48 protein-coding genes and 1 pseudogene (2 of these 49 running past the window's edge) are annotated in these 57671 nt (G+C 37.1%); 32 read left to right on the top strand and 17 right to left on the bottom strand.

Annotated elements, in window-relative coordinates:
* Positions 1–666, bottom strand: partial view of a ribonuclease PH gene (gene rph, locus ACE1OF_RS03545; RefSeq protein ID WP_448892854.1) — the 5' portion only. It extends 48 nt beyond the left edge of the window; 666 of the gene's 714 nt are visible here — the first part of the coding sequence; it begins with the start codon at positions 664–666; its stop codon lies beyond the left edge, outside the window.
* A gap of 190 nt (positions 667–856) precedes the next feature.
* Here rph and ACE1OF_RS03540 point away from each other — a divergent pair, with 190 nt between their 5' ends.
* The 6 genes from ACE1OF_RS03540 (at position 857) to ACE1OF_RS03515 (ending at position 6420) form a co-directional block, all read left to right on the top strand.
* A complete protein-coding gene (locus ACE1OF_RS03540; RefSeq protein ID WP_448892853.1) occupies positions 857–1408 on the top strand; it encodes a thioredoxin family protein in 552 nt (183 codons plus the stop codon).
* Position 1409: 1 nt separating this feature from the next.
* Positions 1410–2069 (top strand): gluconate 2-dehydrogenase subunit 3 family protein, encoded by a 660-nt coding sequence (locus tag ACE1OF_RS03535; RefSeq protein ID WP_448892852.1) that lies wholly within the window; start codon positions 1410–1412, stop codon positions 2067–2069.
* Positions 2066–3817, top strand: a complete 1752-nt coding sequence (locus tag ACE1OF_RS03530) for a GMC family oxidoreductase (RefSeq protein WP_448892851.1) — start codon at positions 2066–2068, stop codon at positions 3815–3817. The genes ACE1OF_RS03535 and ACE1OF_RS03530 overlap by 4 nt, the downstream gene beginning before the upstream one ends.
* A 36-nt stretch (positions 3818–3853) precedes the next feature.
* A complete protein-coding gene (locus ACE1OF_RS03525) occupies positions 3854–4717 on the top strand; it encodes a YicC/YloC family endoribonuclease (RefSeq protein ID WP_448892850.1) in 864 nt (287 codons plus the stop codon).
* Positions 4718–5088: 371 nt separating this feature from the next.
* The gene (locus tag ACE1OF_RS03520; RefSeq protein ID WP_448892849.1) at positions 5089–5724 is read left to right on the top strand and encodes a LysE family translocator; all 636 of its coding nucleotides are present in this window, start codon (positions 5089–5091) and stop codon (positions 5722–5724) included.
* Between the two features lie 117 nt (positions 5725–5841).
* Positions 5842–6420, top strand: a complete 579-nt coding sequence (locus tag ACE1OF_RS03515) for a DNA-3-methyladenine glycosylase I (RefSeq protein WP_448892848.1) — start codon at positions 5842–5844, stop codon at positions 6418–6420.
* A 160-nt stretch (positions 6421–6580) separates the two neighbouring features.
* On the opposite strand, the gene ACE1OF_RS03510 is transcribed toward ACE1OF_RS03515, so the two are convergent.
* Complete coding sequence (locus ACE1OF_RS03510) at positions 6581–7372, bottom strand: crotonase/enoyl-CoA hydratase family protein (RefSeq protein ID WP_448892847.1); 792 nt, start codon at positions 7370–7372, stop codon at positions 6581–6583.
* A 100-nt stretch (positions 7373–7472) separates the two neighbouring features.
* Between ACE1OF_RS03510 and ACE1OF_RS03505 the strand changes: the two genes are divergently transcribed.
* Positions 7473–8096, top strand: coding sequence for a TetR/AcrR family transcriptional regulator (locus tag ACE1OF_RS03505; RefSeq protein ID WP_448892846.1), 624 nt, complete (start codon positions 7473–7475; stop codon positions 8094–8096).
* Positions 8097–8357: 261 nt separating this feature from the next.
* Here the strand turns inward: ACE1OF_RS03505 and ACE1OF_RS03500 are convergent, their stop codons facing one another.
* Positions 8358–9017, bottom strand: a complete 660-nt coding sequence (locus ACE1OF_RS03500; RefSeq protein ID WP_448892845.1) for an HD domain-containing protein — start codon at positions 9015–9017, stop codon at positions 8358–8360.
* A 136-nt stretch (positions 9018–9153) separates the two neighbouring features.
* Here ACE1OF_RS03500 and ACE1OF_RS03495 point away from each other — a divergent pair, with 136 nt between their 5' ends.
* The 3 genes and pseudogenes from ACE1OF_RS03495 to ACE1OF_RS03485 all read left to right on the top strand — a co-directional run bounded on the left by ACE1OF_RS03495 (position 9154) and on the right by ACE1OF_RS03485 (position 11268).
* Entirely contained in the window at positions 9154–10128 is a 975-nt protein-coding gene (locus tag ACE1OF_RS03495) for a GlxA family transcriptional regulator (RefSeq protein WP_448892844.1), read from the top strand.
* A gap of 35 nt (positions 10129–10163) precedes the next feature.
* Positions 10164–10532: pseudogene (locus ACE1OF_RS03490) on the top strand (transposase); the annotation flags it as partial.
* Between the two features lie 193 nt (positions 10533–10725).
* Complete coding sequence (locus tag ACE1OF_RS03485) at positions 10726–11268, top strand: hypothetical protein (protein ID WP_448892843.1); 543 nt, start codon at positions 10726–10728, stop codon at positions 11266–11268.
* 191 nt (positions 11269–11459) lie between these two features.
* Here the strand turns inward: ACE1OF_RS03485 and ACE1OF_RS03480 are convergent, their stop codons facing one another.
* The 4 genes from ACE1OF_RS03480 to ACE1OF_RS03465 form a co-directional block, all read right to left on the bottom strand.
* Positions 11460–14405 (bottom strand): ligand-binding sensor domain-containing diguanylate cyclase, encoded by a 2946-nt coding sequence (locus ACE1OF_RS03480; RefSeq protein WP_448892864.1) that lies wholly within the window; start codon positions 14403–14405, stop codon positions 11460–11462.
* A gap of 426 nt (positions 14406–14831) precedes the next feature.
* Entirely contained in the window at positions 14832–17297 is a 2466-nt protein-coding gene (locus ACE1OF_RS03475; RefSeq protein ID WP_448892842.1) for a DUF748 domain-containing protein, read from the bottom strand.
* 33 nt (positions 17298–17330) lie between these two features.
* The gene (locus ACE1OF_RS03470) at positions 17331–18761 is read right to left on the bottom strand and encodes an ATP-binding protein (protein WP_448892841.1); all 1431 of its coding nucleotides are present in this window, start codon (positions 18759–18761) and stop codon (positions 17331–17333) included.
* 1 nt (position 18762) lies between these two features.
* Positions 18763–19491: a response regulator transcription factor gene (locus tag ACE1OF_RS03465; protein WP_448892839.1), complete on the bottom strand. Its 729-nt coding sequence runs from the start codon at positions 19489–19491 to the stop codon at positions 18763–18765.
* 173 nt (positions 19492–19664) lie between these two features.
* Between ACE1OF_RS03465 and ACE1OF_RS03460 the strand changes: the two genes are divergently transcribed.
* Positions 19665–20147: a Spy/CpxP family protein refolding chaperone gene (locus ACE1OF_RS03460; RefSeq protein WP_448892838.1), complete on the top strand. Its 483-nt coding sequence runs from the start codon at positions 19665–19667 to the stop codon at positions 20145–20147.
* Here ACE1OF_RS03460 and ACE1OF_RS03455 read toward each other — a convergent pair.
* The 4 genes from ACE1OF_RS03455 to rsgA form a co-directional block, all read right to left on the bottom strand.
* Entirely contained in the window at positions 20144–22111 is a 1968-nt protein-coding gene (locus tag ACE1OF_RS03455; protein WP_448892837.1) for a M56 family metallopeptidase, read from the bottom strand. The two genes, ACE1OF_RS03460 and ACE1OF_RS03455, sit on opposite strands and share 4 nt — an antisense overlap.
* Before the next feature lie 22 nt (positions 22112–22133).
* On the bottom strand, positions 22134–22520 hold the full coding sequence (locus ACE1OF_RS03450) for a BlaI/MecI/CopY family transcriptional regulator (RefSeq protein ID WP_448892835.1): 387 nt from the start codon (positions 22518–22520) through the stop codon (positions 22134–22136).
* Between the two features lie 108 nt (positions 22521–22628).
* A complete protein-coding gene (gene asd, locus ACE1OF_RS03445) occupies positions 22629–23468 on the bottom strand; it encodes an archaetidylserine decarboxylase (RefSeq protein WP_448892863.1) in 840 nt (279 codons plus the stop codon).
* Positions 23469–23588: 120 nt separating this feature from the next.
* Entirely contained in the window at positions 23589–24641 is a 1053-nt protein-coding gene (gene rsgA / locus ACE1OF_RS03440; RefSeq protein ID WP_448892833.1) for a small ribosomal subunit biogenesis GTPase RsgA, read from the bottom strand.
* A gap of 91 nt (positions 24642–24732) precedes the next feature.
* On the opposite strand from rsgA, the gene orn reads away from it, so the two are divergent.
* Positions 24733–25278, top strand: coding sequence for an oligoribonuclease (gene orn, locus ACE1OF_RS03435; protein ID WP_448892831.1), 546 nt, complete (start codon positions 24733–24735; stop codon positions 25276–25278).
* A 247-nt stretch (positions 25279–25525) separates the two neighbouring features.
* On the top strand, positions 25526–28876 hold the full coding sequence (locus ACE1OF_RS03430) for a hypothetical protein (RefSeq protein WP_448892829.1): 3351 nt from the start codon (positions 25526–25528) through the stop codon (positions 28874–28876).
* Between the two features lie 20 nt (positions 28877–28896).
* On the opposite strand, the gene queG is transcribed toward ACE1OF_RS03430, so the two are convergent.
* Positions 28897–30135, bottom strand: coding sequence for a tRNA epoxyqueuosine(34) reductase QueG (gene queG / locus ACE1OF_RS03425; RefSeq protein ID WP_448892827.1), 1239 nt, complete (start codon positions 30133–30135; stop codon positions 28897–28899).
* 96 nt (positions 30136–30231) lie between these two features.
* On the opposite strand from queG, the gene ACE1OF_RS03420 reads away from it, so the two are divergent.
* From ACE1OF_RS03420 to ACE1OF_RS03370, 11 genes are all read left to right on the top strand, one after another.
* Positions 30232–31794, top strand: coding sequence for an NAD(P)H-hydrate dehydratase (locus ACE1OF_RS03420; RefSeq protein ID WP_448892825.1), 1563 nt, complete (start codon positions 30232–30234; stop codon positions 31792–31794).
* 43 nt (positions 31795–31837) lie between these two features.
* Complete coding sequence (gene tsaE, locus ACE1OF_RS03415) at positions 31838–32326, top strand: tRNA (adenosine(37)-N6)-threonylcarbamoyltransferase complex ATPase subunit type 1 TsaE (RefSeq protein WP_448892823.1); 489 nt, start codon at positions 31838–31840, stop codon at positions 32324–32326.
* A gap of 104 nt (positions 32327–32430) precedes the next feature.
* Positions 32431–33762 carry an N-acetylmuramoyl-L-alanine amidase gene (locus ACE1OF_RS03410; RefSeq protein WP_448892821.1) on the top strand — a complete coding sequence of 444 codons (1332 nt, stop codon included), beginning with the start codon at positions 32431–32433 and terminating at the stop codon, positions 33760–33762.
* Between the two features lie 42 nt (positions 33763–33804).
* A complete protein-coding gene (mutL, locus tag ACE1OF_RS03405; protein WP_448892819.1) occupies positions 33805–35733 on the top strand; it encodes a DNA mismatch repair endonuclease MutL in 1929 nt (642 codons plus the stop codon).
* Between the two features lie 85 nt (positions 35734–35818).
* On the top strand, positions 35819–36715 hold the full coding sequence (miaA, locus tag ACE1OF_RS03400; protein WP_448892862.1) for a tRNA (adenosine(37)-N6)-dimethylallyltransferase MiaA: 897 nt from the start codon (positions 35819–35821) through the stop codon (positions 36713–36715).
* A gap of 165 nt (positions 36716–36880) precedes the next feature.
* Entirely contained in the window at positions 36881–37126 is a 246-nt protein-coding gene (hfq, locus tag ACE1OF_RS03395) for an RNA chaperone Hfq (protein WP_448892817.1), read from the top strand.
* Positions 37127–37275: 149 nt separating this feature from the next.
* On the top strand, positions 37276–38562 hold the full coding sequence (gene hflX / locus ACE1OF_RS03390; RefSeq protein ID WP_448892861.1) for a ribosome rescue GTPase HflX: 1287 nt from the start codon (positions 37276–37278) through the stop codon (positions 38560–38562).
* 115 nt (positions 38563–38677) lie between these two features.
* Positions 38678–39838 (top strand): FtsH protease activity modulator HflK, encoded by a 1161-nt coding sequence (gene hflK, locus ACE1OF_RS03385; protein WP_448892815.1) that lies wholly within the window; start codon positions 38678–38680, stop codon positions 39836–39838.
* Between the two features lie 3 nt (positions 39839–39841).
* Positions 39842–40726 carry a protease modulator HflC gene (gene hflC, locus ACE1OF_RS03380; protein ID WP_448892813.1) on the top strand — a complete coding sequence of 295 codons (885 nt, stop codon included), beginning with the start codon at positions 39842–39844 and terminating at the stop codon, positions 40724–40726.
* Positions 40727–40818: 92 nt separating this feature from the next.
* Positions 40819–41004 carry a DUF2065 domain-containing protein gene (locus tag ACE1OF_RS03375; RefSeq protein ID WP_448892811.1) on the top strand — a complete coding sequence of 62 codons (186 nt, stop codon included), beginning with the start codon at positions 40819–40821 and terminating at the stop codon, positions 41002–41004.
* Between the two features lie 147 nt (positions 41005–41151).
* Positions 41152–42447 carry an adenylosuccinate synthase gene (locus ACE1OF_RS03370; protein WP_448892809.1) on the top strand — a complete coding sequence of 432 codons (1296 nt, stop codon included), beginning with the start codon at positions 41152–41154 and terminating at the stop codon, positions 42445–42447.
* Positions 42448–42938: 491 nt separating this feature from the next.
* Here the strand turns inward: ACE1OF_RS03370 and ACE1OF_RS03365 are convergent, their stop codons facing one another.
* Genes ACE1OF_RS03365 through ACE1OF_RS03350 form a run of 4 tightly spaced genes read right to left on the bottom strand, consistent with a single transcriptional unit; the run spans position 42939 to position 46283 of the window.
* The gene (locus ACE1OF_RS03365; RefSeq protein ID WP_448892807.1) at positions 42939–44273 is read right to left on the bottom strand and encodes an ATP-binding protein; all 1335 of its coding nucleotides are present in this window, start codon (positions 44271–44273) and stop codon (positions 42939–42941) included.
* Between the two features lie 54 nt (positions 44274–44327).
* Positions 44328–45020 (bottom strand): response regulator, encoded by a 693-nt coding sequence (locus ACE1OF_RS03360; protein ID WP_448892805.1) that lies wholly within the window; start codon positions 45018–45020, stop codon positions 44328–44330.
* Positions 45020–45409 (bottom strand): DUF3019 domain-containing protein, encoded by a 390-nt coding sequence (locus ACE1OF_RS03355; RefSeq protein WP_448892803.1) that lies wholly within the window; start codon positions 45407–45409, stop codon positions 45020–45022. The genes ACE1OF_RS03360 and ACE1OF_RS03355 overlap by 1 nt, the downstream gene beginning before the upstream one ends.
* A complete protein-coding gene (locus ACE1OF_RS03350) occupies positions 45399–46283 on the bottom strand; it encodes a MipA/OmpV family protein (RefSeq protein ID WP_448892801.1) in 885 nt (294 codons plus the stop codon). Before ACE1OF_RS03350 ends, ACE1OF_RS03355 begins: the two co-directional genes overlap by 11 nt.
* A gap of 213 nt (positions 46284–46496) precedes the next feature.
* Between ACE1OF_RS03350 and ACE1OF_RS03345 the strand changes: the two genes are divergently transcribed.
* Positions 46497–48602, top strand: coding sequence for a beta-propeller domain-containing protein (locus ACE1OF_RS03345; protein WP_448892799.1), 2106 nt, complete (start codon positions 46497–46499; stop codon positions 48600–48602).
* Between the two features lie 167 nt (positions 48603–48769).
* Here ACE1OF_RS03345 and ACE1OF_RS03340 read toward each other — a convergent pair whose 3' ends face one another.
* On the bottom strand, positions 48770–49669 hold the full coding sequence (locus ACE1OF_RS03340; RefSeq protein ID WP_448892797.1) for a LysR family transcriptional regulator: 900 nt from the start codon (positions 49667–49669) through the stop codon (positions 48770–48772).
* 372 nt (positions 49670–50041) lie between these two features.
* Here ACE1OF_RS03340 and ACE1OF_RS03335 point away from each other — a divergent pair, with 372 nt between their 5' ends.
* From ACE1OF_RS03335 to ACE1OF_RS03305, 7 genes are all read left to right on the top strand, one after another.
* Entirely contained in the window at positions 50042–50764 is a 723-nt protein-coding gene (locus ACE1OF_RS03335) for a histidine phosphatase family protein (protein ID WP_448892795.1), read from the top strand.
* A gap of 30 nt (positions 50765–50794) precedes the next feature.
* Complete coding sequence (locus tag ACE1OF_RS03330) at positions 50795–51562, top strand: SDR family oxidoreductase (RefSeq protein ID WP_448892793.1); 768 nt, start codon at positions 50795–50797, stop codon at positions 51560–51562.
* Between the two features lie 54 nt (positions 51563–51616).
* Entirely contained in the window at positions 51617–52732 is a 1116-nt protein-coding gene (locus tag ACE1OF_RS03325) for an NADH:flavin oxidoreductase (RefSeq protein WP_448892791.1), read from the top strand.
* A 360-nt stretch (positions 52733–53092) separates the two neighbouring features.
* Positions 53093–54304: an acyl-CoA dehydrogenase family protein gene (locus tag ACE1OF_RS03320; RefSeq protein ID WP_448892790.1), complete on the top strand. Its 1212-nt coding sequence runs from the start codon at positions 53093–53095 to the stop codon at positions 54302–54304.
* Positions 54305–54403: 99 nt separating this feature from the next.
* On the top strand, positions 54404–55438 hold the full coding sequence (locus tag ACE1OF_RS03315) for a phosphotransferase family protein (protein WP_448892788.1): 1035 nt from the start codon (positions 54404–54406) through the stop codon (positions 55436–55438).
* Between the two features lie 42 nt (positions 55439–55480).
* Complete coding sequence (locus tag ACE1OF_RS03310; RefSeq protein ID WP_448892786.1) at positions 55481–56242, top strand: SDR family NAD(P)-dependent oxidoreductase; 762 nt, start codon at positions 55481–55483, stop codon at positions 56240–56242.
* Between the two features lie 79 nt (positions 56243–56321).
* Positions 56322–57671, top strand: partial view of an acyl-CoA dehydrogenase gene (locus tag ACE1OF_RS03305; RefSeq protein WP_448892784.1) — the 5' portion only. Its footprint extends 456 nt past the window's final position; 1350 of the gene's 1806 nt are visible here — the first part of the coding sequence; it begins with the start codon at positions 56322–56324; the stop codon falls past the right edge of the window.

The raw sequence follows: 57671 nt of genomic DNA, 5'->3' as shown, positions 1-57671 counted from the left end.
TTTAGCAAGATCGAGCATCGCATGCATTTCATCAAAGCTGAATGGTTCTTCCTCAGCTGTACCTTGTATTTCAATTAATTTACCTGTGTCTGTCATCACCACATTCATATCGGTTTCAGCATTAGAATCTTCAGCATAATCTAAATCAGAGACTGGCTCACCTTTATAAACACCTACTGAGACTGCGGCAATCATATATTTCAGAGGATTGGTTTTAATAATCTCTTTTGCGCGCATATAATTAAGAGCATCAACCAATGCCACACAGGCACCCGTAATAGAAGCTGTGCGCGTGCCCCCGTCAGCTTGAATAACATCACAGTCTACAGAGATAGTGTTCTCACCTAACGCTTTTAAGTCAACCGCACCTCGTAAAGCACGAGCAATTAAACGAGAAATTTCTAATGTGCGACCACTTTGCTTACCATTAGCGGCTTCGCGACGCATACGAGTATGAGTTGAGCGAGGTAACATACCATATTCAGCGGTAACCCAGCCTTTACCTTGACCTTTCAGGAAGCGTGGTACACCTTCTTCTACAGAAGCAGTACAAATAACTTTAGTTTCACCAAACTCAATTAATACTGAACCTTCTGCATGACTAGTAAATTGACGAGTGATGGTGACGGGGCGAATTTGCCCTAATGTTCTGCCGCTTGGACGCATGATGTATTCCTAAAATGAAAAATCGAGTAAATATGCGGGCATTATAATGCAGCAAGCAATAATTTGAAATATAGTTAGCTAAAACTAGGTCTGCTTATTTGTATCATGTTTAGTCTAATTACAAATATGGCAAGCTTACCTATTTTTCAAACACGCTAGATCATTATTGTTGAAACAAAGTTGGAAGAAAATGAAATTATTATTACCCTTAGTTGTGACTCTGTTACTTGTTGTATTTAATTCTTCAGTTATGGCCAAAAACGGGCTTGTTTCGCTTGAACATAATTTACCCGAGTACAGTAAAATTTATGATGACCAACGAAGTCCTTTTACAGATGCAGCAGATGCGTTGGCATTAGCCAAAGCAACTAACCGTCAGGTGTTGATTGAAATAGGGGGAAATTGGTGTAGTTGGTGTCATAAAATGGATACTTTTTTAAGTAATAATCCCGATGTTTATCAAACACTACATTCTAATTATGTGTTACTTAAAATTAATGTCAGTGACAGTAATGAAAATGCTGACTTTATGGCATCATTGCCTCCTGTATTAGGTTATCCGCATATGTATGTTTCAAATGCGCATGGTAAAATGTTGCTATCGAAAGATACCGCTGAATTATTAGCGGGCGCTGATTATTCAAAAGAGTATTGGCTTACATTTCTAAATCAATGGTCAATAGATAACTATTTAGTGACTGAGCAGGCTATGTTAACTCTGCAAGAAACTGGAGAAAAATAGCGTGTTATTCATTAAATCATTTTTTGATAAAAATTATCAAACACCAGGCTTTATTGAAAAAAAACAACAATCTCGACGCCACTTATTAAAGTCGGCAGCGGGTTTGGGAGCAGTGTCTGCGTTAGCTCCTTTTCGTTTAAGGGCTGGGCAGCAAGAATCATTGATGCAATTAATGAAGCAAGATCCTTGGTTAACGCTCGACGCAACGTTAAACCAATTACTACCTGAATCAGCAACAGGGCCAAGTGCCTCAGATATTAATGCTACTGCCTATTTATACCAAATAATGACAGTTCAACCTACGGAGCAAGAGGAAAAAGATTTTATTCTTAAAGGGGTTGGTTGGCTTAATGGCTATGCAAAGAGTGAAAAAAAACGAGCATTTTCAACACTGTCGTTTAATGAAAAAGAACAATTACTTCAAGGGATAAGCAAATCAAGAGCAGGAAGTAATTGGCTGAATACGCTACTGGGATATATTTTCCAAGCGATGCTAGCGCCACCCGCTTATGGTGGAAATCCTAAAGGGGTGGGGTGGCAATGGCTTGAGCACAAAGCAGGTTTTCCATTACCCGAAAAAGGCCAACGCTATTTTGAACTACCACCACGCGCTAATATTATAAAACTTACTCGCTTAACTCATCAGGATAATGAATCATGAGCTTTGACATTTGTATTATTGGTAGTGGAGCAGGTGCTTCTCCTGTTGCCTATCGTATGGCACAAGCTGGAGCCAAGGTACTGGTGCTAGAAAAAGGGCCTTGGTTAACAGAAAAAGAATTTTTCAAAGATGAGTTAACTGTCAGCCTTCACGATGCTTACAATCCTCAGCTGAACAATGAGCAGCATGTTATTGAAGAGGAATATGAAGATGCAGATGGTAATAGCTTTTGGCAAGGTCAACCAACCAGTGAATCTGGTTGGAGTTGGTGGAATGGCAATGTAGTTGGTGGGTCATCTAACTTTATGAGTGGTTACTTTCATCGATTAAAACCTATCGACTTTCGGTTAAAGTCTGAATTTGGTGATATATCTGGTGCTAATGTTGTGGATTGGCCTATTAAATATAGCGATTTAGAGCCTTATTATGCCATGGTAGAAAAAGAGGTGGGGGTATCAGGGCGTGTTGTTGAACATCCTTATCAAGAACCACGTTCAACCAATTTTCCCTACCCACCTGTGGCTGAATTACCCGTGTCCTCATGGATAGATAAGGCTGCTGATAGTATTGGTTATCATGCGATTCCTGTACCCCGAGCCATTTTATCTCAACCTGATATGGGGCGTAAAAGCTGTGAATATTCAGGTTATTGTAGCAGTTATGGTTGTTCATCTGGCGCAAAAGGTGGTGGTAGGGCTGCGCTACTTAATCACGCGGTTGCTAGCGGTAATTGTACAATTAAGCCTAATTCAAAAGTGTATAAAATAGCCACTGATCAAGCAGGAAAAATAACAGGTGTACATTTTTACGATCAAGCTGGTAGAAAACAACAGGTGCAGGCTAAAATTTATATTGTGGCTTGTCAGGCTGTAGAAACCTCGCGTTTATTACTGGCATCAACAGGCGAAAAATTTCCTAACGGACTTGCAAATAATAGCGGACAAGTAGGTAAAAACTTATTGTTTAGTGGTGGTGGTACTGGGCAAGGTGACTTTCTTTATTCTGAATTAAGCGAAGACAAAGTAAACGAATTAAAACAAGTAGGTCCTTTTATTAATCGTGCTTTACAAGATTGGTATCAAATAAATGACCAACAGTTTGTGCAACATCTACCTAAAAAAAATAGTGGTATCAGTCAAGACGGTCGTGCTAAAGGAGGTACTATAGATTTTCTTTTTCACCAAAATCCCATTGCCCGAGCACGAGGCCATCAGTGGCAATATGATGAAAATGATAATGAGCAATTGATTTGGGGGGAAAAGCTTAAAAAATCGTTAAAACATGAGTTTACTAGCTACAAAACCCTGCGTTTTGAAGTGTTTAATGATTGGCTCCCCACGGATGATTGTTATGTGAGTTTAGATGATGAAGTAACCGACCAGTGGGGTGATCCTGTTGCCAAAGTACGTATAGGTTATCATAACCATGATTTAACCGTGGGTGAATACCTAGCTCAAAAAGGTGAAAAGTTACTGAGTGCGCTAGGCGCAAAAAATATATCTTCATCGGTCAGTGGTGCGCCATCAACCAATTTAATGGCTGGTGGTTGTCGGTTTGGCAATGATCCTCAAACATCAGTATTAAACAAAAACTGTCAAGCGCATGAAGTTGATAATCTCTATATAACAGATGGCTCATTCATGCCTACAGGTGGCAGTGTACCGTATACGTTTACCATTTATGCTAATGCATTTCGTGTAGCTGAGCATATAAAAGCACATTGGCATAGGATAGATAAACAGGCATAATTGCTTTATATACTAAATAAATTCCGGGTAACCATTATGATCCACAGCATGACAGCATTTTCTCGCCATGAAGTTAAAGGCGATTGGGGCAATGCAGTTTGGGAAATACGCTCAGTTAATCAACGCTTTTTAGAAACATATTTTCGTTTACCTGAGCAGTTTCGTGGCATAGAACCTGTACTTCGAGAGCGATTTCGTAAACAGTTAAATCGTGGAAAAGTAGAATGTAATTTGCGTTTTAATGCTAACGCGGCCAATAAAAGTGAACTTACACTGAATGAAAAGCTTGCTCTGCAATTATTGCAGCATGCTAATTGGATTAACGAGCAAACATTGAATAGCCAAATAAATCCATTTGAAGTGATGCGTTGGCCTGGCGTAATGGAAACCGAAGAATCTGATATGTCTGTAATACAATCAGAGTTGCTCGCAGGTTTTGATATTGCTTTGAAAGACTTTATTAACGCCAGAGCTAGTGAAGGTGAAAACCTAACCGTGATGATTGAACAACGTCTTGACGCTATCACCCTTGAAGCTGAAAAAGTGCAAACTCAAATGCCAGAAATTATAGAATGGCAGCGTAATCGTATTATTGAAAAATTCACTGATGCAAAAATAGATTTAGACTCAGGCCGTGTAGAACAAGAATTAGTTTTGCTTGCTCAAAAAATGGATGTTGCCGAAGAGCTAGACAGACTAAATAGTCATGTTAGTGAAACGAAAAAAATCCTCAAAAAAGGTGGTGCCCAAGGCCGACGTTTAGACTTTATGATGCAAGAGTTTAACCGCGAAGCAAACACCTTAGGTTCAAAATCGATAAACACTGATGTAACCGCTAGCGCGGTAGAGTTAAAGGTGTTAATTGAACAAATGAGAGAACAGATTGCGAATATAGAGTAACTATTCTCTCTGTTTTAGGCGTAGGTTATTAAAGTATCCAAAAGAGTGATAGCTAAAAAGTATAATCAGATATTACAATCTGATCAGGCTACATACATCAAATGGGACTGCTCTCCAATTGAGTTTGAACAGTTCACAAAAAATGTGTCTTATGCGGCTTGACCAGAACAATGCTAAATTATCGTCTCAATCAGCAATAGTTCATATCACAACAAGGTAAAAAGTAAATTTGGCAAAAAAGCAAGGTTTTTGATTGTTAAGAGAAAATAATCCAGTTAAAGTAATTTCATTAAAAAACGATATAAAAGTGAGTAATTCTACAAGCTCGTTAGTTTTAGTAAATTTTAGCATCTGCTAAAGAGGAAATATAAGTGATAGATCTATTTTCATTATTTAGTAGTGGTATTGCATTTTTTGTCATAGCTGTTTCACCTGGACCTGCAAATATTTCTAATGCGACCATAGCAATGAGCAAAGGTAGAAGAACCAGTTTAATTTATGGTGCCGGCCTCTCTACTGGTCTAGTGTTTTGGGGAATTGTTGCCGCAAGTGGTATGGGAGCTATTCTTCAAAACTCTGTTTATCTACTAATGGCACTGAAAATTTTCGGTGGTTTATATCTATTAAGGCTTGCTTATCTTTCTGTTAAAGAAACTATGAAATCTAATTCAGCTAATATTAAGACGATTGATGAGAATGTTTCAGGTAAGAGCTGGTTTTTGCGTGGTGTTGTTATGAATATTTCTAACCCTAAAACGGTAATTGCTTGGATGGCTGCACTTTCTGTTGGATTAGGGGCAAATGATGGAGTTCTTTCTCTTGTTTCTGGTTTGATAATTTGCATGATTGTCGGGTTTGCTACAAATGCTATGTATTCAATTTGCTTCTCACATCGTGACGTTATGAACTGGTATCAGCGTGCAAGTAGGTGGATAAATGGTGTTACATCATTTATATTTTCTATTGCAGGCATTGGACTTCTGCGTTCAGCATTTAATCGTAGCTAAGTGAGTAATGAAAACTAACAAATCAATTATGGCAAGGGCGTAAAATGCATGGCTTGTGCTCCTTCGTCGTTGATTATAAACATGTATTTGAGGCGTTGGTAATTGAGAGAGTTGTGTATGAAAAGATGTGAATGGGCAAATTCTAACCCTCTAGAAATACAGCATCACGATGAAGAGTGGGGAGTTCCAGTTCATGATGATCGGATACTGTTTGAAATGCTGATCCTAGAAAGTGTCCAATCGGGATTAAGCTGGGCAACAATTCTCAAAAAGCGTGATGGTTATCTAAAGGCATTTGACAAATTTGAGGCTGAAAAAATAGCCAAGTACCCACCTAAGAAAATTGAGTCTCTACTAAATGATCCTGGAATTGTTAGAAACAAGCTTAAAATAAATGCAACTATAGAGAATGCAAAGAAGTTCCTGGAAATTCAGGAAGAATATGGTAGTTTTAACAAATATATGTGGTCGTTTGTTGACGGAAAAACTATTCAAAATAAATGGAAATCGTTATCAGAAGTTCCTTCAAGTACCCCAGAATCGGAACAAATGAGTAAGGAACTTAAAAAGAAGGGTTTTAAGTTTGTTGGTCCAACTACCTGCTATGCATTTATGCAAGCAGTAGGTATGGTAAATGATCATACAGTTTCATGCTTTAGATATAAGGAGGTCAAAAAACTATATAGTCAGACATAACAATGGCGACGAGAGGGACTTACCTCCGCGGCGGCTCTTTTTGTGCTGGAATAGCACATAAAGCCCACCACTACGACATGCCCATATGTCTATGAAGCAAAGCCGATGAAAGCTAGTGCTTCAATGCACTCTACGACGCATCTATTTATAATTAAAATGACTATTGCCCAAGGTAAATAGGTTTCCTATGTTCAATCCAAGCATTTAATCCTTCCATCGTGTCTTTAGTCGATACTACTCGCGCGAATTGTTCCTTCTCTATTTCAAGCCCTTCACCAATAGTCGTGTTGATGCCTCGAGTCACTGCTGAAAGAATGCGTGCAGTGGCTATAGGAGAATGTTGTATAATACGATTAGCTAATTGGAGAGCTTTTTGAATTAATTCACAATGAGGTACAACTTGATTAACCAATCCCAGTTCATATGCGCGTTCGGCTGTAAATGTATTACCTGTTAAGAGCAATTCTAAAGCTCGTTTCTTTCCAGCTAGGCGTGGTAGGCGTTGAGTACCACCAAAAGTAGGGGGAATACCAATACTAATTTCGGGTTTAGCAAAAACTGCTTTATCACTAGCAATAGCTAAGTGTGCAGCTTCAGTGATTTCACACCCACCACCGAAAGCTATTCCATTTACCGCGACAATAATTGGTTTTGAAAAAGATTCTAACCTTGAGGTCATCTGTTGCCCTTTACACACAAAATCCTTAACTGCGATGTCAACCCCTTGCTTGATACTTTCTGTAAACTCGTGAATGTCCCCACCAGAGGAAAATGCTTTGTCTCCCGCACCAGTTAAAATGACAGCGCGAATTACTGGGTCGTCTTCTATTTTATCTAATATTTTCATCAGAAGGTCGTTGGTTGCATAGTTCAACGCGTTCAATTTTTTAGGACGATTCAATGTTAGCATCGCAACACCATTATTTTTTTCGAATAAAATCAGATCTTTCATAATATAACTCCTAGAAACTATTAACTGCTGAGATATGATATATGTATAATAAAATTAGATACACTCACTATACGGTATACCTATTATGAGCAAGGAAAATATGAGCACTAAAGAACGTATAATTAATGCAGCTAATAAATTGTTCTACTTAACTGGGGTCAAGGGTACAAGCGTTGATGCAATTGCTGAAAAAGCTGGAATTACAAAACGTACTTTTTATTATCATTTTCAGAGTAAAGATGATTTAATCACGGAATACCTTAATTCTAGGGATCAACCAAACCTTCAAGCGTTTCAGAAATCTTTTACTGAACAGCAAGGTGAAATTACAGACAAAATACTAGCAGTTTTTTACGGTATTTCGAAAACTGTAAATCATCCAAAGTGGCGAGGATGTGGATTTCAAAGAACTGCCGGGGAATTAGCCAATAAGCCAGGTCATCCAGCCATAAAAGCGGCCTCTTCTCACAAAAAAAATATTGAGAATTGGTTAATGAAGGAACTTACTTTATATAAGCTTGCAAATGCGGAAATTACTGCACGTCAAGTTGCACTACTTTTAGAAGGAGCTTTGTCTATGATGTTGATACATCACGACACAAGCTACATAGAGGAGGCTGGCAATGCTGCCGCCCTTTTGGTTTCTTACGATTTTTCGAATACTTCACAACAAATTGGTCAAAAAGGAACGCCAAAAGCAGGCGCCCTTTTAGCCGAGTGTTGAGCTGCAGAATCACTAATTCAGTCAAAATGAATGATTTTTTGAACTTCTGGCTCACGCTATATTGTGTTAACTTGACATAGGTAACGCATTTAGTCCCTCTATTTTATAAGATAATTCATAAAAAACGAGTAATTCTACAAGCTCGTTATATTTAAAGCGAAAACAGCAAGATAGCTCTATGAACCGCTTAATACATTTAATTAAACCAGTGTCGTTAATATTTATTTATATATGGAACGAGTGTCAGCTGTGTTTTCATTATTATGCCACCCAGTTTGAATTAAGGATTGTGCAGCAAAAGTTACCGCGCTTGAATGTTGTGTCTTTAAGCTCAAGCACATCTGCCTTTACGTTCCCAAAAGTTGTGTCTGGCTTATGTTTAATACCATCATAGAATGCTTGAATGATATCGTTTTTAAAATCAGCTGTTCGCGGGTGCGCTGAAACAATAGCTTCGCGCTCTTCATTAGAAAACTTTGAATACGTTAAACCTAGTACATCCATTTCTACGCCCTCGGTAACGAGGGATATCACTGGGTGCATATGGCATGGGATACCTGGTGTTGTGTGTAAAGCTATAGAAGTCCATACAGTATTGGCATCTTCTTCTGAAATGCCACGCTGCCTTAAAAAGTCACTCGCGGCATTGGCACCATCAACTTCAAACCGCTCAGTTTTACTACTGTGTTTGGGTATTAAACCTATGTCATGAAACATTGCACCTGTATAGAGCAACTCAGGATCATATTTTAAACCTAATTGCTTTCCTCTAATGGCGGCAAAGTAATACACTCGACTGGAATGATTAAAGAGTAATTCCGTTGAAGTATCACGTACAAACTCAGTCACCTCTCTAGCGAGTTGACTGTCAGGAATGACGATACCAGTTAGATCTTGAATATTTTTTTGTGCTTGGCACATAGTTGATACTCCACATGTTGTGTTGACTTGTTAATTAGTATAAGTTCACAGCAAACATGTCTCAATAATACGTTTACGTTACTTTAGGACAAATTGACGTACTATTTAGCCAAGAGAAATTAAAGGTAAAATATAGATGACCGACAAGCTGTTAACTATTGCTATCGCTGTTCCCCCTCAAGCTCAGTCGCTTGATATTTCAGGGCCGCTGGCGGCATTTCGAGAAGCTGATCGACAAATTAAGGGGCAGAGCCTTTATAACGTAAAAATTATATCTATTGTGAAGTCTAAAACGATTGATATTGATGGCATGACTATTTCGGCTCACGCTTCTATTTACGATGATGATTTTCCCATTGATACATTGCTTGTTGCTGGTACTCATGCCTATGAGCAGGCATTCGGTATGGTTGATTTCCATCAGTGGTTGCGGCGTCGTATAACGACGCTTCGGCGTTATGGCTCGGTTTGCACTGGTGCTTTCTTTATCGGTGCGGCGGGTTTGCTCAATGGCAAGCAAGTGACGACACACTGGCAACAGGCTGCGGAACTTGCAAAACGTTACCCAGAAGCCGATGTTCTTGATGATGATGTTTATGTACAAGACGGGGCACTCTGTTCTTCTGCGGGCATGACCGCGGGCATTGATCTTTCATTAAAACTGATTGAAGATGATTATGGACGACAGCTTGCACTGAAAGTTGCTCGGCGACTCGTTGTCTTTCTACAAAGACCCGGTGGACAATCTCAGTTTAGCGCCCATCTTACTGCCCAAATTTCAGATAAAACAACTGTCCAGTCAGTTCAACAATGGATACTTGACAACCTTGACGTAGACCTATCTTTACCCGTTCTCGCTAATAAAGCAGCAATGAGTGTGCGTAATTTCAGCCGAGTATTTCGTGATGAGGCGGAAATTACGCCAGCTGATTTTGTTGAACTTGCTCGCATTGATGCTGCCAAGCGTTTGTTGGAATGTAGTGATACCGTGCTACAGCGTGTGGCCTCACATTGTGGGTTTACGAATGTTGATCATATGCGACGTGCTTTTATAAGGCGTGTTGGTATTAACCCTAGTGATTATCGCCGTCGTTTTTGTCGATCGATATAATTAAAAAATGATACATAAATTGTCTGTGATGGGAAAGGTTATTTACCTCAAGTGACTTTCATTATGATGAAACAAGGCTAATTTGCTGATGTCCTACAGGCAATGATATGTGGCGAAGCTGAATAAACGTTAATAGCTATAATAAAAAGTACACACGATTTTATGGTTAGTTAAAAGGCTGAAAAATGTGTCCGCTGCAATAACAATGTATGCGAAAGCCGCCAATATAAAAACAAGAGGATAAGTTCAATTTAAAAATGATGATGAAAATAGACAGTCCCATGGGACAACGACAATATAGTAAGTGATTCGAGGCAATCGAATTAGTATTTGGCAACATTACCGTTAATAAAGGCATGAAAAAGTTCACGTTACACGGTCAAGAAAAAGTAAACACTCAATGACTTCAAAAGCACATTGTTAGTTCAAAACTCGCCATTGTTTAATGTTTATTGATAGAAAATTAAAATCATTAAAACGTAAATATTTTTGATTGTTAAAAGAAAATAATCCAGTTAAAGTATTTCTATTATTTAGTTTTTAATAAAAATGAGTAAGGCTACAGGCTCGTTAACTAGCTAGCTTGGGTCTAGTAATATGATTTTAGTTTCAGATGTATTTGGTAAAACTCCTGCTTTAATAAAGTTAAGTGAAGAGCTAAACGCTAGAATTATTGTAGATCCTTATAATGGAGTGAATATGAACTTTAAAAATGAAGCTGAGGCATATTCATACTTTATGGAGTACGTAGGACTTGATGAGTATTTATCAAAACTACTAAAAATGATTGAGTCAATAGACTCAATTAATACCTTAATCGGTTTTAGTATTGGAGCTTCTACAATTTGGAAGTTAGCTGAAAAATCATCAGTTAAAAATATAGAACGCGGGATTTGCTACTATGGTTCTCAAATTAGAAATTTTAAAGAAATAAATCCATCGTTTGAAGTGGAATTGATCTTTCCTAAGAAGGAATCTCATTTTGATGTTTTGGAATTACAATCTGAATTGTCTAGCAAACAGAATGTAAAAATTATTAAAGCACCTTACTTGCATGGCTTTATGAATTTATATTCTACTAATTACAGTCAGACAGGTTATGTTGAGCACTTGAATTGGTTACGCTTAAATGCCAGTTAACACACATGAGCCTTTTGCCCGTCAATAGGCAATAGTGTTTTATTTGTAAGTGCGTAATTAGTCCCTCACACCAATATTAATCAAGCCTGTGCATAATTACTACTACATATTTACCTGAGGTAATTAATGATGAAAAAACAGCAAAAAATACAACATTGGCAAAGTATCTTTGAACGCCCTTATAATATTCGCTAATCAGCACGTGTAACACAATTTCTGCCTTTTGATTTTCCAAGATATAATGCATTGTCTGCACTCAACACGATTGAGTCAGCAGATACTTTCTGCCCTGGTGGAATCGTTACAACACCTAGTGTTAACGTAACAAAAGCACTTGTTGCTGACTTTTCATGAATAATTTCCAAATGCTCTACCGCTAAACATAAGCGGTTGGCTATAAAGGCTGACTCTTCTATCGATGTATTGGGAAGAATAATAGCGAATTCTTCACCACCATAACGACAATTGGCATCAGTAATGCGTGCCGTGTTAGTACGAATACATTGAGCTACTTGTTTAAGGCAATCGTCACCTTTTTGATGGCCATAAAAATCGTTAAAAGGTTTGAAATGATCAATATCTGCAATAATAAGCGATAGTGGTTGCTTTTGGCGGTAATGTCTATTGAGTTCTTCTGCTAGTTTCATATCAAAGTATCGACGATTATATAACCCAGTTAATCCATCTTGATAAGTGAGTATCTCTAACTGTTTGTTTGCTTCAATTAAATCTTGAGCTTGAGTATTTAATGAGGCTGTTTTTTCAATAACTTGTTCTTCAAGAGTTAAAACAAATTGTTTTTGCCTGTTTATTTCTTTCTGTTGTATACGTGTTTTGAAATAAATAAAAATTAATACCGCCATTATAATAACTACTGTGTATAAAATATATGCTCCCCATGTTTTCCATGGTGGTGGTGATATATGTAAGTTAATTGATAGTAATTTCTTTCCCCATTTACCACTACTGTTGGTTGCTTTTACTAAGAATTTATATGTCCCACCATCTAAATTAGTGAAAGAAGCGACATTCCTATTACCTGTGTTAATCCAATTATCGTCATAGCCTTCTAACTTATAGGCATATAAGTTTTTATTTGGTGAAGTGAAATCTAAGACTGAGAATTCAAAAGAGAAAAAATAATCCAAGTAAGATAAATGAATATCCGTAACATAAGAATAAGGCGTTGCAAGTTTGACCGACTGCCCCATTTTATTAAAGCCAGTTAAAACAACATTGAACTCGTTATTATTTTTTTCTGTTGGTGCCGTGTCAAAAAACTCTATTCCTCTTTGGCTGCTGGTAAAGAGTATTCCATTTTTACCACTGACAAGACTATGAGGGTAATAGTTTATGCCAGATAAACCGTTATATTGGTCAAAATTCACCACATTGCCTGATATAGGATTTAATTGTGAAATACCTTTGTTGGTTGTTAACCATAAATCACCATTTTTATCATCGGCAATGGCACGTATTAATGACGTTGGTAAGCCATTTTTTCTATCAAAGTGCTTAAATGTTCTTGTGTCAGGTAAATAGAGGTTGAGGCCCTTTTGGGTTGCAATCCATATCTTACCATCTTTAGACTGGTGTATGTCTTGTACATTTTTTCCTAATAAACTATCGGTTTTATTTCTATCACTTTTAAAAGCAATAAACTGTTGTTTAGCTTCTACCCATAAGTTTAAACCATCGCCAGTACCAACCCATATGTTTTGCTCATTATCTTTAAAAATTTCTAGTACTTCAGGGTGTGATAACCTAAAAGAGTCATCAAAATGAATAAAAGACTTATTTAATGGGTTGTAACGGTAAATGCCATTTTTATATGTGCCAATTAAGAGGTTGCCGTGTTGATCAATATTAAGTGCGCGTAACTCTCTAAATTCTTCAGCATTAGGATCAGATTTTGGATATTTTAATAGCTCTATTTTTTTAGTAATTAAGTTGAACTTTCCTAATGCATTACCTTGTGCAATCCAAACATTATTTTGATTATCAGGGAGGATAATAGGCATTTCTAGTAACCTGTTCTTTTCATCATCATTAAAAATAGGAGAAGACAATTTTTCTAGTTTTTGTGATGAAACATGCCATTTATATAGTTCAGATGCTGACGTTACAATGAATATGTCACCTTTATTATCAACAGTTATTGCATTGGGAGCGGTCAATACTGCTCTATTAATTGATTTAAATTTACGGTGGGGCACTATTTTATATATACCGTGTGTTTCGCTAGTAACCCATATAGTTTTTGAACTGTCTTCAAAAACTATTCTTAGGCTATTATTATTAGTAAGATCAAGTCGTTCAATTTGGCCTTCTGTGTTTGATTTTCTAAATAAGCCCTTGCTAGAAACAATCCAAATATCACCCTTGTGATCTTCAATCATTGAGTTTACTTGCCCTAGAGATTGACCATCATTTTCTTTTAATTCTGTGAAATATCCTTCTGTTTTGTTAAAGCTAAATGGGCCTTTTTGTGTGCCCACATAGATTTCATTTTTGGTTGTTTTTAAAATGTTTCTTATTTCATTTGCCCCTGTAGGCGTGGGATTGTCAGGGGCAGGGAAAAAATGAGAAAAAGTGTTCTGTTTCTTATCATATAAATTTAAACCAAAACTAGTGGCAATCCAAAGACTGTCATTATTGTTATTTTCAATATCCCATATCCTATTATGTGATAAGCTTGATTCTACTCCCTCAACTTTTTGAATATGTTCGAATTTTTTCTCGTCGAGGTACTTATTTAAACCTTGATCATAAGTACCCAACCAAATTCCACCTTCTTGATCATGAAATAATGATTGTATTCTATTTGATGAGAGGGAGTTGCTTTGCTGAGGGTCATGGTTGAAATGCTTAAATATGCCTGTTTTGGGATTATAAAAATTAGCTCCGCCTCCCCAAGTGCCAATCCATATATTTCCATCGTGGTCCAGCATGAGGTTACCTGCATCATTATGCGATAAACCGTTTGTATTTATACTATCGTATTCAAACAGAGTAACCTTTTGACCATCATAACGCATGACCCCATTTTCAGCGGTGCCAAACCAAAGCATACCTTGATGATCTTGAATTATTGAATATATTTCAGAAGAGACAAAGCCATCTTCTTCCGTTAGCATTTCTACAGAATACTCATTAATAAGTGCTGACGAGTTATCATTGCTATAAGCGGGAATAACCAAGCTTATAATAAAGATGAACAGATAGGTACAGTGTTTAGTAAACAATAAATTATCCCATAAATGTAAAGCTATTATAGTTATAGAAGAGTGATTAAAATTGATATTTTAGTTTGTTTAACAAACCCTTGTTACTTCCGATTCTATCAAAGAGTGATGGAAGTATAAACTATATGTCTACTTTGTACCCTACTTTTGGTATTAATGGTAGCACGTTTAGTGAGTTATAGTGATTTAGCCATTTAATAGGCTTGAGAAAGGGCGCTAAGATGCACTTGAGTTATTGTTGATTTAAGTAAACAGCCCTCATTGTATTGATTTATGAGGGCTGTTGTTTGTATCTAATAATTTAGTACAAGTTAGCTGTTAAACAGACAGTTCTATACGGGGTTGTGCTTCTTTTTCACTATCAACTTTGGGAGCACAAAGCAGTAGTCTTGAAGAGTCAATATTACCATGCTTGATAATATAATCTTTCAATGCTTCTCCTCGTTTTTCACCAATTTCTTTCAATTGGTTTATTTTTTGGGTATCCGTTATTTTGTTACCTACTGCTAAATCAATATCTGCTGGAATGCTAATAGGGCAAATATTAATGCGAGTGTCCTCTTTGTCTTGCATCAGGGCAATAAAGGCTTTTAAATAATCTTGCTGGGCTTCATTAGGTTCTATTTGTTTTGTTTGGTAGAGTAAGTCATCAAACCGTAATTTTAAAGCAAATTCACCCACTGTCATGGCAGCAGAGACAATATTGGCATAGGGTACAAAAGTAGTCATTAGGTAGTCTTTAGTTGCCATCCAAATCGCTTTTTGAGTGATCAAGGAAACGATGCTACTCACACCAAAGTTTGGATCTGAAGTGGAGCCAGACAAGGGTACGTCAAGTTCAACATCACCATGGCTATCTTTTAGCATACCTAATGCCATATTAAAAGGTAATGCGCCTTGGTCAATTAATGCGCCTGCTTCATTGCTATCAGCTATCGCGGTTTCTAAACTACGTAAAAGAATAACTACGTTACCCTCAAGCTGTTCGCCCGTTAGGGTAACATCTATATCGGTATTGAGCTGACCACTTTTGAGTTCCATTTGCACAGCTCGTTTCATATAACGAGAAATAGGTGGTAACGAAAGCTCTTTCAAAAAGCCTTTTAGCTTATGTTTAGGTTGTTCTGAAAATGGTTCAGTAAAACCTTTAAAGTCAAAACGAGTGTATTTATCGCTGCGACCTGCTAATTCAAATGGTGTTTGCTGGTCTAGTTTGTCGGCAGCATTACTGATAGCGCCTAAGTACAAAGTATCGATAAATAATTTTTGAGGTTTAACAGGCTCAACACTGTTATCTATTAACGTTATTTGATTATCATTAATGAATGAAAATTCATTGAGTGAAATTATAAAATCAGATTTTTTCGCTTCAATGGTAGTGTTATCGTTTATTTCATTATCGGTAGAAACTACCGTATTCTCATTCTCAGTTTTACTTTCAGCTGCCGTTACTGTTTCATCTGTTTCAGTAGGCGTTGTGGGTAAGGCGACTAAGTTGGCAAGCGCTCCATCTTTACTGATAATTACATTACTTTGTAAGCTATCTAAGAAAATTTTATCAATAGAGAGTTCTTTTTCGCTGACAAAAATATCACTGATGTTAAATTGTTTAAGCGTAACTAAAGCAGGGAGTTCTGACTCATCATTTTTTGAAGCAACAATGTCATCGAGTATAAGATTTGCTATATTTATTTGTGGTTGGTCGGTAAAGCTTAAACGAATATCCTTTAACGAGAACTGCTTAAATGTTGCTAGTTTGTGACTTGGTTTTTCATAGTAACTTGTGGCGTTATACAAGGCTAATTGGCTAGTACCATTAAGTTCTGTGATTACACCTTGTTTGAGTGTGAGTGTTAAATCATCGATGCTATTTTCTAACTTTTCAAGGTTAATAAATTGTTGTTGGTAGCCAACAATAAGATCAGTATTACTGAAATTAGTCTCAGTAATGTTTAATTGTAATTGTTCTGGCTCTATGATTATTTCTTGTTTACTTGTTAAAGAGAGTAGGCCGCTAAGTTCAGATAAATCATTTACATAGCCTTGTATTTTATTCAGTGGGTAGTTAGCAAGTGATATCTCGCTTTCTACTACGCCTTGTCCTTGATTAAAACTGGCGTTGGCTGTTATTGTTAATGCAGCGTTATCTATTTCGCTTTGAAGGCTTAGCCGTGCTTTTTGTGATGTTAAATCAGCCAATATTTGGCTCACCACAAGTGCTTTAATGTCGACGTGATGCTGTTTATCCTCGTTGTTCACTTCAATGTTGATTTGATTTAAAGCTAGCTCAGGTAAAACCAACTGATATGGTAAGGGGGCTGCCTCAGTTTGAGTTTCTTCTTGCTGGCTTTCCTTGTTTTCGTTACCTTCTTTATTTAAATCAATACCTGCAACAATTAGCTGTGTTGGTGTTTTGGTGATTTTAATATAAGCATCGTTTAACTCAAATTTACTCACTTCTATTTTGTCGAATAACAAGCGGTATAAGGTTAAACGAACCGTAAGTTTATTTACAGAAAAGACTTTTTCTTGTTGACCCTGTTGGTTTTTATATAAAATTAAGTCGCTAATTGTTAATTGACTTAGAAAAGGGTTGTAGTAAATCCCAGTATCGTCTGAAAGTGTTAAACCTTGCTCAAGCACTAATGGCTTAATAAAATGCTTACTAAGTGGCGATGAAATAGCCCAAATAATAAGATAAATACTGATAAAAATGGCGGCAATAATTTTTATCAGTTTAAAACTAAAAAAAGAGGTCTTTTTATCCATTGAAGAAGTGTTCATAGTATTAACTAATAGGTCCGTGCGTAAATAAGTTTATAAATAAGGGAGTTGAATAATAACAGATAATCCTTTATTTGCGTTGTTTTTAGCAAAAATTTCACCATGATGAGCATTAATAGCCTGTTTGGCTATAGCCAAACCTAAACCTGTACCACCAGTATTGCGGTCACGTGCAAGGTTGACTCGATAAAATGGCGTAAAAAGTTGTGTTAAGGCTTGTTCAGGAACGCCATCGCCACAGTCACTGATAGTTAAAGTAACATTCTGTTTGTCTGTAGATAACGTGACTTTAATAATACTTTGTGCTGGGCCATATTTTACGGCATTGCTGAGTACATTGCTAATAGCGCTGGTGAGCAAGGTTTGATCGGCTATTATGATCACATCGTTTGGAATATTTTCTTCAATATGTATTGATTTTTTATCAGCTACAAATTGTTCATCATTAATAATATTCTTTACTAATGCACTGAGATTAACTTGTTCAGACTCTGTTATATGCAAGGTGTTTTCTAAGCGAGATAATGATAATACATTTTCAATCATACGATCGAGTCTATCAATTTCTCGTTGACATCGTTGCAGATATTGTTCTCGTGCGGCTGAGGTGGTAGATTCTTGTTGTGCTAATCCCACAGCCATTTGTAACCTTGTTAAAGGGGAGCGTAATTCATGGGAAACATCACCTAACAAGCGCCGTTGTGCACTTTGATTCTGTTGCAATTGCTCAGCCATATCGTTAAAACTAGTGGCTAGTTGTCCTAATTCACCACTTAGCTGACTTACACCTCCCACACGCGTATCGAAATTGCCTTCCCCCAATTTAGTTGTCGCTTTTTTAATAAGGCGAACTGGTTTGCTAAATGAGTGTGCTAACAGTAAACAAAGAAAAAAACTAATCAAGGTTGGTGTTAAAATACGAACCCAATATGGGAGTGATTGAACAAGTTGACCAAAATTTTTTTTATGTGATTTTCGTGAAATAAATACTTGGTAAAGTTGTTTATTAATCTTTATTTTAATCGGGCCGATAAGTTGTGTATGTGAAAAAACACTGGCAACTGGTTGGTCAAACTCTTTATCGTTAAGATAATTACTAACCACTTGATGAAGCTTTGGCGGTAGCGGATATAAGCTCGTAACCTTATCATTATTATTGGTGTTCTTTAGCCATATATTAAAAGGTATTCGTGAAAATTTAATTTTCTTTGTGGTAAATAATTCGTTAATACTATTAGCCTTAGCGTGCTTGATGCGTCGGGAAATTTTGTGTAATTGTTGCATTTCTTCGTATTTGGGGGCCTGAGTTATCACTTCATTAAGGGAGTCATTTGATAATTGCTCTGAAATAAACCGTGTACTAATGATAGAGGTGATTGCAATTAGCCAAAAGCAAACAAACAACTTGACCGTAAATGAAGACAATAATGTTTTTATTTTTGAAGAAAAGCTGATAGAAGACAAATTAGTTACTCTCGCCAGTTAAAAACAAATAACCCGCTCCACGAACTGTTTTGATTTTTTCAACATTGCAAAAAGGTAAAAATTTTCGACGAATATTGCCAATATGTACGTCAATACTTCGATCAAAAGGGCTCAGTTTTCGGCCTAATACTTGTTCTGAAATGGTTTCTTTAGAAATTATTTGACCATGATGCTCTAACAATAACGTTAAAATTTGGTATTCAGTTCCTGTTAATTCAATTGGGTTGTTATGGCAGTGAGCAGACCTAATAGCATGATTTAGTTCGACATTATTAACCAGTAAAGGTGTTTTATCTTTTTGTGAGCCTTGTTGTAATGCTTGTTGGTTCTGTTGGTTAACTAATTCAATACGACGTAATATTGCTTTAATACGGGCCAATAACTCCTGATGATGAAAAGGTTTTGCAAGGTAATCATCAGCACCTAATTCTAAACCGCGTACTTTGTCATTGTCATCACCTTTGGCTGTTAACATTAATACAGGTGTTTTATGTTGGCTTCCCAGTGCTTTTAATACTTCAAAGCCATTAAGTTTCGGCATCATAACATCAAGTAAAATGAGATCAAATTGATTACTATAAGCTTGTTCTAGCCCTGATTGACCATCAAAACAGCAATGAACTATAAAGTCTTGTTGCGCCAAATAGTCAACTAAAAGCTCTGCTAATTCATGATCGTCATCAATAAGTAATATTTGTTTTTTATTCAAGAGAAGTGTTTACCTTATAGCTAATTATTACTTATATATTTTAACCCATTTAACATCTATTTATGATCTAATGTTGCAACCTTTACTTAATCTTTACATTGGCTTTGCGTTTCTTTGCATTGAGTTATTTATACTTGGTTTTGTGAAATTAACACAAATCCTAGGAGTTAACGATGAATATTATTAAACCTGTAAAATCTATTATTTCAATCTCAGCAGTGTGTGCGGCTATTGCATTTTCAAGTATGTCTGGTGCTTACGCAGCAGGCAATGATTTTGGCTTTGATGGACAAAAACATCACCAAAGCGGTAAACACATGATGAAACGAATGACCAAAGTACTTTCGTTATCAGAGGCGCAGCAAATACAGATAAAAGCGTTAAAAACTCAAGCTAAAGAGCAACACGAACTACAGCGTGAGTCTATGAAGAAGTTTAAAGATGAAGAAAAATTGTTACTTCGAGCCGAGTCATTTGATGAACAAGCCTATATTGCTTTACATGTATCTTATCAAGATATGTTTACTCAGGTGGCATTAACACGTGCAAAAACCAAACATGCAATATTTAACGTGTTAACAACTGAGCAGCAGGAAAAATGGTTGGCTAAAATGGATAAACGTAAGAAGAACAGTAAGAAAGGTAAAAGAGATTAGCTCTGTAAGCTAAAAGCAAATACTTTAGACATCTGGCTTTCTACTGGCTTATTATCAACTTTAGCTGGTAGAAAGCGCCATTTTTTAATAGCCGATCGAATTGAACTTTTAAAGTAGTTGATGTGGTTTTGTGGATCAAACTGAATATTTTTTATTTTCCCATTAATATCTATGGTGAAATCCACCTTTACTTCAATTTCAATACCTTTGCGTTTGGCAACACTTGGATACACTGGGTCAACAGATTTTAGCTGTTTTGCATTTTGCCAAACAGCTTTAGTCGATGTTTTTTCGGTTTCTTTAAGTGGGGGTGTTTTTGGGAAAATATTATTGTTGTTTTTAACCGCTTGATTGTTACCAGTATGATTACGCTTTACTGTTTTATTTTCAAAAGGTTTAGCATTCTGTTGACTAGTATTTGATGCTGATGAAACAGCTAATTGTACAAGTTCTTGCTGATAAGGGTTATTTAAATTAGTGCGTTCAAACGCTTTTTCAACCATTAAAGAGTCACTAGCAACCTTGTTTTCAACATGCCGTTTACTCTTCGTTGGAACTTTAGAAGTTAAGTTGTCTAATTTGGTTGTAAATTGTTTATCTGTGATGGTATCTGTTTGTGACTTCGGTTGCGTTTGAGCTGGTTTGCTAGTTGAAGCAAGCGACTGTTTATTTACTGGTTGGTTTTCCGTTTCTTTAAGGGTTGGTGCTTGCGTTTGCTGTATATGGTTTTGTAAGGGCTGTTCAATTGGTGCTAACAATTGTTGTGCGATACTTTTAGCTGCCGTACCTTCATTAACCATGTTAATGCTGTCTTGTTCTTTAACTGCATGACTTTCAATTGAGTTTGATATTTCTCTATTATTTTTTGTGTGATTACTTTTAATTTGGCTAAATTGTTTCCATGGGTTTTCGTTGTACCAAATATCAAGCAAAGGCATGGTTAGTAGTTGCTTGCTTGAAAGCAATAGAACAGAAAAAATAATTGTCGCGCTGGCAAACCATTTACTGATGTTATTACTTGGTGCGCAATGATGATCAACCAAGCGAATCACACGTTGTTTTAAATCACCACCTGATGCGGCCATTGCCATATTGGGTATTGTATGATTATGCGTTTTTGTACATAAAGAGGCTGTGTCAGCCAATGTATGGGCGTAAGCAATTGCATTTCCGCAATGTTGTACAGCAATATCATCACTGCAGTATTCGCGCTCGTTACGCATTTGTTTAGAAACCCATAATACAGCAGGATGGAAAAACAATAATATTTCAACGAGTGTTTGTAAAAAGTTGACCAAATAATCATGTCGACGAATATGGGCAAGCTCATGCAAAATTAGCATTTCAAGCTGTGCGTTATTTAAGCCTGTGATCATGGTGGCAGGCAATAAAACGACAGGTTTAAGCCAGCCAATAGCCATGGGCACTTCAACTTTTAATGAAATTAATAAGCGAGGCGTTACGTTTAAACTAATTTGTTTAACCAACTCATCAAAACGCGACTTTAGCTCATCATTTGGCGCAACAGTGCCCTGTTTAGGTAGTTTATTAACCGTTGATATTTCTATTAATAATTTACTGGCTAACAAGGTAATAGTGGCTAACCATAAAACAGAAAGGTAGGGCAGTAACAGCGGCAGTGTCTCGGTGAGCTCTCTATATGTAAATAGAGCATCAGGCTGCTTTAGCTCTTGTATGAATTCATTTAGCGCTAAAGAACTTGCCAGTGTATTAACTGAGGTAACCTCAGTTTGATAAATAATAATAAAGGTAATAATGGGTAATAGTAAGTTTACCAACATAGCTAGTGCTGATAAAGCATAACGTAATTGAGGCTTGTTATTGTTGAAAATAAGTAATGCAGATTTTAATACGATAGCCACGAGCAAACCTTGCCACAAAAAATGCAATAAAGTGAGCGCTAAACTGGTTAAAATGGGGCTACTGAAAAAATTTTCTAGCATATTATTTTTTAATATTTATCTCTTAGGTTTCTTTTTCTAGTGAATTTAGTAGCTGACGAATATCATTAATTTCTTGGGCTGAAGTTGAATCATCAATAGCTCGCATGACTAACTTTGAGGTAGAACCACCAAATGCTTTACTAATAAGATCTTTAATTAAAGAAGATTGTGTATGTGTTTCACTATTCGCGGCGGCATAGACATGAGCACGATTGGTTTCGTCACGAATTACCAATGATTTTTCATGCATTATTTGAAGTATTTTTAATACAGTAGTGTAACCAGTTGTATGTGTTGCGCTAACTACTTCGTGTATTTGTTTAACGGTAGCTGGACCCATCTGCCAAAGAATATTGAGTAAAGATAACTCTGCTTCTGTAGGCTTTACTACGGATTTATCAAGTGCCATGTTTCTTCCCGAATAATAAATTTGTAAAGTTTAATTATATGCTACGAACTCAGTCGTAACACTTGTTTGCTTATATCCTATCCTTTGTTGAATTAATGAGCAACTAATTTATGTGTCATTTGTGTTGATCAAACTCGCATAATTTTCGCCTAATCTTGTTACTGTTTCTGGTGCAGCATCAGGTGCAAAATCAATCATGTTAGGCGCAAAAGCACACACAACAGTTGACCCTAGTTTAAAGCGCCCCATTTCGTCACCTTTTTCAAAATGAACAGCGTCAATACCTGTTGCAGGATATTGCCATCTGAAAATATCTTTACCTGCAGGAGGAGTGATGGTGCCGGCCCAAGTTGTTTCAATACTCGCCACAATGGTTGCACCCACAAGCACCATGGCTAATGGGCCATGCGTTGTATCAAATATGGTAACTATGCGTTCATTACGGGCAAATAAATTAGGTACATTATTAGCGGTGAGCGGGTTAACCGAAAATAATTCGCCAGGTACGTAAATCATTTCACGCAAGGTTGCAGCCATAGGCATATGGATTCTATGATAATCTTTTGGTGCCAGATAAATACAAGAAAATTTGCCTTCTTGAAAAGGCGCTGCTGTTCTTACGTCTCCTCCTAATAAAGAGGTTAGGCTGTAGTTAAATCCTTTCGCTTGGATTAATTTTCCTTCAACAATGTCGCCTTGCTGTGAAATTGCACCATCGACGGGGTAACATAACGTATTAATATCAGCATTAATTGTGCGTGCGCCTTCTTCTAATTCGCGGGTGAAAAAGTCATTAAAAGTGGCAAAATCACTTGCATTTTTTAGTTTAGCTTCAGCCATATTGATCTTATATGTTTTGATAAATATATTAATTAGCTTTGTGGTAAACCAACCCATTTTTGCAGCAGCTAATTTCCCTACTAAACGAGAAATTGCATGTTTGGGCATAATATACTGTAAGGTGATTTTAATTCTGTCATTAAAATTATTGGTTGAAGGTTTGCTCTGAGACGACACGTTTTTTCCTTTATGTATTCTAAATTATTTATAAAATGAGTTAATTCATCACTAATCATTAAATCGTGATGTGAGTTTGTTTTCACCTAAACTACCTAAAATTCGCTGGAAGCTAGCTAGGCGCTTAGGGTGAATATCTTGATCAGAAGCAGCAATTAATGCGCAACCAGGATCGTTTTGGTGTTTACAATCTCTAAATTTACATAAGCCTTGAAATTGTTCAAATTCTTTGAAGCCATTAAACACTTGCTCAGGGGTTAAATGCCATAAACCAAATTCTCGAATACCAGGTGAATCAATTAAGTCGCCGCCGTCTTCAAAATGATACAAACGTGCGACTGTTGTTGTATGTTGACCTAAACCAGAGTTTTGTGAAACTTCTTGAGTGATGACACCTAATTCGGGCATAAGCGCATTAACTAAGGTTGATTTACCTACCCCCGATTGGCCAACAAAAATGCTTACATGTTGGCTTAATTGTGTTTTTATGTCGTTAATACCTTCATTAGTTTGACTACTGCCATACAGTACTTGATAACCAATCGTTCGATATATTTGTAATTGTTGTTCAATATCAGTTTGTTCTTTCTGACTTAGCTCGCCCAGCAAATCAATTTTGTTTAATACAATGACTGGGGTGATGCCAGTTTGTTCTGCGGCAACTAGGTAACGATCGATAATATCGCTATTGAATGCGGGTAATAGTGATGAAACAATTAAAATTTGGCTAATATTTGCCGCAATGGGTTTTACGCCGTCGTAAACATCAGGACGACTTAAGACTGATTCACGATCATGCACAGCTTCAATAATGCCACGAATACTGTGTTCAGTTTCTTTACCTAAACGCCATAGCACTTTGTCTCCGCACACTAAAGAAGTTATTGAGCGGCGTAGGTTGCAGCGATATATAGTGCCATCGTTACTTTCTACATCAGCATGTTGGCCAAATCGACTAATTACAGTACCTTGTTCAGTTGCACCAAGCTCGTCATCTTGCCATTGTACTTTCTCAAGACCTGAGCCTGCTTTTGGCCGTAATTTTTTGTCGTGATTGGCTTTAATGCGCCGTTGCTGGCCTTTAGTCAGTTTTTTCTTAGACACAAGTGTTGATCATTTTGTTTAATCCTAGTGAGTTGTCGGCTATTATACTGACATTTACTAGCTATTGCTTGTGCAATTTTAAGGGATATTTATGACATGTAACAAAACCAATTTAATTTGGCTTGATTTAGAGATGACAGGCTTAGAGCCTGAGACGGACGTTGTCTTAGAAATAGCCACTATTGTGACAGATAGTCAGCTAAATATTTTAGCAGAAGGTCCTGTTTTTGCTATTGCCCAACCAGACGATGTTTTAGACAATATGAGTGAATGGTGTATTGAACACCATGGTAATTCAGGGTTAACGCAACGTTGTCGCGACAGTAAGGTAGATATTAAAGAAGCTACCGCTAAAACTATTGAATTTGTTCAGCAATATGTTCCCCAAGGCGTGTCACCTATGTGTGGTAATAGTATTGGGCAAGACAGACGTTTTATAAATAAATACATGCCTGATTTTGAAGATTATTTTCATTATCGTAACTTAGATGTAAGTACAGTAAAAGAATTAGCTCGCCGTTGGAAACCAGAAGTATTAGATAAAGTTGTTAAAACAGGCGCACATTTAGCGTTAGACGATATACGTGAATCTATTGCAGAGTTAAAGGTTTATCAAGAGCACTTTTTTAGATTATAACTGTAAACATTAATGCTCAAGCGATGTTATGATAGAAAGCAAAAGTGTGTCCAAATGTGATATACGCTCAGCCTTGAAAATGAGAGTTTATATTACATCACCTCTTATTTACGGTGCATATAAAAGGCTAGCCTAGTTGTTAAATAGTGTTAATGTACTCATAACCTTTTTGTTATCTGGCTATTATTTCTCTTATGCTTTGGTATAAACTAAGCGTATTAAGGAATTTAGAGTAAAAACAATAACTATGAGCGATATTGACGAGTTTTCTGACCTGACCAAAGATAATATGGCACCTATTCAACCTAAACAAACACAGAAATTAAAACCGTTATATCGACAATTTACCTCTTTGTTAATGGCCTTGTTTTTGACGATAGTGGTTGCGGTAGGGCTAGCTTATTCATTATTTTATCAGAATAATATTCAGAAATACGCATTAGAAGCTAATCAACTAATTCCTTTAACACAAGAATTAAAACAGATTAAAGCATTGCAAAAAGCGGATGAGCTCGTTAGTAATTTATTGGCTGCTGCCAATGCAGAAAATTTTGTTGAATTACATAAAACATTAACTACGCTCAATAGCCAGTTACTAGAACATAAAACTCGTGCCAATGTAGTAACTTTTCAACAATGGTTGAATGAATATAGACTTGCCGAAGATACTGTCTCACGTCTGCAAGATAGCTACACGCGTAATCAACAGTTAAAACAAAGTAGCATTATTCAGTTGCAGTTAATGATACTTTCCATACAGCCAGTGATTAATAAACAGCGTGCTCAACAAAAAACCTATTATGAACAATTACAGGCTGAAAAAGTAAAAAACAAGGTGACTTATCGTAGTGCAAGCGCTTATGCACAAGCAGTTCAGCATTTAAATCATCTACAACAGTTAAAATCTTTGTTCCTTGATGTGTTATTAGGTTTCGAACAACTAAATAGACATACTCCTATGGTACGTTTTGAGTATTTACGCACAAAGGTAGAAGAACTTTTTGCACTGCATCAGCAGGCGAGAGTTAACGACCCAAACAAAGTCATGCTTGATGTTAACCAGCAACTTAACGCTTTTGAAAAAATAGCTTTAACAGAGCAAAATGCTTTGGCTAAATGGCAGGGATATATTCGTTTAGCTGAAAATTATCGGTTAGATTTAACGGAGCAACAACAAAAAATAAAACAACTACTCGCTACCTCTTATGAATATCCACGGATAAATAGTAAAAGTATTATCAGTACTTTTCTTAGTAAGTTTGATCTTTATTTATCGACTCAGAGCATTATTATCATTTTAACTGCAATGATAAGCTTTTCATTATACTTCTTTTTCTTTTTATTGTGGCAATTACGAAGTCAAATTAAGTTATCTATTCAAAATAGCGTCGATATTATTAAAGAGACATTTAACAAACCAACAGTAAATGTAGTGGCTAATTGTATGGAAACACAAGAAATAATTCAGCTTGTGGAAAACACAGTAAAACCGTTGCATAGCGAACTTGAATTTCAATCACTGACTACACAATACCAATCTTTGCAGCAACGCTTATCAGAGCAAATTGAAAAAACGAAAGATTTAATTCAACACAATGAGCAATATGAACTTGAAATAAAAGCTAAAGAACAAAAAAAACTTGAGGATGAGTTACGTCATTATAGCTTGATAGAAACGTCGCTACTCAGAATAATACAGCAGCATCAATTAGCTTGTATTAGCCCTAAATTATTAACAAAAGATCAGGGCTTGGGTACATCAATCCAATTAAGTTTGTTGTATCGACAGTTAACACAGTTTGACTTATTGTTAGCACTACAGTCAGATAAATTACGACTAGTGCTTTGTGATACTAACTTGATTGCTGAACTATATGCCGTTTTATTTAATGAACAACGAGAAGAACCTGTATCTAATAACCAATTATTTATTCGTTGTGATGAACAACTACTCAGTGAAGTAAAAATAGATCTATATTTATTCCAACAGCTAATTGGTTCGTTTATTGCTATTGCTATTGCAGACTGCCCCGATACTCAATTACACTTGCGAGTACAACTACAAGATAAAAGTGTAGGACAACAATTAGTCCACTTTTCAGCTAAAGTTAAAACTAAATCGCAGAATGCATTACCTGCTTTAGTGACAGAATTACTGAGATCGCAATTAACTCAAATTACAGCGTCTCTCCCAGTAGAAGTTTTTTCATTGCTATTGGCTAAGCAACACGGAGATAATGTTACAGCTCAACTTGTTGATGATGGTTACCATCTTAGTTTTGAATTACCGTTAGCAACAACAACAGTCAATGATGCGGATGAAATATCACTAAATAATAGTAAAATAGTGTTATTGGCAAATAATGACATTTTGACTGAAATAATTGAAAAAACTGTATTGCTTGCAAAAGGAAAATTTGAACGTTTAGCTGTTATTGAAAGTATTGAGCATTATATTAATGCAACATACCTCAGTAACCATAAGCTTGATGTTTTAGTGATTTCTAGTGATATGGCGTTTAACCATCTTGATTATATCCATGAGAAAATTTTTACATTACCTCATGCTATGCAACCTAAATTAATGGTACTTCAATCAAAAGAATTGAGTTATGAACGTTTCGGTTTCTATGAGCAAGCAGAACAAATTTTTTGTAAGGACACTTTCATCGAAAATCTTGTTAAATTAGTCAAAAGTAGTAAAAGAGATAATCAACTATTTAGTTGTGAGCCTTTTATTGAAAATCAAAACATTTCAATTCAATTACCGATACTTCTTGGCGTTCGATCACCACAATACTATCAAAATTTGCAGCGAATATTACAATGGCTAGGTTTACAGGTGCAGGTAGTTACTCATGAAACATTACAGAAAACACGTTGGAAAACAGGGCAATTTGGCATATTGATTACAGAGTTTATTGAAACAGCTTTTGTTGAAATGACCAATACCCCCTCCATTAATATTGGCGTTTTTAGTCTCACCGATAGCAAGTTTAATGTTAGTAATCGCAGTAACATTAATACATGGTACAAAGGGAAGCTCACTAAAGAAAGTACATTAACTGAGTTAATTAATGCCTTATCTCCTTGGATCAGGCTTAAAAGCAACTTAAAGAGCAAGTCTGAACAAGTATTAAAGACAGCGTTACCTCTTTCTCGCCCTAAAAATGATCGTTCACATAATACAGGGCTTCCAGACATAGCCAATGAACTTTTTATTACACAAGTTGCTGATGTTTATAGTCAAAATAAAAATGAAATGACTTTTGACTTTTCACGCTATTTGTTCAATCAAGGATCGGCAGAATTAGCATTCTTTATGCTTGATGATTACACGCAAGATAATCATCAACAACTGAATACATTAATTGAAGCGATCAAGGGAAAGAATATAGCGACAGCCAAATTGTCTATAGCAACGTTGGTGCTAAATGCCAATATACTCGCTGCCCCAAGGTTGCAAATATTATGTAATCAATGGACAAAGCTTTTAAGTGGCAGTGAAATTCCCAGCAGTTTAGATAATATTAACGTTTTAATTAAAGAGACACGTTTTGCATTGAATGATATTGATACCTATGCTGAGGCTATTTAGGCCAATTCAACGTAAAATCATTAGGCGTCTCTGGGGAGTCCTTTTTCAACTGAGCGAATTAATCGAGCATTGAGCCTTTTGTTGGTATCGTTATCTATTTTAGTTATTGAACCAGTGTTATTAGGTTTTTTCATTTGTTGCTGTTCAATAGCCCAGCGAATATGCTCAGCAACTAATGTTGAGGCATTACTTAATTTCTCCTCCAATGTCTTAATAATCTCTTTATCCCATGGTGCATTTCCTAAGGCAACGGCAATATTTCGTTGCCAACTTTGAAAGCCTATTCTACGTATAGGAGATCCTTCCAAAGTGGCTAAAAAATAGGGTTCATCCCAAGCAAAAAGCGTTAGCAGCGTTATTTCATCTAGTTGGTGTCGAGCTTGAAAATCATTTTCTAAACTGAGTTTGGCGTATTTATTCCATGGACAAATTAGCTGGCAATCATCACAACCATAAATTCTATTGCCCATTAAGGGTCTTAATTCAAGTGGAATAGGATCGGGTGATTCAATAGTAAAGTAAGAAATACAACGTCTTGCATCAACAACATAAGGTTCAACAATAGCTTGTGTAGGGCATATTTTAATACAAGCAACACAATGTCCGCAGCCATTGATTTTTGTCTTGTGGGTGTCTGTAGCATCTGTTGTTTTTAATGAATCACTTTTTTCAGGCTGAATAGTCGTTACAGGTAAAGGGATATCAATTAATAGTTCACCAATAAAAAACCAAGAACCAGCTTCTTTGTTTAGCAATAAACTGTGTTTTCCTACCCAACCTAAACCTGCTTTTTCGGCTAAAGGACGTTCTAATATTGGTGCTGAGTCAACAAAAGGGCGGAAGTTGAAGTTTTCACAGTATTGAGTAATCAATTTGCCTAATTGTTGAAGTCGTTTACGCATTAATTTGTGGTAATCTCGACCTAATGCGTAGCGACTTATATAGGCATGGTCTTTGGCTTTTAAAATACGCGCGCATTTTGCTTTGGTAGGTAGATAATCTAATCTGACACTTATCGCTCTAACCGTGCCAGGGGCCAATTCGGCAGGACGGGCTCGCATTAATCCGTGCCGAGCCATATAATCCATATTGCCATGGTAATTATTTGCTATCCACTTTTCTAGCGCTTGTTCATGCTTAGAGAGATCAATATCGGTAATACCTAGTTGAGAAAAACCTAATTCTTTTCCCCAACACTTGATTTTTTCAACCAATTCAGGATAGTTAATAGTAGGGGTATTAGGCGTGGTGTTTGTCATTTTTAAGTGAAATAACCAGTATATAGAGTAAATAAAGAAGACTAAATTAATCGAAACATAATTAGTCGACACATAATCAACAGGGCGTAAATTTTGATGAGTTTATCACAACAAGCTAACACAAAACATAGTTGGTACAGCGCTTATAGCGCGAAACAAGTGCTAGATAATGAAAGCATTGTGGCCAAAAGTCAAAAGCTACCAATGTTTGAATTAATGACTCGAGCTGGAAATGCCGCGTTTCAGGTTTTGTGTCAACGTTGGCCTACGGCAAACAGTGTTTTAGTTTTATCGGGCAAAGGCAATAATGGCGGGGATGGATTTGTTTTGGCACGTTTAGCACATTTAGCAAATATGAATGTTAGCGTGCTAATAACCTGCGAGCCTGAATATATTAAAGGTGACGCGTTAACCGCATATCAAGCCATGCTCGACGCAGGGGTTAAACAGGTTTCTACTCAAAACTTAGTTGCAGCAGTTAGTAATTTTTCTGGTGATATTATTGTTGATGCACTTTTTGGAATTGGTTTTTATGGCGTGTTAAATGAACCAATGCAGCAATTAGTTGCTACTATAAATGCTAAGAATGCGATGGTATTAAGTATCGATATTCCCTCAGGCTTATGTGCAACAACGGGGTTTGTTCATGGAGATAATGCGGTTATTGCCGATGTAACCGTTACCTTTATTGTTTACAAACAAGGTTTACTTACAGGGCAAGCAGCTAACTTTGTTGGTGAGCTATTGCTAGCTGACATTGATTTAGGTATTGCGTTTACGGAAGCTGTGACGAGTGCTGTGGAGTATCTCGATAGTAATCCCTTATGTAATGAGATTAAGCCATTAAAAAAACGAGTGAATACTAGCCATAAAGGAATGATAGGAGAAGTGTTAGCGATTGGCGGTGGTCAGGGAATGCCTGGTGCTATTCGTTTAGCGAGTGAAGCCACGTTAAGGTGTGGTGCAGGGCTAGTTGGCGTCTGTTGTCATAAGAATAACCAAGTGATGGTGTTTAATGGTCGCCCTGAACTAATGTTAGCACCTGCCACAGCAAAACTTTTGGTTAACTCAATGGCAATGAAAAAAGCCAAAGTTATATTACTTGGACCAGGTTTAGGACAAACAGCTTGGGCCAAAACATTGTTTGACTTGATTATAGCCGACATAATTAATTCTAAGGTAATAGATAATAAAGAAAAACGTTTGGTGATAGATGCTGACGCTTTAACATTTTTAGCTCAAACTAAAAGTTATTGCGAACATTGGGTTTTAACACCACACCCAAAAGAAGCAGCGCGTTTATTGGGGTGTGATGTAGCAAGTATAGAAGCTGATCGTTTTAGCGCAGTACAAAGTATTGTTAAACAATACGGAGGCATTTGTATTTTAAAAGGGGCGGGAACTTTAATCTCAGATGGAAATCAAATAATGATCAACAGCACAGGCAATGCAGGTATGGCTTCAGGCGGTATGGGCGATGTACTCGCTGGTATTGTGGCAGCATTTACATTACAAGCGAATGATTATTTTATGGCTGCTTGTTCTGCTGTCTATATTCATGGCGCTGCAGGTGATATTATTGCGAATAAGTATGGTCAATGTGGCATGTTAGCGAGTGATTTGTTTACGCCACTACGCACATTAGTTAATGCAACTTAACTCATTTTAATTTTTTTTAAAATGATAAGATTTTTGAGAACAAATGAAACAGTTAGAATATCTATTAGCCGATGAAGCAGCTACTGTTATCATGGGTGAAAGCATAGCGAAAGCGGTGCTTGAGCAATATGAACAACAGCAGAATCAGCAATCATTAGTTGTTTTTTTAAATGGTGATTTAGGAGCAGGAAAGACAACGCTAACCCGAGGCTTTGTTAGAGGTATGGGGCATCAAGGGAATGTGAAAAGCCCTACTTATACTTTAGTTGAACCTTACGAGTTACCACCTTGGCAAGTTTATCATTTTGATCTGTATCGTTTGAGTGATCCTGAAGAATTAGAGTATATGGGCATTCGTGATTATTTTGCAGATCACTGTTGTTGTTTTATTGAATGGCCAGAAAAAGGCGCTGGGGTCTTGGCTAATGCCGATATAATCATTAATATAGTTTATCAAGACGAACAAAGGTTAATTAACTTACAAGCGTATTCAAGTCGGGGAGACAATGTTTTACGACAATTATCTTCCTAACGTTTGGGGTTGTTGTTCTGATTTGTTATGTGGATATTGTTTAGAAAACATTGAGTTTAGAGAATATTAAGTTTAGAAAATATTAACACTATTTAAGGTTTATTATGCGTTTGTTATCTTACATTATATCTACTTTGCTTTGGTTGTCCTTAACCGCAGCATTGTTGACTGTAAGTAATGCAGCAGCAAGCGCAAATAGCATTAATGGTATTCGTGTTTGGCCTGCGCCTGAAAATACACGTATCGTTTTTGACCTTAAATCGAAGCCAGATTATAAATATTTTACCTTAAAAAATCCTAATCGTTTAGTGATTGATTTTAAAAATACCAACAATACTGCCAGTTTAAAAGCGTTAGCTAACAATGATCCTCGTATTAAACTCTTTCGTACTAGCACGTCAAAATCAAAAGCAGATACGCGACTAGTGTTAGAGTTAGCTAAAGCTTACCCTATTACCGTATTCCCTCTAGCGCCTGCGGGACAATATGGTGATCGTCTCGTTATTGATTTATATGACAAGGATAAAAAAGACGACAGTATCATTAAAACACTACCTAATGAAAAGCGCGATATTATTATTGCTATTGTTGCAGGTCATGGTGGTGAAGATCCTGGCTCTATTGGTGCTAAAGGTTCTTATGAAAAACGAGTTACCTTATTCATTGCAAAGAAACTTGCCAAATTAATTGACCAACGTGCTGGATTTAAAGCCGTAATGATTCGAACGGGCGATTATTACGTCACACATAGCCGTAAAACAGAATTAGCAAGAAAAAATAAAGCAGATTTATTAATTTCAATTCATGCCGATGCTTTTGTTTCGCCTAAACCTCATGGTGCTTCTGTATTAGTGCAGTCGTCTAGGCGAGCAAACTCTGAATTTACCCGTTGGATTGAGAATAGACAAGATGAGTCTGAATTGCTTGGAGGGGCGGGTGAAACTATTAAAAAAACAAAAGATAAAAATCTAGCATTTACACTCGCAGATATGAAAAAAGAGTATACAATGGCAAGCAGTTATGAGTTTGCTTTGCATGTAATTAAAGAGCTAAAACAAGTGACTAAGCTTCATAAAAAAGAGCCTGAAGGCCTTAGTTTAGCTGTGTTAAAATCATCAGATATTCCTTCAGTGCTCATTGAAACTGGATTTATTTCTAATCCTGCAGAAGAGAAAAAACTTAATAATAAACATCACCAACAAAAATTGGCCAACGCTATTTTTAAAGCAGTTAATAGTTTTTTCATAGAAAACTCGCCTAAAGGTACTTTGTTAGCCGCTACTGAAATGAAAAAACATAAAGTTAGAAGTGGTGAATCTTTATCTGTACTGGCACAACGTTATAAAATATCTGTAAATACGATAAAATCAGTCAACAATTTGAAGTCGAATGTTTTACGCATTGGTCAAACGTTAAAAATTCCTCGTGAAGGCTAACACCTTTTTAATAAGCAAAAGCAATCATTAATAAGAAAAACTATGTCAATAGCAATACTTCCAGCCCGTTTAGCAAACCAAATAGCTGCGGGTGAAGTGGTAGAAAGACCTGCTTCAGTTATTAAAGAACTTGTTGAGAATAGTTTAGATGCTGGCGCAACTATAATAAATATTGAGGTTGATAAAGGTGGTGTTAAGCGTATCCGTATTAATGACAACGGTGTAGGTATTGCTAAAGAAGAACTCACACTTGCATTAAGCCGTCATGCAACCAGCAAAATAAAAGACTTAAAAGATTTAGAAGCCATAAATAGTTTAGGCTTTCGTGGTGAGGCATTAGCCAGCATTAGCTCTGTTGCAAGGTTAACATTAACGTCCAAACCCAAAGTCCAAGCAACAGCATGGCAAGCAAGTGCGGAAGGTCGTGATATGGCTGTAAGCATAAAACCAGCAGCACATCCCGATGGTACGACGATTGAAGTATTAGATTTGTTTTTTAATACGCCAGCAAGACGCAAATTTTTACGCACAGAAAAAACAGAATTCACTCATATTGATGAAGTGATACGTCGCATTGCATTAGCCTGTTTTGATGTTTCTTTTTCGCTTACACACAATGGAAAAATGATACGGCAGTATCGTGCGGCCACCACTAAAGCACAAACCGCCAAACGGGTTGCCGTTGTGTGTGGACAAAAGTTTGTTGATAATGCCATAGAAATTGATTGTCAGCATGACGATATGCATTTTACAGGTTGGTTAGCTAAACCTAGCTTTTCACGTAATCAAAATGACCTTTGCTATAGTTATGTTAACGGTAGAATGATGCGTGATAAATTAATTAATCATGCGATACGTCAAGCATACGCAGATTTATTACCGTCTGATACTTACCCTGCTTTTGTGTTGTTTTTATCTCTTGATCATAGTGAAGTGGATGTCAATGTTCATCCAGCCAAACATGAAGTGCGTTTTCATCAAAGCCGTTATGTTCATGACTTTATTTACGCTGTTTGCCACAAAGCGTTAATGGAAAACAATCAAGCACTAGACTTGAATGCTCAGTTGCATCAAGGTGAGCCAGAATTTAATAATATACATTATCAGCGACCAGATTATGTAACGCCTTTAACGCAACTAAGTCAGCAACAAGCAAGTCACTCGTACAGCGCTTGTGATCAAATTAATGAAAAAGCTTCTCCGCGCAATGTTGTAACAAAAAACTTTGGAACTCGTCCCCCTGTAACAAAATCTGCAGTTGAAAACTATCAGCATTTAATGACTCCTGACTCTCACATCAGTGATGCCCATGAAGGATTACCAGCACCTATTTTAGATAATGTTTATAACCCAAAGGCTTATTTTTTAGCGGTTGAACAAGACAAATATGGACTGTTTAAACACAATAAAAGTTTATATTTGCTTTCATTGGCAGCATTAGCCAATAAAGTTTATAAAAATAAAGTGGCGTTGAGTTGGCAAGTAAGCGCCGATAAATTGTCAAAAGGATTAATTAGCCAGCCTTTATTGTTACCTATTGTAATAACACTTTCACCAGAACAACTGAGTCTAGTAGAACTTTTGCAAGAACAATTAACAATGGCAGGTATTATTGTTCATTTTAATGACGGTGCACGTACTAAAAGAAGCGTTCAAATACGCCAGTTTCCTGCTCTATTACGTGAACAAGATGTTAGTACTAGTTTTATCAGTATTATTGATGAATTATTAGTTTTAGCGACTCATGGCAGTGAAAATATTTATGAGGATGCGGTTATTTCTGCGATTGCTAAGGCAATGGTGGCTCAATCCTATAGTGAGGTAGAAGCAAATATGTTGTGGCAAACAGCAGAAAAAGTGTTTGGTAAACAAATAATAGATTTCATGCTCTTGAATTCTGTCACATTAGACCTTACATCAGACATTAAGCAATTAAACACTAAAGTTGGGCATCTAAGAATAGATGATTAGTTTAGTGATAAATAAAGAACTACCGTGAGATATATATTCAGTGCCATCAAATAGTCTAGTTAAGCCTCCCCCTGTTATTTGTTTAATGGGACCAACCGCATCAGGTAAAACTGCATTGGCGATGGCGTTATGTGATGCTTTACCTTGTGACATTATTAGTGTTGATTCGGCTTTAGTTTATCGAGATATGGATATTGGTACAGCTAAGCCAACGGCTGATGAATTGTCAAAGTATCCGCATCGTTTAATTAATCTTCGTGATGCATCACAAAGTTACTCAGCGGCAGATTTTTGCCAAGATGCACTGGTTGAAATTGCAAAAATTAGGGCCAATAACCGCATTCCTTTGTTAGTTGGCGGAACTATGATGTATTTTAAGAGTCTGATTGAAGGAATATCGCCTTTACCTGCTGCAAATAACGCTATTCGTGAGCAGATAGAAAAAGAAGCATTAGAGAAAGGGTGGGAAGTTTTACACGAAGAACTAACTAATATTGATCCTGTGTCGGCGCAGCGAATTCATCCTAATGATCCCCAACGCTTAACACGAGCATTAGAAGTTTTTCGTTTAACTGGTAACACTTTGACACAATTAACTCAAACTAAAGGTGATAAGCTTGAGGGGAATATATTACAATTTGCTATAACACCTAAAAAGCGAAGCAGCTTACATGAGCGCATTGCTATACGTTATCAACAAATGATTGCGCAAGGGTTTGAGCAAGAAGTGGTTACCTTAAAAAAACGAACCGATTTACATGAAGATTTACCGTCAATTCGCTGTGTTGGGTATCGTCAAATGTGGCAGTATCTCAATGGTGAATTTGACCATGAAGAAATGGTTTTTAGAGGTGTGTGTGCTACCCGACAATTAGCAAAACGGCAATTAACTTGGCTGCGAAATTGGCCTAGTTTAGATTGGCTAACAACAGACGATGAAGATAATTTATCGAAAGTATTAGCAGCGGTTGGTAAATGTTAAATAATTTTAGCGAAAATAAAGAGTAAATATACTAGCTATCATTAAGCAATATTAAAATATTGGTGTATAATTCAAATATTATATGCTGAGGATTAGCAAAAATTTTCATTAATCATACAAGATATTGATTAATTACTTTTATTAATAATAAAAAGGAGCCATACAATGGCAAAAGGTCAATCTTTACAAGACCCATTTTTGAATGCTTTACGTCGTGACCGCATTCCAGTTGCAATTTATTTAGTAAACGGCATAAAACTACAAGGACAAGTAGAATCTTTTGACCAGTTTGTGATTTTACTAAAAAACACGGTTAGCCAAATGGTTTATAAACATGCAATATCAACGGTAGTGCCAGCACGTGCAGTCAATACCACACCCATTGCTAATGAAACAGAATCAGAAGAGTAGTTTTTACTTTTTTATTTTTTGTTGTAATTAATTTTACGCTTAATATTTTCTATTTTAGTAGATTATCTATTATTTTCCTTACATGGTGTATCTTATTAGCAAAAACAATTTTCTGTTTCGACAGACATTATTTCTAAGGTTTAATGCCGTTGTTTGATCGTTATCAAGCAGGTGAACAGGCGGTGCTTGTTCACCTAGATTTTCCGGATGAAAGCACCCGAGAAGATTTGACTGAATTTAAAATGTTGGTTTCTTCTGCTGGCGTTAATGAATTAACAGTGGTTTCCGGTAAGCGCAATACCCCACATCCAAAATTTTTTGTTGGCTCAGGCAAAGCAGACGAAATAGCGGAAGCTGTACGTTTGTTTAATGCTGATGTTGTACTATTTAACCATAGTCTCTCGCCTTCACAAGAAAAAAATATTGAAGCGTTATGTCAATGTCGCGTTGTTGATAGAACGACGCTTATTCTTGATATTTTTGCTCAGCGTGCGCGAACCCATGAAGGTAAATTACAAGTTGAATTAGCACAATTACGACATATGAGTAGCCGACTCATTCGTGGTTGGACTCATTTAGAGCGACAAAAGGGGGGAGTCGGTTTACGTGGTCCAGGTGAAACACAACTAGAAACCGATAGACGTTTACTTCGCGAACGCATGATCAATATTCGTAAGCGGTTAGAGAAAGTGGAACGACAGCGACACCAAGGCCGACGGGCAAGAACAAGGGCTGAGTTGCCAACAATATCTTTGGTTGGCTATACCAATGCGGGAAAGTCGACGTTGTTTAATTTATTAACGCAATCCGACGTTTATGCAGCTGATCAGCTTTTTGCGACACTTGATCCCACATTAAGAAGAATTGAGCTTGATGGTGTCGGCGGGGTAATTCTGGCCGATACAGTAGGTTTTATTCGTCACTTACCGCATGATTTGGTTGCTGCGTTTAAAGCCACATTAACTGAAACGCGCGAAGCAGAATTATTGCTTCATGTAGTCGATATTTCTGATGACAGGCGTACTGAAAATATAGAACAAGTTGAATATGTTCTCTCTGAAATTGAGGCGGATGACGTACCTCAATTAGTGATTTGTAATAAAATAGATAATTTAGACGATGTTGAACCCAGAATTGACAGAGATGATCAAGGGCAACCGATTAGGGTTTGGTTGTCAGCACAAGGTAATATTGGTATAGATTTATTTTTTACGGCTTTGGCTGAACGTTTAGGAAATCAAGTTTTTCAGTCTACCTTAGTTATACCGCCAATTGCAGGCAAGTTGAAAGGTGTTTTATACCAACTTAATAGCATTGAAAAGGAATCTTATGATGAGCAAGGTTATTGTCACCTAAAGATAAAACTACCAAAACGGGAATGGAATCGATTGATCAAACAAGAAGGAACTGAAATTGAACAGTATATTGTAAATTAATGTGTTAATACCTATATAGAGTCTTATAAAAGAGATACTTTTATCATAAACTTGCGTATATTTACTAAAATAATCAATAAATAGCTAATTAATTACTAACCTAGCGGAGAACAGCATGGCTTGGAATGAACCGGGGAATAACGATAAAGACCCCTGGAAAAATAAAGGTGGTAAAAACCAAGGACCACCAGACCTAGATGAATTGCTTAATGATTTAGGCAAAAAGGTCAGTGGTATCTTTGGCGGAAAAGGTGGTGGTAAAGCATCGGGAGGTTCTGGGCCATCAGGAAAAAGCATGTCTACTATTGGCATAAGTCTCGTACTTATTATTGCCATTGTGGTCTATGCCTTTAGTGGTTTTTACACCATTAAAGAAGCGGAGAAAGGTATCGTTTTACGTTTTGGTCAGTACGCAGGCACGGTTGATCCAGGTATTAACTGGAAGTGGACTTTTGTTGATCGCATTATTCCTATTGACATGCAAAGTACGCGCGAAATGCAAGCCTCAGGGTTTATGCTAACTCAAGATGAAAATGTCGTTCAAGTTGAAATGCAAATACAGTATCGTGTTATTGATGCACGTGATTATGTCTTCAGTGTTACTAATGCTGATGATAGTTTGAATCAATCACTAGACAGTGCGCTACGTTATGTTGTTGGTCATGCAAAAATGGATGCTATTTTAACTAGTGGTCGTGAGTTAATTCGTCAATCAGTGTGGGAAGAGCTAGATAAAATTATCGAACCATACCACTTAGGGCTGATCATTGTTGACGTTAACTTTAAAGATGCTCGTCCACCGAATGAAGTCAAAGATGCGTTTGACGACGCGATTGCTGCACAAGAAGATGAAGTACGCTTTTTACGAGAAGCCGAAGCCTATGCTCGTGGTATAGAGCCTCGTGCTCGTGGTCGTGTAAAACGTATGGAGCAAGAAGCTATTGCATATAAAGGGCAAATTGTTTTAGATGCGCAAGGTGAAGTAGCGCGTTTTGAAAAAATACTACCAGAATATCAAGCAGCACCTGAAGTGACTCGTCAACGTTTGTATATTGCAACAATGGAAAAAGTATACAGTAATACCAGTAAGGTTATGGTTGATGTTGATGGCGGTAATAATATGATGTATTTGCCGCTAGATAAAATTATACAACAACAATCTACAACTCAGCGAGTAATACCACCGTCATATTCGCAGCCGCAACAGCAACAAGGTATTAATTCTGCACCATCAACTTCGGGCCGAAGTGATAGATTTGACAGTGGGAGTAACTAGGCTATGAAGAATTTTTTTATTGCTATCTTAGCGCTATTATTTACCTTAGTTGTCTCTTCAGTTTTTGTTATTTATGAAGGCCAACGTGGTATTGTATTTCAATTTTCTAAAATTAAACGAGACTCTGTCACTGATAAAATGATGGTGTTTGAACCCGGTTTACATTTTAAAATTCCGTTTATTGAATCGGTGCGTAAATTAGATGCGCGTATTCAAACATTGGATGAAGCACCTGACCGTTTTGTAACATCAGAAAAGAAGGATTTGATGGTAGATTCTTTTGTGAAGTGGCGTATTGTTGATTTTTCAACGTATTATTTACGTACTTCGGGTTCGGTTGATAATGCACGCGCCTTACTTAAACAAAAAGTAAATAACGGCCTTCGTACTGAGTTTGGTAATAGGACCATTAAAGAAATTGTTTCAGGTGATCGTGATGACATTATGAAACAAGCGTTAGCAAGTGCTGAAAGTAGCCGTGAAGAGTTAGGTATTGAAGTGGTTGATGTACGAATTAAAGCCATTAATTTACCTACCGAAGTGAGTAACTCAATTTATGATCGTATGCGCGCTGAACGTACTGCCGTGGCTAAAGAGCATCGCTCACAAGGTCAAGAGCAGTCAGAAATTATTCGAGCAACCATTGATGCTAAGGTAACCGTTATGCTTGCTGAAGCACAAAAAAATGCCTTTACCATACGCGGTGAGGGTGATGCTGAAGCATCGAAGATTTACGCTGATGCATATGGGAAAGATCCTGAGTTTTACCGTTTTTATCGCAGTTTAGAGGCGTATGAAAAAAGTTTTAATAGTAAAAATGATATTATGGTTGTAAAACCGGATAGTGAATTTTTTAACTATTTAAAAGATGGTACAAAAGCTAAATAATCGTTAATGATATTTGACGCTTAAGTTCTCATTTAAAGCCAGCATTATTGCTGGCTTTTTCATAAACAAATGTAAATGAAATGAGGTGAATTATGATAGATACCCTAATTTTAGCCTTTGGCCTAGTACTTATCCTAGAAGGATTGGCACCTGCTTTATTCCCGAATAAATGGAAAAATTATTTATTGAAGCTAACTGAACAACCAGCAGGAAATATTCGTAATATTGGAACGTTTATTTTAACACTAGGTGTTATTGTCGTGTGGTTATCACAATAGCCTGAAAAATTAATCAAAAAAGAATAAAGATAACCTCTTAACTTAAAAGGTTATTTTTTATTATCCAGAAAAAACTGCTCTTTTCCCTTGGACTGTAATTTGATCTTTGTTAGAATCCTCGCCTAATTTTCTTACGAAATAGCAAAAATGGGCAAAAACGTAGTTGTTCTAGGTACCCAATGGGGTGACGAAGGTAAAGGTAAGATCGTTGACTTACTAACCGATAAAGCAAAATATGTTGTTCGCTATCAAGGCGGACATAATGCAGGCCATACATTAGTGATTGACGGTGAAAAAACCGTACTTCATTTAATTCCTTCTGGCGTATTACGAGACAATGTTAAGTGCCTGATCGGCAATGGCGTTGTTTTATGTCCTAAAGCATTGATGGCAGAAATTGAAATGCTTGAAGCTAAAGGCGTACCCGTACGTGAACGCTTACTTATTAGTGATGCATGTCCGCTAATTCTTCCTTACCATACAGCGTTAGATGCCGCACGTGAAATTGCACGTGGAGCAAATCCTATCGGTACTACTGGTCGTGGTATTGGACCTGCTTATGAAGATAAAGTAGCGCGCCGCGGTTTACGTGTAGGTGATCTTTTCTGTGCAGAGTCTTTTGCTGTAAAATTAAAAGAAATTATGGAATACCATAACTTCGCATTAGTTAATTATTATAAAGCTGAACCAGTAAGTTATGAACAAGTGCTTGCTGATGCACTTGCAGTAGCTGATATTATTAAAAATATGACGGCTGATGTTTCAGAGATACTTGACCAAGCACGTAAAAATTCTGAATCAATAATGTTTGAGGGTGCTCAAGGTACTTTACTTGATATTGACCATGGCACCTATCCTTACGTAACCTCGTCAAATACTACTGCTGGTGGGGTAGCAACAGGCTGTGGTGTTGGACCGCGTCACTTAGATTATATTCTTGGTATTACAAAAGCTTATACTACACGTGTTGGTTCAGGCCCATTCCCGACAGAGCTTGATGATGACATTGGACATCATTTAGGTACTGTTGGTCATGAATTTGGGGCTACAACAGGTCGTGAACGCCGTTGTGGTTGGTTTGATGCCGTTGCAATGCACCGTGCTATTCAAGTCAATAGCCTGACAGGATTTTGCTTAACTAAACTTGATGTTCTCGATGGCCTATCAACGTTGAAAATCTGTACTGGTTATAAAACTGAATCAGGCGAGATTATTACCGTACCACCAACGGCAGCCGAAGGTTATGATAAAATCACACCTGTTTACGAAGAACTTCCGGGCTGGAACGAAAATACGGTAGGTGCTACGTCAGTTAATGATTTGCCTGCTAACGCACTCGCTTACATAAAGCGTATAGAAGACGTTACTGGTGTACCTGTTGATATTATTTCAACTGGCCCAGATCGCAATGAAACAATTATTAAAGTGAATCCTTTCGCTTAGTCGTTAAGTTCATTGTTTCATGCTTTTTACTTTAAACCAACCTTCGGGTTGGTTTTTACTTTTTAAACTATCGAATAACAGTGCATACAGTATTTATACTATTAATCTCACTAATACCAATTTGATTAAATTTCTTCCCAACTCAGAGCTTCATTAGCGAGCTTAGAACAAGGAAAATTGATTAAACATTGTTATTACTATATTTAATCAATTTTGCGATGTTATCAGTTTGCTAATGAGCTCCCAAAGGGCGAGTACCTAATAAAAAGTAAAGGCTTATATGCGACGTTATTGATTTTGACAAGGGAACAACCATTCTCTTCAATCAATGCCTTGCCTACATGGATGTAGGTACTTAGGTTATGTTTGGAACGTATAACCTGTGCCTCTAAGCCTTTTAATTCTCGCTGAGTGGGAAAGAACTTAATCAACTTGGTATAATACATCTTGAGATGGTTTGAGTATAAGTGTTATTCATTCAATAAGGCACTTTATCTTGTCAGTTTATCTATTGGTAAGTTAATAATAAATTTACATCCACCAAGTGTTGAATCACCTAGGATACAACTTCCTTTGTGCCATTCACAAATTCTTTTAACGATGGCAAGCCCTAAACCATAACCGCCTTTCTGTTGATTTTCATTTCGGTTGCGATGAGATTCTAACCTAAAGAAAGGTTCAAATATATTGTCACGGTCGGATAATGGTATGCCTGCTCCGTCATCTTCAACAACAATTTGTATTTGGGTGGGTGTTGTGATTAGGCTTATTTCAACGTTAGTTTTTGCGTAACGAAGCGCATTTGTCGATAGGTTTTGAATAGCACGCTCAAGAAGGTGTTCGTTACCATGGTAAATGCAAGGAGCAGGTTTTTGCCATGTGATCGTGACGCCTGTTATTCGATTTAATTTATGTATTTGGTTAGTAATAAGTGATGTCAATTCTATTGATGACTTTTTAATATCTTGGCCAATATTCTCTAAGCGGGCATAACTTAGCATTTCATCAATCAGTGCTTCTATTTCACTAACATCTTGGCCCATTTCTTTACGTTGTTGTTCATTAACGCCTTCTAGCATTGCTAAAGAAAAACGTAACCGTGACAAAGGCGTTCGTAATTCGTGGGATACAGCATTAACCAAATGCTTTTGATCAGACAGTAAACGAATAATTCGGTGAGCCATGTCTTTGAAGGTTATAACAATTTGCTTAATTGGCGAATGATGATTGGTATAAATGGCTAAGTCTAACTTGCCATTAGCGATGTCATTAGCCATGGTGGTGAGTTGTTTTAAGTCACGCCAAAGCGGCCTAGACCATAAGGCAATTACACCAGCTAATAACAGATAAGATAGGCATAAAAAGAACCATTTTAAATACTGAAAGCGTGTCTCTAATTGTACATTTCGATTGATTGGGCCTAATTGATATATATTGAGACTGTTTGATAATTTAATATAGAAAATTGCATTGTCATGTTCATCATAATTAAGCACTACTTTACCAGCCATTAATTTATCTTTTTGTTCGCTAAGCCAAGAAAAGTCACTCATTAATTTTGTTGTTATTGGAATGTTAAGGGTTTCACTGAGGTTGTTGATAATTGAGTTTTGCGTTTGTGTTGAAGCTTCATTCAATAAGGGTAAAATTTTTGTAACTTGAGTAAGATAATGCAATTGTTGGCTTTCTGTATTTTCAGCGGTATCAATTTCTGCTGTACTAATATCTGAAGCCACAAATTGTTGCCAAAGTTGTTCAGAAAGCCAGTTAATAGAGAGTAACCCTAGAATAATTACTAAGTATAGGTTGATGAAAAGACGGTTCAAAATAATATCACAGACATTAAAGCTTGATTAGTATTAAAGTGAATGAACATAGTGCTAATCCCAAGCAGTGCTGCTAAATAAGTACCCCTTTCCCCACACGGTAATGATGCGGTAGGGATTATTGGTACAGTCACCTAATTTTTTTCGTAATCGAGAAACCCTGACATCAACACTTCTATCTAGGCCATCATATTCTCGATTAATCATTTGTTTATGAATATATTCTCGACTTTGGGGTTCACCTGCATGACTTGCTAATAACCAAAGCAGTTCAAATTCATGGCTGGTTAGCTCAATAGGTTGTAATGCTAAAGACACCTGCCTTGAGGTTTTATGTATGGTTAATTGACCAAAGGTTAATTGTTCGGCAGATGCCTTATTACTGTGTTTTTTACGACGTAATAGCATGTTGATTCTTGCTAAGAGCACATGGGGTTCAACAGGCTTAATAATATAATCATCAGCGCCTATTTCTAGGCCAAGCACATGATCAAAATCACTGTCTTTAGCTGTTAGAAAAATGATGGGGTTAGTATAGCTATTGCGAATTTTACGGCACACCGTAAAACCGTCTTCATTGGGTAACATAACGTCTAAAATAATGAGGTCAGGGGAGTTTTTCTGAAGAAAACTAGCAACCGTATTACCTTGATGCAGCATTGATACCCGAAAATCATTTTGTTCTAAAAACTTTGCAATAAGGTTTGCTAAACGTAAATCATCCTCAACGAGCAATATATGGTTCATTAGAAAAAACTCCAATCTGCACGTAGCCTACGCCGGTACTTTGTGGGTAATGCCGTATTAATTTTTATTTGTTGGCTGGCAAATATCTCCTGACCATTTTTTAAAGTAAACAGCATATCTTGTTCTAGTGAAATGTCTATTTTAGTGTTGATATTATGTGCATTTTGCCAACAAGTTAGACGAGCGTCATTTTGATATAAACAGGCATCGATGGGATCATCGTTTTGCCATTGTACTGATACTGTCATTTGACAGCTATCTCCAGGGTTTTTTACCATACAAACAGAAGGCTTTATAATTAAATTACTGGTAGGTACAGCAGATAACGGCTGTGAAAGGGTACTTAATATAAAAAGAATAATGGCACTTTTCTTTATGCTAGAAGTCATAAGCTACCCCAGCAAATATTGTACTCATATGCTTATCTTTTACTAAAGGGCTGTTAGCTGTGCCTGAAGCTAAAAAAATACGTTTAACATGAAACCTTACACGCCAATTTTTTGAGACTTGATACTTTAATACAAAACGCAAATAAGGGTTGGTGCTTTGTTTGCCTTGGTAATTTTTATTTAATTTAGGCTCTCGTTTTGTTGAAATACCATAATAATAATCAACCAAATTTTTACTATTGATATTTGCACCCAAACTGAATGACATCAAGGTGCTAGGCAGCGCCTTGATACTTAAGATCCTACTTAGTTCTAATTGACCATGAAAACCATTGTAAACATTATTTATATCATGAAAAATCTTTAGTTGGGCATCGGTTGTTTGATCAATGAACCAATTGAGTTGAATGCCAGCATCAATAGCCCAGTCTCTATCTGAAACGTCGTGAATATTGACTTCTGTATTTTTATCAGTTTCGCCAATATTATTTCCATCACTTACATCAGGATTTGTAACACCTACGCTATTTGAAGTTGATGACTCAATAAAAATATTTTGTGGATGCCAACGAGAAAAATAAGAATTTTCATGGTTTAGTTGGCCAATTGCGCTGATACTGATGTGATCAGTATCAATGAGCGTATACCCTAACGTGTTGTTTTCAAAAAATATTTTTTCACCGTAGTAACTTATTGATGGAATAATAATTAGCGGAATATTATCCCCGCCATGTAAAGGGTTAGTAACCACACCAGCACCTATTGATAATGAAAAATTCCAGTTACCAACGGCGGCACAACGATCAGACTCTTGCTGGCAATCAGCAAAACTAAGCTGACTAAACAGCAACAAGAGTAGTATGTAATATTTCAAGTAATTTATTTCCTTTTAGGATTTGATAAATTAAGCTGAGTAAACCTTTCTGTTAGCTATAATTTACCATTGCTTTGCCTGAAGATCAGCTTGAATTACATCAAATTACATTTGATTGCATTTAACAACAGTATAAACAGATTTTTGGCGTATTGTTTACTATCAGTAATTTTACTTTATTTGGTTTAGTTTGTATAAAATGGAGAGAAAAAAATGTTGGATAAAATCATAATACTATTAGGATCCCTTTTATTACTCGTTGGTTGTGGTAGCGATTCATCAACAAAAGAGTCAGCATTATCCATTGAGCAACTTGAAGAGGTTCCTGAACTCAATTCAATGTCAATGGCACTCTCTCCTTTAAAAGGTGCAAGTGCAGGTGATTTTGAGCAGCACTTGAAAAATGGTGTCTATCTTAATAGTGCTCAACAAAATGGTTTTTTAGAAGTCGGTGATTCCTCAAATATATCCACAAGTGATGCAGCGGGTGGGCAAAGTGGTTACTCATTAACTATTACCCAAGAAGCGGGTGTTGATGAAGGTGACAGAATAAAGTACGATGGTGACTATATGTACATCGCTAATAATCAATATTATCAGCGTCAAACTATTGCTGAAGAAGCACCAACACCGCAAACTTCTGTACGTATTTTACAGCGAAATGAACAAGGAGAAGTGAGCGAATTATCAAATACAACGGTTAATACAGAAGCCTCTTCTATTAAAAGTTTATATCTGAATAAAAACAAACTGGCTGTTTTATCAAATATCCAAAATTATTCTATTTATAACGATATGGCAAGCACCTCGCTAGCCGCGATTGATTTGTTTTTTCCGATGGAACAAACATTTAATTTATCACTTGTAGATGTTAGCGATCGTTCAGCTCCCGCAGTGACCACATCTTATACTATGGACGGTGCTATCATTGATAGTCGACGTGTTGACGATGTATTGTATATTGTTAGTAGTTTTTCGCCGTCGGTTGCTGGGCTTCCTTTTGCTGAAACGGAAGCAGAGAAATTAGATAATTACAAAAAAGTTTTTTTATCTAATATCAGTAATTTTTTACCCCAATACACTGATGCAAAAGGCCAGAGTAAAAATTTAGTTGCGCCAGAAAATTGTTTTATGCCCACTGAAGCCACAGATAAAGATGGCTTTAATGGTATAGTTACCTTGACAACCATTGATTTAAACCAACCTGATAGTCTTTCTTCTCTTTGTATTAATACACAAGTATCAGGTCTGTATGCCACGCCAACCTCTGTGTATTTATATGGTACAGACTATCAGTATCAAAATGAAAAAATCACTGAAACCTCAATAATCCATAAATTTGCTATTACAGGACAACAAATTGATTACATTGCCTCAGGTACGCTTGATGGTCGTTTTAATTGGCAGTTATCAAATCTTCGGTTTAGTGAAAAAGATAATGATCTACGTGTTGTCACTACTCAGGGTAACCGAAGTGAAGGTTATGAACACCATCTGAATATATTAAGCCCAATAGGTAATGAATTAACGCTGGTTGCTCAGCTGCCAAATGCAACCTACCCTGAAAAAATAGGTAAGGTAAATGAAAATGGCATTGTTCAAGAAGACATTAAATCAGTGCGTTTTTTTGAAAATAAAGCCTATATTGTTACCTTCTTAAATACTGATCCTCTTTACGTACTTGATCTAACTGATAAAGATCAGTTAAAAATTACAGGCGCGCTTGAAATTCCAGGTTATTCTTCCTATCTGCATCCTTTGTCTGATGATTTATTAATAGGTGTTGGGCAAAATGTTGATCCTGATAGAATGATGCTTACGGATAGTAATATTAACAATGCTAATGAAAGCACGCCTATAATTGAAGGGGCTAAAATTAGCTTATTTGATGTTAGTAATATCAATGCCCCGTTAGAAATTAGCTCAATAGTTTATAAAGAGGCTTATACTCCCGTTGAGTTTAATTATCATGCGCTGACTTATTTAAAAACAGCTGATAATACTCACCGTTTTGGTTTACCAGTTGAAAAATGGCTAACAGAAACGGTGGTTGATTTGCAAACAGGAAACAAAATGGATGTTTGGACGTTGGATAATTCATTACAGCTTATTGAAGTAACGGGTAACAATGCAGATGCAAGTTTAGTTGATATTGGTAGCGTGAAACCCATAGTCAATGATGGCTCATTAATGGGGACCTATATTTCGGGTTGGGATGACCGCGCAATATTTCATGATAATGATATTTATTATTTGCATGGAAATAGCATTTGGAAAAGCTTTTGGCATACGCCTGAATTAACCACTGGGCCATTTTAATTGTCAAATATTCAAGTTATTAAATATTTAAAATTATCGAATAACCAATCAGTTTAGTTAAAGTCTAATGATTAATAGCATACTAGACTTGCTTCCTCTTATTTATTATCAACTCTATGGTGGTGAGTTGATAATAAATAAAATACATTAAACCTACTGTATTTCTTTTAATCTCTTGATGTTGTTTGAATTATTTTATTTCTAAGCCATTTGTTGGCAGGTTCAAAATCTAAATTACGGTGCCAATATAAATGTACGTCAAGTTCAGGTAAATCAACAGGTAAGGGGTAAATAGTCAAGTTGAGTAATTGAGCATACATCTTAGCGGTTGTTTCTGTTGTGGTAAGCAACATATTATTTCCCGCAATGACACTGCATGCAGAAAAGGTATGTTGACACCTCAAACTAATTTTTCGGTGTAATCCAAGGCGTGCTAATTCAAAATCTTCAATACTAGTGCCTACAGAACGTGATGATACGAGTATGTGGTCTTGTGCAAGATAGAGATCTAAATCGAGCGCTGAATTAATATCAGGATGATCTTTGCGTGCGACAACCACTAATTTACTTTTTTCTAATTGCGTATGTAAAATATTGTCACTTACAGGTAATAGCGCATCGATGGCCAGATCAATATCACCGCTAGCGAGCTTGTTCTCTAATTCATTACGGTTAACTCGACGACTGCTTTGAACATTAACTAAAGGCGCAGTTCTATTGATCATCTGCATAAGCGGGGGTAAATAAGAAGCTTCTAAAGCGCCATGCAATGAAATAGTAAAATTTTTGCGAGAAGTTAGTGGTTCAAATTGCTTAGATTGTGCCAAACAAACGTGTAATTGACGCAGTGCTTCACGAACCTCTGTAATAACATTATTGGCTACAGCGCTTGGTCGCATCTCATTTCCTTGACGTACAAAAAGAGGGTCGTCGAAATAATCACGAAGTTTACTTAATGAATGGCTCACCGCAGGTTGCGATAAGTTAAGGGCTGATGCGGCCTTAGTAATATTACCTTCACAATAAATTGCTTCAAATACTACAAATAAATTTAAATCTATTTTCATCCTATCCTCTTTATTCATTCTTTTAAAGAATAGTAACCTGTATAAACTATTCGTACTCTTAATTTATAGTGTGATTCTAAGGTAGTCAAGCAGCCAAAAATTCTGAGCTTAAGTAAAAATATCTACTCCAATAAAGTGGTTGAGCATAAATTATAAATTATCGATAGCAATATTTAGTATAACTATTCAAAATTAGAATAGTTAGGTATTAGAACTATTCATTTGATTAATTATGTTGATGCAATTAGCATGAATGGATAGCTTAATTAATACGTTTTGTGTATGTAACCCTTGTGAGTGATAAAGAAATGATATTAAAAATAAATGTTACCTTATTTCAACCGAAACACTTAACTGTGGTGGTATAACCCGATGGCGGCTATTTATCTTATTCGCCACGGACAAGCGTCGTTTGGCAAAGCAGATTATGATCAATTATCACATAAAGGTACAGAGCAATCCCAGATACTAGGTAAGTATTGGCAATCAATGTCAGCGCCCGACAAGTTGTATGCGGGAGACCTATTGCGTCATGGACAAACCTTAGAGCATTTTTTACTGGGTTGTAAAACAAAAGCAATGCCTATCACTCTTCATTCAGGGTTTAACGAATTTAATCATGTTGAATTGTTAACTTGCTATGACCCAAAATGGAAAAGTTTTGCTGATATGGCTGCCTCAATTAATCAGCAAGCCGATGCGAATAAAACCTTTCAAAAAGAATTTGCGCGTGCGCTTGAACGGTGGGTATGCGGTAAGTATGACAATGATTATAAAGAAAGTTGGCCGCAATTTAAAAAGCGTTGTGTCAGTGCCTTGTATGATGTCATTACACAAGAGTTAAATAACAGAAGGCGATTAGATAAAAATGAAGCATCTAAAGAGCTGTGTATCTTTACATCGGGTGGTGTTATTGCGGTTATCATCCAGCACATATTAGGATTGTCTGATGAAAAAACATTGGTTGTTAATCAACAAACACGTAATGCCAGTGTTACCAAAATTCTTTTTTCAGAAAATAATTTAACGATTGATTACCTAAATAATTATAGTCATCTAACTTCTGCAGGCGCAGATTGGGTAACTTACAGGTAATTGCAAACCATAAAAAGCGGGAGTTTTTAAATGAACAATTCATTATTTGATTTAACGGGAAAAATTGCCTTGGTCACTGGCGCTAGCCGGGGTATTGGAGAAAGTATTGCAAAATTACTGGCGCAAAATGGTGCTCACGTTATTGTTTCCAGCCGTAAAATAGACGACTGTCAAATTGTAGTCGATAGCATTATTGAAGCGGGCGGAAGTGCTCAAGCAATTGCTTGTCATATTGGTGAAATGGAACAAATAGAGTCCATTTTTGAGCAAATTTCATCACAGCACGGTAGATTAGATATTTTAGTTAATAATGCGGCGGCAAATCCCTATTTTGGTCACATACTTGATACTGATTTAAATGCATTTCAAAAAACGGTAGATGTGAACATTAGAGGGTACTTTTTCATGTCAACTATGGGGGCTAAATTAATGAAGGCTAATGATGGTGGAGCTATTGTTAATGTCGCTTCAATAAATGGCGTTATCCCAGGTGATTATCAAGGTATTTACTCTATAACTAAGGCAGCTGTGATTTCAATGACCAAGGCTTTCGCCAAAGAATGTGCTCAGTTCAATATTCGTGTTAATGCTTTGCTCCCAGGCGGAACTGATACCAAATTTGCCTCGACGTTAGTGAATAACCCAAAAATACTTGAGCAATTATTGCATCACGTACCGATGAAACGTGTTGCGCAACCCGATGAAATGGCTGGCACAGTATTGTATTTAGTTTCAAACGCATCAAGCTACACCACAGGTACGGCAATTAATGTTGATGGTGGTTATCTTATCGGCTAACCAACACTAGACAACAATACAAGCTAACGTAGATATATATATTCAGGAAAAATTATGAGTAAAAGCAATTTAGACAAGTTATTCGAATCCTTTGCCACAACAGGCTTAAGGTTAAAAAATCGTACCGTCATGGCACCAATGACACGAACATTTTCACCTAACTATATTCCTACTCAAGATGTGGCTGACTATTATCGTCGTAGAGCAGAAGGGGATGTTGGTTTAATTATTACCGAAGGTACATTTGTTTCTCATAAAGCAGCCAATGGTTATGAACGCGTCCCCGCTATTTATGGTGAAGAAGCCCTAGCAGGTTGGAAAAATGTCGTTGATGAAGTACACAAAGCTGGCGGTAAAATTGCGCCTCAGCTTTGGCATGTTGGTGCAGTAAGAAAAGAGGGGGTAGGCCCTGATAAATCTGTCCCAGCCTATAGCCCGTCAGGGCTATACAAACCAGGCGCACCAAATGGCGTTGCCATGACTCAAACAGATATTGATGAGGTAGTTGCGTCGTTTGCGCAAGCGGCACTCGATGCTAAAAATATAGGTTTTGATGCCATTGAAGTTCATGGCGCTCATGGTTATTTGGTTGACCAGTTTTTCTGGGAAGGTACTAATCAACGCACAGATGGTTACGGTGGTTCACTGGAAAAACGTACACGTTTTGGTGTGGAAATTATTAAAGCTATTCGCGCAGCTGTGGGTGAACATTTCCCTATTATCTTTAGATTTTCTCAGTGGAAGCAACAAGATTACAACGCAAAGCTTTGTCAAACCCCAGAAGAATTAGCACACTTTCTAGGCTTGCTCAGTGATGCAGGTGTCGATATGTTTCATGCAAGCACTCGCCGTTTTTGGTTACCAGAATTTGAAGGATCTGATCTTAATTTAGCTGGTTGGACTAAAAAGTTAACAAACAAACCTGTTATCACTGTTGGTAGTGTTGGCTTAGACAGCGACTTTACAGGTGAAGGCAGTAAAGATTTAAGCAGCACCTCAAACCCAACTGGCATTGATGGTTTACTCGAACGTTTAAGTAAAGAAGAGTTTGATTTAGTTGCTATTGGCCGTGCGTTATTGGTTGACCCTAACTGGGTTAACAAAATCAAAGAGCAAAAAGAAGATGAAATAGCGCCATTTAATAAAGAAGCTTTGACACGATTAAGTTAACAAAGGCGCAATAAATTACGCCCTACATCGAATGTAATGTTTATGTAGGTTGGGCTTCGGTCCAACAACAGTCTGACAAAAAGGCGCAATAAATTACGCCCTACATCGAATGTAATGTTTATGTAGGTTGGACTTCAGTCCAACAACAGCCTGACAAATAGGCGCAATAAATGACGCCCTACATCGAATGTAATGTTTATGTAGGTTGGGCTTCAGTCCAACAACAGTCTGACAAATAGGCGCAATAAATTACGCCCTACATCGAATTTAATGTTTATGTAGTTTGGACTTCAGTCCGATAATAAAAGGGTCTAAACACAGTTAATTGTAAGTCCAGTACGGACATCTAAGGATAATCACATGAATTTTGAGTATAGCGAAAAAGTACAAGATCTGATCCAACGTGTTACCGATTTTATGAACCGTTATGTTTTTCCTGTTGAAGAAGAAATGCATCAACAAGTAGCGCAAGACCCTTGGTCAACACCGCCATTAATGGAAGAGCTAAAAGCTAAAGCTAAAGCTGAAGGCTTATGGAATCTTTTTTTACCCGTTAGTTATGGCAAATACAGCGCGGGCTTGACTAACCTAGAATATGCCCCATTAGCTGAAATTATGGGGCAAGTCATGTGGGCTCCTGAAGTATTCAACTGTGCAGCACCCGATACAGGCAATATGGAAGTATTGGCCAAATACGGTAATGAAGCACAAAAAAAACAGTGGTTAGAACCATTACTTGAAGGAAAAATTCGTTCTGCATTTGCGATGACAGAGCCAGAAGTCGCGTCAAGTGACGCCACTAATATAGAACTTCGTATAGAACGAGACGGCGATGAATATGTCATTAATGGTAGAAAATTTTATATTAGTGGCGCGTGTCGTAAACAATGCGAAATTATGATTGTGATGGGCAAAACAGATCCAACTAATAAAAATCGTTACATTCAACAATCTCAAGTGCTTGTACCAATGAACACGCCAGGCGTCACTATGGTTCGCCCAATGAAAGTTTTTGGTTATGAAGATGCCCCAGAAGGACATGCAGAAATTACCTTCGACAATGTTCGCGTACCCCTTGAAAATATCATTATGGGTGAAGGAAAAGGCTTTGAAATTGCCCAAGGCCGTTTAGGACCAGGACGCATTCATCATTGCATGCGATCTATCGGGGTTGCTCAACGTGCACTCAATTTAATGTGTAAGCGTGTTAATGAACGTATTGTTTTTGGTCGCCCAATGATCAAGCAACAATCAATACGTGAAGATATCGCGAAATCAGCCTGTCAAATTGAACAAGCGCGTTTAATGACCTTAAAAGCCGCACAAAAAATGGATACGGAAGGCAACAAAGTCGCTAAAGATCTTATTGCTATGATTAAAATAGTGGCACCGAGTATGTCATTGGATGTGCTAGATCGCGCAATTCAATGCTATGGCGCAGCAGGGGTTAGCCAAGATACCTTTTTAGCTCACGCTTATGCAGGACAAAGAACGCTACGCTTAGCTGATGGTCCAGATCAAGTGCATATGATGCAATTGGGTAGAGATTTAGTTAAACAAATTGCGGAATAAAAGAACGTTCGCAAGGCGTTAATTAAGTTAGTGTATAAATATTAACGCCTTTTATTTTGGTTTGTATATAGCTGTGTATTTTATTGAGAGTATTACCTGATGTCGAAAGCTTTATCTATTGATATTGAAAAATTAACCGCTTACCTTGAAGCACATGTTAAAGGTTTTTTAGGCCCAATAACATTAGACAAATTCCCAGGTGGGCAATCAAACCCCACCTTCAAAGTAACCGCACAATCTGGATTGTATGTTTTACGCAGCCAACCTGCGGGTAAACTATTAAAATCGGCTCATGCGGTAGACCGCGAATATAAAGTGCTTGATGCACTGAAAGATTCAGATGTGCCAGTAGCGACAGTCTTTCATTTATGTACTGATTTGAGTATTACGGGCGCAATGTTTTACTTGATGGAATTTTGTGATGGCAATGTTTATTGGAGTCCATCTTTAGCAGAAATTAGCACTAATACGTTAAGAACCCAAATGTATGATGCTATGAATAAAGTGCTTGTGGCGCTGCATACAGTAGATATTAACGCCTGTGGCTTAGATGATTATGCTAAGCCAGGAAATTATTTTGAACGACAACTTGGCCGATGGACAAAACAGTATCGTATAACTGAGCTGCAGAAAATTCCTGCAATGGATGCACTCAGTCATTGGTTGGAAAATAATCTACCAGAAGACGATGGACGTGTTTGTTTAGTACATGGTGATTTTCGCCTAGACAATATGATGTTTGCCAAAGATAAAGCTTCAATTATTGCTGTGCTTGATTGGGAACTTTCAACGTTAGGGCACCCATTTTCAGATCTAGCTTATCAGTGCATGCAATTGAGAATGCCACAAGGAATGGGAGGTATTGATGGTTTGCAAGGTGTAGATCGTGCGAGTTTGGGCATACCAACAGAAGAGGAATATGTTGCCAGTTATTGTCAACGAATGGGAATAACAAAAATTGACAACTGGTCCTTCTATCTTGCTTTTAGTTTTTTTAGATTAGCAGCGATAGCCCAAGGTGTAGCAAAACGTGCTTCTCAAGGCAATGCCTCTAATGAAAATGCAAATAAGGTTGGTGCTTTTGTTGAACCTTTGGCTCAAATGGCAATGAATATCATTAATAAAGAAAGCTAACCCGAAACTTTTTACTCTATTTGAACAATGAAAGGAAATACCATGGATCCATTATTAGATTTTACTGGCAAAGTTGCCGTTATTACAGGAGCAGCACAAGGTTTTGGTAAGCTATTGGCAGAAGAATTAGCCATGCGTGGCGCTAAATTAGTGATTAGCGATATTAACGGGCCTAGCGTTCAACAAGTAGCCGATGATCTTAAAGCAAAAGGAACTGAGGTGCTCGCATTATCCTGTGATGTTTCTAACAATGAAGACTGTAAAGCGATGGCTGATGCCGCTATCAAACAGTTCGGTCGTATTGATATTGGTGTGAATAATGCTGGTGTTGCCCATGAGTTTATGCCTTTACACGAAATTGATGAATCAATTATGGATAGTCAATTTGCCATTAATGTGAAAGGGGTTCAATTTGGTATGCGTCATCAAATAAAACAAATGCTAACACAAGGTGAAGGCATTATTCTTAACGTAAGTTCTATGGCAGGTTTAGGTGGCGCAGCACGTGGTAGTGCCTACGCTATGGCAAAACATGCGGTGATTGGATTAACAAAAACAGGGGCAGTGGAATATGCGCGTAACAATATTCGTATCAATGCCATTTGTCCGTTTTTTACCTTAACGCCCATGGTGACCAACTTTGCAGATGAAACCATGCAAGGAAAAATGAGTAAAGGTGCACCCATGGGGCGTTTAGGTGAACCTAAAGAAATAGTCGCTATGATGTTAATGATGCTATCACCAGCGAACACATACATGACAGGGCAATGTGTGGCCATAGACGGCGGTGTTTCTGCAGCCTAGTGTATAAATACCCGCGTATATTGAATCTCAAAATAGTCATTAGCTACACGAGTTTAACTTAGTAAAAGAAGAAAATAATATGCCAGCAACATTGATGAACCAACGCGATATTGAATTCATGCTTTATGAATTATTTGACAGTGAATCATTGATAACAAGAACACGTTACCAAGACCATGATCGTCATACTTTTAATGAGGTCATTAATACCGCGAAAGCAATCGCTGAAAAACACTTTTTACCTATTCGTCAAAAGCTTGATACTCATCAACCGACTTTTGATGGAAAAAAAGTGCATTTGATTCCTGAATTAAAACCAGCCATTGTTGCGGTTAATGAATCAGGTATAGGTTCAGCCACAGCAGATTATGACTTAGGGGGTATGCAGCTGCCACCAATTATTGCCAGTGCTGCTGGAGCCTATCTCTCTGTGGCTGGCGGAGTAGGCATGGGTTACAACATGCTCACCAGCGCCAATGCTAATTTACTTGAAGCACATGCAAGTGAAGCGCTGATTGATAAATGGGTAAAACCCATGCGAGAAGGGCGCTTTATGGGCACTATGGCGATGACAGAACCAGGTAGTGGTTCGGGTCTTGGTGATTTATCTACTAAGGCGATTAAAACTGAAGATGGTAATTATCGTATTAGCGGTAACAAGATTTTCATCTCAGGAGGTGATCATGATTTGAGTGAAAATATTGTTCATCTGGTGCTTGCTCGAGTACAAGGCGCTCCTAAAGGCGTAAAAGGTATTTCACTGTTTGTTGTGCCTAAATATTTAGTCAATGACGATGGCTCAATCGGTGCAGATAACGAAGTGTCACTAGCTGGCTTATTCCACAAAATGGGTGGTCGAGCACAAACATCAACAGCGTTAAGTTTTGGTGAGAAAAATGGCTCCGTAGGCTACTTAGTGGGTGAAGAAAATTGTGGCCTTAAGTACATGTTCCACATGATGAATGAAGCGCGAATTATGGTGGGTACTAGTGCCGCTGTTTTAGCTGTGGCCGGTTATCAATACAGTGTTGATTACGCTAAAAACCGTCCACAAGGTCGTTTACCTTCTTGTAAAGACCCTATGTCGCCAATGGTTAATATTATTGAGCATGCTGATGTTAAACGCATGCTACTCGCTCAAAAAGCTTATGCTGAAGGTGCATTGTCATTGGTGCTTTATGGCACACAATTAAGTGACGACTCACACACTGCTCTAACGATAGAACAAAGAGAATATGCGCACACCTTGTTAGACTTTTTAACCCCTATTATTAAAACATGGCCCTCAGAATATGGGCCCAAAGCCAACTCATTAGCTATTCAAGTACTTGGTGGACATGGCTATATTAATGAACACCCTGTTGAATTGTTTTATCGAGATAATCGCTTAAATCCGATTCATGAGGGGACAACAGGCATTCAATCATTA

Source organism: Colwellia sp. E150_009, from assembly GCF_053543955.1.
The sequence above is the reverse complement of the archived record's forward strand: the minus strand, read 5'-3'. Positions and strand labels throughout refer to the sequence as shown.

Coding starts and splice junctions, on each gene's coding strand:
- hflC (WP_448892813.1), top strand. CDS start 39,842: ATGAAGAATTTTTTTATTGCTATCTTAGCGCTATTATTTACCTTAGTT.
- ACE1OF_RS03485 (WP_448892843.1), top strand. CDS start 10,726: ATGATTTTAGTTTCAGATGTATTTGGTAAAACTCCTGCTTTAATAAAG.
- ACE1OF_RS03460 (WP_448892838.1), top strand. CDS start 19,665: ATGAATATTATTAAACCTGTAAAATCTATTATTTCAATCTCAGCAGTG.
- ACE1OF_RS03495 (WP_448892844.1), top strand. CDS start 9,154: ATGACCGACAAGCTGTTAACTATTGCTATCGCTGTTCCCCCTCAAGCT.
- hflK (WP_448892815.1), top strand. CDS start 38,678: ATGGCTTGGAATGAACCGGGGAATAACGATAAAGACCCCTGGAAAAAT.
- ACE1OF_RS03325 (WP_448892791.1), top strand. CDS start 51,617: ATGAGTAAAAGCAATTTAGACAAGTTATTCGAATCCTTTGCCACAACA.
- asd (WP_448892863.1), bottom strand. CDS start 23,468: ATGCCCAAACATGCAATTTCTCGTTTAGTAGGGAAATTAGCTGCTGCA.
- orn (WP_448892831.1), top strand. CDS start 24,733: ATGACATGTAACAAAACCAATTTAATTTGGCTTGATTTAGAGATGACA.
- ACE1OF_RS03345 (WP_448892799.1), top strand. CDS start 46,497: ATGTTGGATAAAATCATAATACTATTAGGATCCCTTTTATTACTCGTT.
- ACE1OF_RS03315 (WP_448892788.1), top strand. CDS start 54,404: ATGTCGAAAGCTTTATCTATTGATATTGAAAAATTAACCGCTTACCTT.
- ACE1OF_RS03355 (WP_448892803.1), bottom strand. CDS start 45,409: ATGACTTCTAGCATAAAGAAAAGTGCCATTATTCTTTTTATATTAAGT.
- ACE1OF_RS03420 (WP_448892825.1), top strand. CDS start 30,232: ATGAGTTTATCACAACAAGCTAACACAAAACATAGTTGGTACAGCGCT.
- ACE1OF_RS03330 (WP_448892793.1), top strand. CDS start 50,795: ATGAACAATTCATTATTTGATTTAACGGGAAAAATTGCCTTGGTCACT.
- ACE1OF_RS03500 (WP_448892845.1), bottom strand. CDS start 9,017: ATGTGCCAAGCACAAAAAAATATTCAAGATCTAACTGGTATCGTCATT.
- ACE1OF_RS03515 (WP_448892848.1), top strand. CDS start 5,842: ATGAAAAGATGTGAATGGGCAAATTCTAACCCTCTAGAAATACAGCAT.
- ACE1OF_RS03450 (WP_448892835.1), bottom strand. CDS start 22,520: ATGGCACTTGATAAATCCGTAGTAAAGCCTACAGAAGCAGAGTTATCT.
- miaA (WP_448892862.1), top strand. CDS start 35,819: ATGGGACCAACCGCATCAGGTAAAACTGCATTGGCGATGGCGTTATGT.
- ACE1OF_RS03505 (WP_448892846.1), top strand. CDS start 7,473: ATGAGCACTAAAGAACGTATAATTAATGCAGCTAATAAATTGTTCTAC.
- tsaE (WP_448892823.1), top strand. CDS start 31,838: ATGAAACAGTTAGAATATCTATTAGCCGATGAAGCAGCTACTGTTATC.
- ACE1OF_RS03540 (WP_448892853.1), top strand. CDS start 857: ATGAAATTATTATTACCCTTAGTTGTGACTCTGTTACTTGTTGTATTT.
- ACE1OF_RS03525 (WP_448892850.1), top strand. CDS start 3,854: ATGATCCACAGCATGACAGCATTTTCTCGCCATGAAGTTAAAGGCGAT.
- ACE1OF_RS03530 (WP_448892851.1), top strand. CDS start 2,066: ATGAGCTTTGACATTTGTATTATTGGTAGTGGAGCAGGTGCTTCTCCT.
- ACE1OF_RS03430 (WP_448892829.1), top strand. CDS start 25,526: ATGAGCGATATTGACGAGTTTTCTGACCTGACCAAAGATAATATGGCA.
- ACE1OF_RS03340 (WP_448892797.1), bottom strand. CDS start 49,669: ATGAAAATAGATTTAAATTTATTTGTAGTATTTGAAGCAATTTATTGT.
- ACE1OF_RS03375 (WP_448892811.1), top strand. CDS start 40,819: ATGATAGATACCCTAATTTTAGCCTTTGGCCTAGTACTTATCCTAGAA.
- ACE1OF_RS03335 (WP_448892795.1), top strand. CDS start 50,042: ATGGCGGCTATTTATCTTATTCGCCACGGACAAGCGTCGTTTGGCAAA.
- ACE1OF_RS03455 (WP_448892837.1), bottom strand. CDS start 22,111: ATGCTAGAAAATTTTTTCAGTAGCCCCATTTTAACCAGTTTAGCGCTC.
- mutL (WP_448892819.1), top strand. CDS start 33,805: ATGTCAATAGCAATACTTCCAGCCCGTTTAGCAAACCAAATAGCTGCG.
- ACE1OF_RS03410 (WP_448892821.1), top strand. CDS start 32,431: ATGCGTTTGTTATCTTACATTATATCTACTTTGCTTTGGTTGTCCTTA.
- ACE1OF_RS03360 (WP_448892805.1), bottom strand. CDS start 45,020: ATGAACCATATATTGCTCGTTGAGGATGATTTACGTTTAGCAAACCTT.
- queG (WP_448892827.1), bottom strand. CDS start 30,135: ATGACAAACACCACGCCTAATACCCCTACTATTAACTATCCTGAATTG.
- hfq (WP_448892817.1), top strand. CDS start 36,881: ATGGCAAAAGGTCAATCTTTACAAGACCCATTTTTGAATGCTTTACGT.
- ACE1OF_RS03475 (WP_448892842.1), bottom strand. CDS start 17,297: ATGAACACTTCTTCAATGGATAAAAAGACCTCTTTTTTTAGTTTTAAA.
- ACE1OF_RS03310 (WP_448892786.1), top strand. CDS start 55,481: ATGGATCCATTATTAGATTTTACTGGCAAAGTTGCCGTTATTACAGGA.
- ACE1OF_RS03510 (WP_448892847.1), bottom strand. CDS start 7,372: ATGAAAGATCTGATTTTATTCGAAAAAAATAATGGTGTTGCGATGCTA.
- ACE1OF_RS03370 (WP_448892809.1), top strand. CDS start 41,152: ATGGGCAAAAACGTAGTTGTTCTAGGTACCCAATGGGGTGACGAAGGT.
- ACE1OF_RS03320 (WP_448892790.1), top strand. CDS start 53,093: ATGAATTTTGAGTATAGCGAAAAAGTACAAGATCTGATCCAACGTGTT.
- ACE1OF_RS03480 (WP_448892864.1), bottom strand. CDS start 14,405: ATGCTAACGGAAGAAGATGGCTTTGTCTCTTCTGAAATATATTCAATA.